This window comes from Tabrizicola aquatica (assembly GCF_002900975.1).
In the GTDB taxonomy this organism is placed as follows: Bacteria; Pseudomonadota; Alphaproteobacteria; order Rhodobacterales; family Rhodobacteraceae; genus Tabrizicola; species Tabrizicola aquatica.
The window spans coordinates 222,397-279,328 of sequence record NZ_PJON01000005.1 but is presented as its reverse complement, the minus strand read 5'-3'; the positions used below and the strand labels follow the sequence as shown (position 1 = coordinate 279,328).

Below are 56,932 nucleotides of genomic sequence, written 5' to 3'. Positions count from 1 at the left end.
GGGACCAGGTCCATCTCTTGCCGGTGCGGGGCCAGCGCGCGGACCCGCATCGCCGGTGGCGCCAGGTGGTGATGGTGAAGATAGGACAAGGGTTCGGCCAGGGCTGCCAGATCGGTGCCGTGAAAGCTGGCCACGCCGAACAGGATCTCGATCCCCCGATCCAGCACGTAATCCGCCAGCCCGTTCCACAGATGGAACATCGCCGTCCCGCCCCGGTGGTCCGCATGAACGCAGGACCGCCCAAGTTCCAGCAGCCGCCGGCCCGAGGCCAGAAGCGGCCCTAGATCATATTCGGTCTCGGAATAGAACCGTCCGGCGGCCGCGCGCCGTTCACTGGGCAGCACCCGATAGGCGCCGATCACATGGCTTAGGCTGGCCGGATCGATCCGGCGGTCGACCAGAACCAGGTGGTCGAAATAGGGATCGAAGGCATCCCGCTCCAGCCCCGCCGCGTGATCGACCAGGGGGCCGTCGCCGCCAAGCTCGGTCACAAAGACCTGATACCGCAGGCGCTGCGCCGCCGTCACATCCTGGGCGGAGGTCGCAAGCCGCACGCTGTAGGGAGAGTCTTCGGCAGTCATCTCTGGTCGCTTCAGGCTCGGGGTCCGCCTGACTTAGCCAGCGCCCCGCCGCAATGCAACCACCTGCGGACCCAGTGCCGCACCCCGGCAATTCCCGGTTGAGGGTGGCGGGATATTTCGCCTATAGGCTTAATGACCAAACACCGGAACCAGGAAGATGCGCTTGCTGTCGATCACCACCTTGCCCGCATGTTCGAAGTTCACGGTGACCCGTGCGCCCACCACCGATTGCACCTGTCCCAGGCCCCAATCGGCCTGATCCGGATGGCGCACCAGCATCCCGGGCTCCAGCAGCGACCCCATTCCCCTCTCCCCTCACTGGACTTGCGATGACCGAAACACCAGACATTGCCGCCCTGATCGCCTCGCGCATCTGCCACGACCTTATCAGCCCGATCGGCGCCATAGGCAACGGGGTGGAGTTGCTGACGATGGAACCCGGCGGCCAGCGGCCCGAGATCGCGCTCATTTCGGAAAGCGTGGCCAATGCGAATGCCCGCATCCGGTTCTTCCGGATCAGCTTTGGCGCAGCCGGCGGCGACCAGCGCATCGCCCGGTCCGAGGTGCTGTCGGTCCTGACCGACCTGACGCGCGGCGGGCGGGTTGGCTATGCCTGGACCTCGGCCGCAGAACTGCCCCGGCGCGAGGTGCGGCTGGCCTTCCTGCTGCTGCAATGCCTGGAAACCGCGATGGCCTATGGCGGCAAGGTTCAGGTCACCCAGGCGGCGACCGGCTGGACCATCCTGGCCGAGGCGCCGCGCCTGAAGCTTGACCCTGGCCTGTGGGAAATCCTGGCCCAGCCCGGAGCGCCGGCGGGGCTCGGGGCGAACCATGTGCATTTCGCGATGGTCCCGGATGAACTTGCCCGCCAGGGCCGCCGCCTTGTCACCGAACTGGGCGAGACGTCGATCCGGCTGGCGTTCTAGGGGCCTGGAGGACCGCGCCTCAGGTGCGGATCGTCCCGTCGCCCGTCACCAGATATTTGAAGCTGCACAGCTGTTCGGCCCCCACGGGGCCGCGCGCGTGCATCTTGCCGGTGGCAATCCCGATTTCCGCGCCCATCCCGAACTCGCCCCCATCGGCGAACTGGGTCGAGGCGTTGCGCATCAGGATCGCGCTGTCCAGCCGCTGGAAGAAGCGTTCCGCGGTGGCGTCGTTCTCGGTCAGGATCGCTTCGGTATGGCTGGAGCCGTATTTGCGGATATGGGCGATGGCTTCATCCACCCCGTCCACCAGCTTGGCGGCGATGATCATGTCCAGAAACTCGCGCCCGAAATCATCGGGCTGGGCTTTGACCGTGCTGGGTATCTTCAACAGCTCGCCCTCGGTGCGGACCTCGACACCCGCTTTCAGCAAGTCCTCGATCAGCACGGGCCCATGCTTGGTGTAGAACTGCCAGTCGATCAGCAGACACTCGGCCGAGCCGCAGATGCCGGTGCGGCGGGTCTTGGCGTTCAGGACGACGCGGCGGGCTTTTTCGAGGTCGGCATCGCGGTCGGCGTAGACGTGGCAGATGCCTTCCAGATGAGCGAAGACGGGAACACGGGCTTCGCGCTGGACCAGGCCGACAAGGCCCTTGCCGCCGCGGGGGACGATGACGTCGATGTATTGGGTCGCCTGCAGCATCGCCGTGACCATCTCGCGATCGCGGGTCGGGATGAACTGGATCGCCGCGGCGGGGAGGTTGGCCGACTTCAGGCCGTCAAGCATGCAGGAATGGATGGCTTCCGAGGTTTCGAAGCTTTCCGACCCGCCGCGCAGGATGACAGCGTTGCCGGACTTGAGGCAAAGGGCACCGGCGTCGGCGGTGACGTTGGGGCGGGATTCGTAGATCACGCCGACAACGCCAAGCGGGGTGGCGACGCGCTGGATATGCAGGCCGTTCGGGCGGTCCCATTCGGCAAGGATGCGACCGACGGGGTCCTTCTGTTCGGCGATCTGGCGCAGCGCGTCGACGATCCCGCGCAGGCGGGTGTCGTCCAGCCGCAGGCGGTCGCGCATGGCGGGGGTGATTCCGCGCTGGTCGGCCGCATCGAGGTCCAGCGTGTTGGCGTCGAAGATTTCCTGCCGTCGGCGCCAGACGGCATCGGCGGCGGCGATGAGGGCTGCGGCCTTGCGTTCCGAGGAGGCGCAGGCAAGTTCCGCCGCTGCGGCGCGGGCCTTTTGGCCGATGTCGGTCATCAGGTCGGTGAACTGGCCGTCCATTGTCTTCGCTCCGTCTCAAGTGGGGCGCAAAAGTTTTCGAAAACTTTTGCAAATTCCTTCGAAGGAATTTGGGCCCCTCAAACCACCATGTCGTCCCGGTGCACCAGCGCCGCGCGGCCCTGGTAGCCAAGGATCGCCTCGATCTCGCCCGACCGGTGACCGGCGATCTTGCGGGCCTCGGTGGAAGTATAGCGCACGAGGCCCTTGCCGAGAACCGCGCCTTCGGGCGACAGGATCGCCACCGGCTCGCCGCGTCCGAAGCTGCCGGTCACTTTGGTCACGCCTGCAGGCAGCAGGCTTTTGCCGGCCCGCAGCGCCGTCACCGCACCCGCATCCAGCGTCAACTCGCCGCGCGGTTTCATCGCGTTGATCCAGCGCTTGCGGGCGACCTGCGGGTCGGCTGACGGGACGAACCAGGTCCGTGTCGCCCCGTCTGCAAGCGCCTTCAGCGGGCGCAGGGTAGAGCCCTCCATGATCGCCATGGCGCACCCCCCGGCAACGGCCGTCTTGGCCGCCAGAAGCTTGGTCTTCATCCCGCCTTTGGACATGCCGCTGATCGGGTCGCCCGCCATCGCCTCGATCTCGGGCGTGATGGTGTCGACCAGGTCAAAGCGGGAGGCGGCCGGGTCTTCTTTCGGATTTGCCGTATAGAAGCCGTCGACATCGGACAGAAGGACCAACTGGTCCGCCCCCACTGTCACCGCGATCTGGGCCGCCAGCCGGTCATTGTCGCCAAAGCGGATTTCGTCGGTCGCGACCGTGTCGTTCTCGTTCACGATCGGCACGACACCCAGGCCCAGCAGCGTCTCCATTGTCGCGCGAGAGTTCAGGTAGCGCCGGCGGTCCTCGGTATCCTCCAGTGTCACCAGCACCTGCGCGGTGGTGATGCCATGGGGGGCGAGGACCTCCTCATAGGCGCGGGCAAGGCGGATCTGACCCACGGCAGCAGCAGCCTGGGATTGCTCCAGCGTCAGGACACCGTCGCCCAGGTTCAGCACCTTGCGACCCAGCGCGATGGAACCGGAGGAGACGAGGACGACATCGGTGCCGCGCGCCTTGGCCTCGACCACGTCCAGGGCAAGGGCAGACAGCCAGGCTTGCTTCAGCCCGGTCTGGCGATCGACAAGAAGGGCAGACCCGATCTTGACCACCAGCCGCTTGGCCGTGCGGACATCGGGCGACGCCAGTGTCAAGGTTGCCACGGACCTGACTCCTGCACCGGGGCGGCGGCGGTGATGGTGGCGTAAAGCGCCCGCAGCACTTCGGGCAGGCCCTTGCCCGAGACGCCGGAGATGACGTGAACCGGACCGCCGGACGCCTTTTCCAGCGCGCGGCGGCGGTCGCTGATCTGTTTGGCGTCCATCGCATCCGTCTTGTTCAGCGCGAGGATGCGGGGCTTGTCTCCGAGCAGATCCGAATAGGCTTCAAGCTCGGTCACGATGGTGCGGTAGTCGGCGGTGATGGTAGAGGAAGTGCCGTCGACAAGGTGGAGCAGGACCTTGCAGCGCTCGACGTGGGCGAGAAACTGGGTGCCGAGGCCCCTGCCCTCGGACGCACCTTCGATCAGGCCGGGGATATCGGCCATGACGAATTCGTGCCCGTCGATCCCGACGACCCCAAGGTTCGGGACAAGGGTTGTGAAGGGGTAGTCGGCGATCTTGGGCCGGGCGTTCGAAACGGCGGCAAGGAAGGTGGACTTGCCGGCGTTCGGCAGGCCGACAAGGCCTGCATCGGCGATCAGCTTCAGGCGCAGCCAGATCGTGCGCTCGATGCCTTCCTGGCCGGGGTTGGCGCGGGCGGGCGCGCGGTTGGTCGAGGACTTGAACCGCAGGTTGCCCCAGCCGCCATTGCCGCCTTGGGCCAGCAGCACGCGCTGGCCGACCTCGGTCAGGTCGGCGAGGACGGTTTCCTCGTCCTCGTCCAGGATCTCGGTCCCCAGCGGGACCTTCAGGACGATGTCGTCGCCGGTCTTGCCGGTCTTCTGGCTGCCCATGCCGGGCTGGCCGGACTTGGCGAAGAAATGCTGCTGGTAGCGGTAGTCGATCAGGGTGTTCAGCCCCTCCACCGCCTCGGCCCAGACGGACCCGCCATGGCCGCCGTCGCCGCCGTCGGGGCCGCCGAATTCGATGAACTTCTCGCGCCGGAACGACACGCAGCCGGCCCCGCCGCCGCCGGAGCGGATGTAGACTTTGGCAAGGTCGAGGAACTTCATCGGGCGGGCTTTCGGGAGGGGATCAGGGGTCAGGGGATACAGGAAGCGGGGCCGATGCTCAAGCCGGCGTGCGACGGGGGCGGTGTCCACGGTGGGCATTCCGTCAATTTCCATTAACATCAATATGTTATGCGCGAGCGTTTACCAAATCTTAACCCGGCCCGTCAGATGCTGCGCACCGGTCTTTGCCGTAGGGTGGGGTTGAACCCCACCCTACGCCTGCGGCAAGGGCAGCACGGTCAGCGGATCGCCGGTATCGACGTAAAGCCTGCCGCCCGGCACCAGCGCGGCGGCGATGCGTGGCAGGGCCAGTGCCCCGGCGGCGGGGTGACGGCCGTCCAGCGCGCCGACGCGCAGCGCAAAAGCAAGATCGAAGGGCGCCTCGCCCGGCAGAAGGACAAACTCTTCGGCGGCAACGGCGCGGAAGGCCAGGGTGCCGGCCGCAATCTGGGCCGCACTGCCGCGCATGGCCTGGGCGATGGCGGTCGCGGAGCGGTAGATCCCGAGGACAAAGCCCGCAGGCCCGACGATCTGCACCACCTCGCGCGCGGCGACGCCGGGGCCGCAGCCGATCTCCAGGACGCGCATACCCGGCCACAGCGGCAGGGCCGCCACGGCACGGGCGATGCGGTCCGCGACCATCGGCCCTAGCCCAGCTTGCGGATATAGGTCCAGGTCGGCACGTTCGCCCCGCGCGCGACCGAGAAGCTTTCGGCATCGCCGAGATACTGGAAGCCCGCATTGGTCAGGACCCGGGCCGAACCGGGATTGTCCTGGAACGCCTCGGCGAACATGGTGGAGTTGCCTTGCGGGTTGGCCGCCACCAGCGCCAGCACCGCCTGGCTGGCGATGCCGTGGTTCCAGAAGGCGGGGGCAACCCAGAAGGCGACCTCGGACTGGTTGCGGTCCATCTTCTTCAGCGAGATGACCCCCAGCACCTCGGGCAGGGCCGAGCGGGTGCCGTCCATGACCCAGATGTCCTCTTCGCCGGCCGAAGCCATGGCACGGGCACAAAACGCCTCGGCCGTGCCGGGAGGCAGGGGATGCGGAATGCCCTGGGTCGCCTCGGCCACGCGTTTGTCCCCGGCATAAAGCGCGAACAGCCCGGCATCGGATTTGCGCACGGGACGCAAGGTGAACCGTTCGGTCTCGATCGTGACCGGAATGGTGGCGATCTTCTCCTGGAGCATGGCTTCCCTCCTTTGAAGCGCATGTGGGGATTGTCGGCTAGCCGCGCAATCGCCCGAATGTTTGGCCCTTTCGCGGCGTGTTGCCACATTTCGCGTCCGGACCCGGAAACGGAAAAGGGGACCGGCCCTTCGGCCGATCCCCCTTCTACAATCCGATTGTAAAGGTTCGGCTTACTCGGCTGCCTCCGCCACGGGGAGGACGGAAATGAAGGTGCGACCCTTCAGACCCTTCTTGAAGGTAACGCGGCCCTCGACTTTCGCGAAGATGGTATGGTCGGTGCCCATGCCAACGCCTTCACCCGGGAACCACTGGGTCCCGCGCTGACGGCAGATGATGTTGCCCGGAATGGCAGCCTGACCGCCGAAAAGCTTGATGCCCAGGCGACGACCGGCGCTGTCGCGACCGTTGCGGGATGAACCGCCTGCTTTCTTGTGTGCCATGGGGGATTACTCCTGCGCTGCAGCGGCCTTGGCGGCACGCTTCGGTTTCTCGGCCGGGGCGGCGGCTTTCGCAGCGCCAGGGGCCTCATGCGCGGCGACGCGGGCGGCGGCAGTGCCGGTGGCAGCCTTCACGCCGGTCTTGTCGGCGCCGGTCGCCAGAACCTCGGTCACGCGGACCAGCGTCAGCTGCTGGCGGTGGCCCTTGGTGCGCTGCGACGAATGCTTGCGGCGACGCTTGACGAAGTGGATGGTCTTTTCGCCCTTGATCTGGTCGATGACCTCGGCCTGGACGGCCGCGCCTGCAACCAGCGGCGCACCAACGGTGGTGTCGACCATCAGGATGTCGTTGAACTGGATCTTTTCGCCAGCGACGGCATCAAGCTTTTCAACACGCAGAACGTCACCCGCCTGCACCTTGTATTGCTTGCCGCCGGTCTTGAGGACCGCAAACATGGGTCTTTCCTTCTCTTGCTCCGCGTCCTGTGGCCCCCGTTGCCGGGCGTTCGCGGGGTTTCCCCGCCGTCGGACAGCGCGCCCTTGCGGGCGTCATGAAAATAGGGTCCCGGCGCGAGTCGCCCCACGCCGGGATGCGCGCTTATGCGGCGAACCCCGGCGGGAGTCAAGCGTCGGCCCTTAGATATCGCGCCCCTGCGAGGCCCGGCCGGCCGCCCGGCCCAACTGGTAGGACACGTCGCGGAACACCTCGTCAAAGGCGGCGAAAAGGGCCGCGTTCAGCCGTTGCCCGGCGGGGGTTTCCATGAAATCGGCATAGGCGGCCAGTTCCGCCTCGGTCAGGGGGGCGTAGGCAAGCCCAAGGTAGGCGTGCAGCCACGAGGTCGTATCGGCGCGGATCTGCTCTTCCTGGCCCCAGACCTGGGACATCAGCTCATCCTGGGGCAGCATGGTGCCGTCGGCCGAGGTTTCGGCCATGCCGGTCAGGAAGGCGAGGTTGCCCGAAAGGCCGCCGGCCACGTTCATCTCGATCAGGTCGCCGGCGGCGATGAACCGGTCCAGAAGCTTGACCTTGGGGTCGCGGTCCGAGGCCCGGGTCTCGGCCGCGACGCGGGCGGCTTCTTCCTGCGCTTGGTCCAGAAAGGCGCGGCGGGCGTCGATCTCCAGCCCGACGACGCGGCGCCCGAGGTCCGAGGTGAAAAAGCCGGTGATCTCGGCCAGGACGGCCGGGTCCTGCGCCAGTTCGCGTTGCAGGACGGAGTCGAACCCGTCGCGCAGGCGGGTGGTGTCGTAGATCGCGGCGACCTCGGCCTCCCACCGGGGGCCGCCGCCGCCGGGGAACATCTGCGCCTCAAGGTCCTTGCCATAGGCGACGCCTTCGTCCTTGAGGACGGCAAACAGGTCATCCAGCCGCAGCGCCTGCGACAGGGCGGGCACGTCGGCCTGGGCCGCCGGGGCGTCCTGCGCAAGGGCCGGCAGGGACAGGGGCGCGGCAAGGGCCAGCAGCGTGGAAAGGGCAAGGCGGCGAAGCGGCATCGGCAGTCCTTCGGATGGGCGCAGGCCCGGATCGGTCGGCCCAGAGGTAAAGGCTTGCCGCCCCCTTGCCAAGCGCGCCGCGCGCAACAGGCCGTGATCGGCGAAACGGCGCGGATTGCCCCTTGCGCCCCGCTCAAGACCCGGCTATCCAGCCGCCCACATAGACGACCCCTGAAGCGCGGAGAGGTGACGGAGTGGTCGATCGTGGCGGTCTCGAAAACCGTTGTAGGTTTGCGCCTACCGTGGGTTCGAATCCCACCCTCTCCGCCAATTCCCCCAAGTAGGTTGTGCTAGGTATCCGGCTGCCGCCGGTGGCTTGGGGCATATGGGCTTTGTGGCGGCCGATTCCCCAGGATTGATGGAAGCCTGCCCCCAGCCAATTGCGTGAGCCTGTTGATTGCAGGGATCAAGTGAGTTTCTGGCAGCTCAAGACCTGTATTTGAGGAATTCCTGGGTTTCGCCCGGCTTTCTGGCGCATGGGCATTTGCCGTGCAAAGCAAACATCATCGCGGAATGTGAGAATGCGCACTTTCACGGGCGCAGAAAAACTGCACAATGCTGCCGCACGTCGCGCTGCAACTATCACGCTGCTGCAGGCCAAAGACCAGGAGAAGAAATCGTGTCCAGACTGACAAGACCTTTCGCAAGAATTCTAAAGCCCGTGCTTGCGGTCACATTGATCTTGTTGGCGTCCTTCTTTGCCCTGCCGGCCGCAGCGCAGCACCTGTCAACGGAATGTCCTCCGCAAACGGCCACGGTCAGCAGCGGGGGGACCGTGACGATCAACATCACCGATTGCGCGTCCAACATCGGCTTCATCGGCATTGGCGTCATTGACGGCGGCAGCACCGGCCCTGCGGATTTCGAGGACCATGGCACGGCGACCACGCGGCGCACGGGCGACGAATGGTTTCTGGACTACAGCCATAACGGATCGACCGGAATTGGCGGCACCGACGTGTTCGAGTTGACCGGGGCCGACGGCACGGGAAACGACGACGTGCTGTTCACCATCACGATCACCGCCTCGGCCTCGCCGATCACGGTAGCGCCCGGGGCTTTGCCGACATTGCAGGCCGGCACGCCGTTTTCCCAGACGCTGACTTCGACCGGCGGAACGGGAAGCTACACCTACGCGGTGGCGGCCGGGACCGTTCCCGCCGGCACGTCGCTAAGCCAGGGTGGCGTGCTGAGCGGCACACCGACCGAGCGTGGAGCCTATTCCTTCGCGGTCAGGTCCACGGATGCCAACGGCATCTCGGTCGACAAGGGCTATACCGGATCGGTTCAGAACCCAACTCTCGCACTGCTTGCGGGAAGTGGAACCGCGTCGCGCGGCCAGCCGTTCAGCCAGCAACTGGCGGTAATCGGAGGGGTTGCTCCTTATGAGTTCCAGATTGAAACGGGCGCCCTGCCTGCGGGAATAACTCTGTCTTCGGGCGGCCTTCTCAGCGGCACGACCTCGGATCCTGGCAGTTCCTTCCCGGTGACCATCCGGGTGACCGATGCCAGCACGGGGCCGGGCAGATATTTCGAAGTCGAAGCCTTCACCCTTGCAGTGACCAACAATCAGGCACCCAACAGCAACGCGGGGGCTGACCAGACGGTGGCCTCGGGGGCCGGGGTGACGCTGGACGGGACCGGGTCGACCGACCCGGAGGGCCAGACGCTGTCCTATACCTGGTCGCAAACCGGCGGGCCGGGGGTGGTCCTTTCCAGCACCACCGCCGCGCAGCCGACGTTCAGCGCACCGACCGTGGCCTTCAACGCCGCGCCGGTCGTCCTGACCTTCAGTCTGATCGTCAATGACGGGGTCCAGAACAGCGTCGCGGACAGCGTGGTGATCACCGTCAGCCCGGCCGTGAACCAGCCGCCGACCGCCAATGCGGGGGCTGACCAGACGGTGGCCTCGGGCGCCGGGGTGACACTGGACGCGAGGGGGTCGACCGACCAGGAGGGCCAGGCGATGGCCTTCATCTGGTCGCAAACCGGCGGGCCGGCAGTGGTCCTTTCCAGCCCCGTTGCCCCCCAGCCGACGTTCACCGCGCCGACCGTGGCCTTCAATGCCGCGCCGGTCGTCCTGACCTTCGAACTGGTCGCCGATGACGGCTTCCTGAGCAGCGTCGCGGACAGCGTGACGATTACCGTCAACCCTGCCGTGAACCAGGTGCCCACGGCCAACGCGGGGGCCGACCAGACGGTGGCCTCGGGGGCCGGGGTGACGCTGGACGGGACCGGGTCGACCGACCCGGAGAACCAGACGCTGTCCTATACCTGGTCGCAAAGCGGCGGGCCGGCAGTGGACCTTTCCAGCACCACCGCCGCGCAGCCGACGTTCAGCGCACCGACCGTGGCCTTCAACGCCGCGCCGGCCATCCTGACCTTCGACCTGGTTGTCAATGACGGGGTCCAGAACAGCGTCGCGGACAGCGTAACGATCACCGTGAACCCGGCCGTGAATCAGGTGCCCACGGCCAACGCGGGGGCTGACCAGACGGTCGCCTCGGGGGCTGGGGTGACGCTGGACGGGACGGGATCGACCGACCCGGAGGGCCAGACGCTGGCCTATACCTGGTCGCAAACCGGCGGGCCGGGGGTGAGCTTGACCGGTTCGACTTTGGCCCAACCGACGTTCACCGCGCCAAGCTTGCCATTCAACGCACCGGATGCGGTGCTGACCTTCAGCCTGGTGGTCAACGACGGCGTCCAGGACAGTCTGGCCGACGACGTCACGATCACCGTGACCGCGCCGGTTGACCTGACCGCACCGACTGTGACGCTGGCCGGACTTCCGTCCTCGGTCCTGCCGGGGGCAGTGGTGCAGGTGGATGTCCTGTTCTCGGAGGATGTGACGGGACTTGCTGCGGACGACTTCGCCATTGCCAACGGGACGGCCACGGCGATCAGCGGCAGCGGGTCAAGCTATGTGCTGACGATCACGGCGACGGGGGGCGGCACGCTGAGCGTCTTCCTGCCGGCGGACAGCGCCATCGACGTCGCGGCAAACGGCAACCTGGCGTCGAACACGCTGGAAGCCGGGCCGGGTGCCGTCAGCGAAACCGAGGCGGCCATTGCAACCTATCTGCAGCAGCGGGCGAATGCCCTGGTTGGCGCGCAGCCCGGCCTGATCCGGCTGCTGCAGTCGGTCGGCGGGCCACAAGTTGCCGTCTCGTCCAAGGGTTTCACCTATGCGACCGAACCCGGTCATCCCGTCTGGGCCAGCATTACCGGCCAGTGGGGCGAAAACGGCGATGCTGACACGCGCTATGTCCTTGGTGCCGTCGGGACCCATGCCTGGCTGAGCGAACGGGCGATCCTTGGCATCATGCTGGAGCTTGACCAGATGGTGCTGTCCGAACCGGGTCGCACGGTCGAAGGAACGGGCTGGCTGATCGGCCCCTATGTGGCCGGACAGGTCCAGGACCACCCGCTGTTCTATGAGGGGCGGGTCCTGTGGGGAAAGACCAGCAACGCGGTGGAGCAGTTCGGGCTTCCCGCCGACAGCTTTGACAGCGAACGACTGCTTGCCCAGTTCAAGCTGCAGGGCGAGATGATGCTGGGGACAACCAGGGTCCTGCCCTTTGTCGACGGATCCTATGTCAGCGACAGGCAAGAGTCCTATGTCGACGGGTTGGGCAACACGATCGCCGGGCAGACCGTCGAACAATCCCAGGTCGCTCTGGGCCTTGACCTGAACTGGACGCTTGCCGCGGGCAATGGCGTGCTGGAGCCGATGGCGGGGCTTTCGGCGGTCTACACCGACAGCGCCGGATCTGGTGCGGCGGCGCTGATCGAGCCCGCCTTCCAGGGCTGGCGCGGGAAGCTGAAGGCCGGTTTGCGTCACAGCACCGGGCGGTCGGTCTTTGACGTGATGACCTTTGTCGACGGTATCGGCACGCCCGATTATCGCGACTATGGCTTGACACTGTCGTTCAGCACGCAGTTCTAGCTTGCGGAACGACAGGCCGACGTCGGCCGTCAGCGACTAAGGCTTTGGCGCGGTCGGGCTGGATCGGATCAACAATGCTGTCCGCTTCCAGATCACGCCGCGCCAGGCCCCCGGTCTTGACTGCATGCTGGGATGCGGAAAGGCGCAGACACGGATGGCCACCATCCGGTTGCGGCTGGTTCAATTGGCGGAGATCTTGATCGGCACGGCGCGGACACGTGCTGGCCGCGCGGGATTGGGCAAGGGGCGCTTCGCCTGTGGCGGTTCAAGACGGTCAGTCGGCGGTCAGCCCGGGAACGCCCGCAACCAGCTTGCCGCCGTGCGACGTCGCATCCCCGATCCGCATCAGGCCCTTGCCGTTGATCCGCACGATCGATGACCCCTTGGCCAATCCGTCCTGCCCCGGCATTCCGGTGCAGAGGCATTGGCCACCCTCGACCGCGACCGGGATGCCGTTGTAGCGTACGAAGCTTTGGCCGGGCGAGACGACGGGGCCACCGATATGCGGTTTCGGGCCTGGGTCCACCATCGGGCAGACATGGGCTTGACCAAGCAAGCTGACGGGTTTGCTCATGGTTCAGCCTCCTTCGGGGGCAAGATAGCGACTGACGGCAAGGGCGCGGCGCGCGGGATTGGCGTCGTCGGCCGTGATAAGATGCATGACATATTCGGTCTGCGCCGACGAAAGCGCCTGTGGCGCCGGCCGGAACACGGCGAGCAGGATCCGTTCGGTATCGGCGGGATCGGTAATGCCGGCATCCTCGCAGAATTTCTGGAATTCCCGCAATTGCAGCGCCACATAGGGCAAGGGGGCAGCACCATAATGGGCGGGATGGGCTGCAACGACTTGCCGTGCGAGGTCGATCAGGCGTCGGCGCGACAGGTCTGTCAGGGGATCGCGATCCATCATGCGGCCATCCGGTTGACCTGGACGATCCGGGCGCGGGTGTCGTCATCCAGATCGGCCATCGCATCTTTCAGTGCCTGCTCACGCAGCCGAAGGTCGGCGGAGTGAAGCAGGTTTCGCAGCGGGTCCTGCGGGCTGATCACCGCCGCATTGCGCGTCAGCATCTGACGATCCCAGTCGGTCAACTGACCCGTCGCCAGCCGGGTATCGGCCGCGTCCGCCGCAGCGAAAAGCGCGGCATAGCTTGCTGGGGGCAACAGCGACAGAACCCGCTGCCGCAGGTCTGGGACACGACGGTCGGCCGGAAGAAGCTGCGTCACCTGGCGGTTCTTCTCGTCCTGGGTAAGGAACCCCAACGGCAAACGCGCTGCGCTTTGCGGCATCGACACGGTCACCAGCGCCGTGTCGACGAACTCGGTCACCTCGGCCAGCCAGGGCGCACCGTTCGCCGCCCAGGCCAGAAGGTCGCGCAGGAATTGCGGTCCCATGCCGGCGGCCGCCGCCTTGCGGTTCTGGACCACGGCGTGGCGAAAGGCGTCGCGCAGCGACAGCGGATCGACCCGACCACCGAAGATGACGGGTGTCACCGGCAACGCGAGGTCCAGGCTGAACAGCATCGCCGCTTCGCCCCAATGCGTGATGCGCGGATCCAAAGGTGCCATCCTAGACGACGTCCGTGATCCGGCCAAGCGGGACGCCTGGCGGCATCCACGCCTCGTCTGCGGCCAGTTGGGCCGCCGCGCGCATCTTGGCGTGCGGGAAACCCGGGCGTGCAGGAAAGTTGAAGTCCCGGATGGCCCGGCGCAGTGCGGCGCCCTGGTAGATCCGATAAAGGAACGGCAGGGAATCCTTCCCGTCGTCATCCAGCGGCACCAGCCCATAGCGCATGTGGACCTGACGGTCCCAGTCGGTCGGGGGCTTGCTCTGCTCGGCCTCCAGCCGCGCGTTGAAGCCATCGCGATCCCATTCCCGCAGGAAGAAGGCCGCGAATTCGTCGAACTGGCGCTGCTCTTCGATGGTCTGACCGACGTCTGGCCAACCGCCTGGCGCATTGGCATAGCGCAACAGGATCGAGGCCCAGTACATGTTCGGGTTGGCCGGATGATAGGTATAGGCGTCGTGGATCCATTTCAGCAGCACCATCGATCGGTCGCGCGACAGCATCTGTGGCGCAAGCCCTTGAATAGTCTCCCACGCGGCTTGGGGATGGCCGAAATTGCTGCCAAGGATCGCCGCCTTGAAAACCGCCTGGAAGCGGCCGGCGTCTTCCGGGTCATCGGTCAGGCCGACATCCCCGTAAAACGGCAGGGCCGCATCCTGCGCCATGGGCAGGATCGCCTCACCGGGGCGGTTGTGCTCTTCGTAGATCATGCTGAGTCTGTTCCTTGGTTCATGTCATGGCACCGCCAAGTTGCCGGGGATCGACCACCATAGGGGTGGGGCCAGCGACGGCAACATGCGGATGCCGCGGTAGAGCAGATAACCAAGTCCGACAGTTGCCGCGCCCGCCGCGACGTCGCCAGCGGCGCTGCCGGTGACGCCGGTGTAGGGCGTGGCCACCGGATTGTTGGCCTGCCAATCCGCCGGCGACGGGACCGGCTTGTTAGCCCAGGAGCGCGCGCCGGCGGGCAGCCCACCCGGCGGACAGCCGCGACCGTCATGCTCGTCAAGATGCTGTTGGAGCGTATCCTGTTGCGTGCGAATCTCGTTCTCGTGGTTGATCCAGCCGGTGGTTCCCGGACCTTGCGCCCCTGGGGCCACCTGCTGGGCAAAGCGTTCGACCAGCCCGCGCGTGCCGCCCGCGCCGGGCGCCTTGCTGCGGTTGACCAATTCGTTGATCTTGTCGGCAAGACACTGGCAGATGTTGCCGGTGCATTCGCGCAGGGTCTTGCGCAGCGATTTTCCCGCATTGGGCACATGCTGAGGGGTCTCGACCACGGTCAGGCCGCCTTTGCGGTGACGGCAACAAAGGTGCTGTCAAAACCGCCTTCTGCGAAGATCGCCGTTTCGACCAAGGAGAACAGCCCCGGCAGGGCCGGATCGGTCTGCAGCATGTAGTCGAAATTGCGCGCAGTGTAGAACTTCACATAAACCTCCCGCCCGTCGATGCGGCCACGCAAGAACTTTTTCAGATGCCGCCGCACCGGATCGATCCCGGCGGGCGCGTGCAAAAGCAGGCCGTGGCCGTCGGCCAGCACCTGCCAGATGAAATCCTGTGCCTGCGGCGAGGCGCCTTCCAGCGCCACAAGCCAGGGGGCCACGTCTGCCAGATCCTCGCCCGGCTGGCCACGGAAGAGGCAGCTGTGCTGCACACGGTAGGCGTCCAGAAGATGCGCCGCATTGGGCACGCGCGCGGCATCGAACAAAAGATAGACCGACAGCTCTGGGCCGGGGCGCGGCAGGGCCTCGGCCGAGGGCACGGCCAGACTGTGGCGCTGGAGCCGCGTCATTTGCTGCAATCCTGATTGTATGGCTTGTCCGAGGCCAGCTGCGCCTCGTTCGGAGAGCCACTGGTCATGTCGATCGCCGGCGCCTTCAGCCGGATCGCCCTGGCCTTGATCGTGACGCCGCTGGCGTCGATGATGATCGTTCCCCCGGGCCCTCCGATCACGATCTTCTCGGTGGCCATTTCCGTATGCTTCCTGGTGCGCGTGAAGATCGAGGCCTTGGCCTCAAGGTCATAATCCTCGCCAATGACCGCAACGTGCTTCTTGCCCACCGACAGGCTTTGGGTATGGCCGACGACGGTGTTCTTGTAGAGGCCGATCTGCTCGGTTCGGGCGATGCCGATGGTGTCGGAGCGGAACTTCTCGATCACCGTATTCAGCGACCCGCTGCCCCCCAGAAGCTTGCCGAACAACCCCTGCATGCCCGGGACGGCCGCGACCATCCCGCCCATGGCCGAAGCAAAGCTTCCGACCGGAGCGCCGGCAGCACTGCCGTGCTTGCGCATGAAGGCACTTCCAGCCGTGACTAGGCCGGCCAAGGCGCCCAGCACCAGACCACCGTTGCCGCCGATGAACACCGCCTTGTTGCCATCGACATGCTGCTGGACATCGCGGCCGACGGTTTCAGACAGGTCGCGATCGATCTCGATCACCATGTCGCCGCTTCCGACCTGGCCGCCGGGTTCGCCAAGCCCCACGGCAACGGCCGCGATCCCCTGGTCGTTTTCGGTCGCGTCGCCGGGGGTGAACTTCCCCTTGTGGCTTGGCCCGACACTGACCCGCATGTCACCGCCGACGACATGGTCGTGAAAGTTGTCGATCTCGCTCGCCTTGCTGTGACCGACGCTTTCGACCTTGTTGATATTGACGCGGGCTGTCTGGTTGTTCTCGACCTTGGTATTGTGGTCCTTCTGGGCGTGCAGGAAGATCTCCTCGCGCCCCGCCTCGTCCTCGAAGCGCAACTCGTTGTAGCCCTCGGCCTGGTGGGTCTGGGTCTTGAACGTCGATACGGTCTTGTTTGCCGGCAAGGGATACGGAACGGTCTGCTTGGCGTTGTAGACACATCCTGTGACCAGCGGCTTGTCGGGGTCGCCTTCCAGGAATTCGACCACCACCTCCATCCCGATCCGGGGGATGACCATGCCGCCCCAGCCCGCACCGCCCCAGTTCTGGCTAACCCGGCAGCGCATCGAATGGGCGGCTGCGAGGTCCCAGTGGAACCGCACCAGGATCCGGCCGTAGTCGTCGCAGTCGATCTCGCCCTCGCCAACGACAACCGCGGTCTGCGGGCCCTGCACCACGGCGAGCGGGGTCTTGCGTTCCGGGGCCAAGGGGGCATCGGATGGCATCAGCACATAGCGCCCGTTGTAGTCCGCTTCCGCTGCCGCCTCGCCCGAGCCATAGGCGTCGGAGGTGTAGCTGTGTTCGGCCACGAGGCACAGAAACTCGGCCCCCGTCCCGGGCACCGGATCGCCGTCCAGCGTCACCTTCAGGCCCGCGGCAAGCGACATCGCATCGCCCAGCGCCTCATACCTCTGGTCCTGGCCGCGCTCGCGGGCCAGACTGCGCGCCACCACGGATTTGCCTTGACCCTGGTCAAGGTAGTCGCCGGGCCAGTCGAAGCTTTCGATCTGCCCCTCGGCGTGGGCGGCATCGCCGGTGCGGTCGACCTCCATCGCGGCCTTCGGCGCCTTGAAGTTGTAATCCGTCAGCCGCACCGCCCCGGTGGTGATCCGGCGCGCCGGGGCCCAGGCGTGGAAATGCTCTTCGGCCGCATGGTGCTGGCTGCCGTAGCCGCGGAATTTCCGGGGGCCGATTGTGGGATGGATGTCCGCCGCATCGGTCACCACCATCCTGTGACTGCCCGGCTCATGCTGGAAATGGTAGCTTAACCCGAACCTCTCCATCATCCGGCAGGCGAAGGCAAAGTCGCTTTCCCGGTACTGGACCGTGTATTCAAGCTTTGGGTAGTCGGTGGTCGTGGCGATCTCCAGCGGCCCGGCGCCGGCATAGGCGGCAAGCAGTTCCTGCAGGATCTCGGTGACGGTCTTGTCGTGGAAAATCCGCTGGTTGCGCCGCCGCGTGGCAAGCCAGAACCAGGGCCGCAGCGTCAGCCGGTAGCGATGCCCGTTCTCGCCCACCCCCAGCCAGCGCGCTTCGGTGACGATGCCGTCAAAGGGCCGGTCCTCGCCCCGGTGGGTGACCAGCGTGACCGTCGCATGTGTGCCGACGAGCGCGTCGAAATCGATGTCCGGCGTTGTGGACAGGCAGTCAACCTCGTAGCTGAACAGCCCGCTCAGCCGGTCGCTGCCCGCGAACCGCAGCAGAACCAGCGTATCCGCCCCCAGAACCGTCGCCAATCGCCCCGCACGTGTCCCCTGAATGAAAGGTGCGTTCATGGCGGAACCCCGGAAAAAATACCTGCAATCAAGCATCTGAGGTTAATACATTCCAGAAAGAGAGCAACCACTGATTGCATGTCAAAGCAGTGGAAGCTGCAGGCGGCTGCGTTCTGCAACCCTGGGACGCTGGCCGTGCATCACGATCTGCGGCCCCTGACTGGCTTGGCGGCAAGGCCGAGGTCCATCTGACAATTCCGAGAGCGGCGCGGCTTCGACCGAGTTTTTGCTGTCATCGGACTCCCGCGGTGCCTACCCTGACCTTGCACAGCTGGAGGTCGGGATGAACGAAGCCAACGGTCACAACTCTTCGCGGGGTGACGGACACCAGCACGCCCGCGAGATCGAAGGCCATCTGACCGCGCTGGACAGCTTTGCCCCTATGGCACTGGGGGTGCTGGCGGTCGCGTCGGGGATCTACACCTATCTGGGCGTGCGGTCGCTGCTGGATGGTTCCGGGGCCCTGACCTTCTTTGCCGCCGTGGCCTATTCGCTGGCGGTCTCGGTCGCGATCTTCGTGTTCTGGAGCTACATGCTGCGCCTTACGCCCGCCATGCGGACCGCCAGCGCCCGGATCGGCATGCTGTTGACCATGGTTGCCGGAAGCCTGGCGATCGTTGCGATGTCCTCGTGGCTGAACGCGGCGGCCCTGGCCGGGTCCGCGGCGGTGGAGCAGCACCTGGCCCTTACGGTGCGCGACTATCAGGTGGAACTGGAGCAGGCCAACCGCGTTGCGGTCGCCGGCCAAGGGTTGCAGCTTGACGTGTCCCGCGCGCGCCAGGCCTTTGCCGATCTGTCGACGCAAGAGGCCGACGGCAACCTGTCCGGCACGTCCGGGCGCGGGGCCGTGTTCCGTGTCCTGACCTCGAAGGGCGACGAGTTGGCGGCGCTTGAGGCGCAGATCGAGGCGCAGGCCCCCCTGATCGAGGCCGCCTTCGCGGAAGGCAACGCCATCCTGTCGCGGATGCGCGAGCTGACGGCCGCGACCGGCCCTGTCGCCGAAAGGTCCGTCATCTTTGCCGAGGAATCCGTGCGGCTTGCCGGTCTGATCGCCCGGCTGCGACAGTTGTCTGTGGCGCCGGTCGTGGACCGGGCGGCGCAGGATCTGGCCGCCTCGGTCGTGTTGCCCGAGCTTGACGGGTCGACGGATGCGATCCGCGGCGCGCAGCAGACAACCATCGAGTCCGTGCTGCAGGTCCTGGGCCAGCGGGCGGAATCCCTGCGCAGCGCCGCACAGGCGGTGATGGCCCTGCCGGCCGCCGAGGAGACCACCTACCAACCGATTTCCACGGCGGATGCGGTCCTGCGTTATGCGGGCGATTTCGTTCCCTCATGGGCGGGTGCGATTGCCATCGATCTTCTGCCCGCCGTTCTGGTTTTCATGATGATGGTCGCGCAATCGGCGATCCGCGAGGGCCGAGCCACCGCCGACCCCGAGGAAGCCATGTCGCTGCGGGACTTGCGCAAGGCGGTCGTCGCGCTGCGAAGCATCGAGGCGATCAGTGGCACGCCACGCGGGGCAGAGGCGTTGCCCGAGACCACGTCGGACGACCGCGATGCCTTGCCAGAGATCGGCGGGGATACGGCTTTCGGGAATGTCGAAGCCCTGGACCGTGGAGCACGCAAGTGAGCGAGCCGGTGCCCTTGGCCAGCCGCAAGCGGGCTTGGGATGCGCCTTGGGTGCTGAAGGCGATGCTGGTCGCGCAATGCGCCCTGGCGGGTCTGGTGGTCCTCGCTGACGTGCCGGCGTCGTTCCTGGGCCTGCTGCCGGCCGGGGGGCCGACGGCGCCTGCAATCGACCAGCCGGTCCGGCCCGGCGATCAGACGCGGCGCTTTGACCCCAGGCGCGCCCCGCTCGATCTGCCGCAGAACCCCTATCTGTCGCCGGACCAGCGGGTTCCCCCGCAACTTGAGTTCAGCCTGATCGAAACCGGGGAAAGCGCGGGAAACATCCTGCTGAACGGGACGATCGCAAGTGGTGACGCGGCCCGGCTGTCGCGGTGGATGGATGCCTTGACCCGGGAAACGACCGGGGTCCTGTTGAATTCGCCGGGCGGCGAGGTGAACGAGGCGCTGGAGATCGGCCGCATGCTGCGCGATGGCGGTTTGCCGGTGACCGTTTCGGCGAATGCCTTCTGTTTCTCGGCCTGCCCCTACATCCTGGCCGGCGGGTCTGAGCGCACAGTCTCGCGCCGGGCGACCGTCGGGGTCCACCAGCACTATTTCGGCGAGAACACCTATCTTCCTGCCTTCCTGTTGGTGTCGGACATCCAGTCGGGCCAGGCGCAGGTGATGACCTACCTGAACGAGATGGGGATCGATCCGCTGTTGATGGCCAAGGCGTTGATGACGCCGCCCGACGACATCTATGTCCTGGTGCCGGAAGAGTTGGAGGCGTTCCGCCTGGCCACCATCGTCACGGACTGATCCGGGGGGCGTCTGGCTAGGGGACCGCAAGTCGCCGGGCCGACAGCCAGCTTGCCAGTGCCATGGTGCCTGCAGCGGCCAGACACAGGGGCAGCCCACCGATCTGGTAGCTGAGACCGGAGAGCAGCGTGCCGATCAGGCGCCCGGCGGCATTGGCCATGTAATAGAACCCGATGTCGCGCGTGATCCGGTCGGCCGATCCGAATGCCAGGATCAGATAGGAATGGACCGAGGAATTGACCGCGAACACAAAGCCGAACACGAGCAGGCCGCCGATCAGCGTCGCTGTCAGCCAGGGCGACGGCCCGTCTGCGGCCCAGGCCGCGACGGCCAGCAGGAAGGGGATCGGCACCAGAAGCCCGGCCCAGAGGATGGCCTTGCGGGTCGTCTCGGCTTCGGGCTGGCTTCGGGCCCCCAGCAGGCGCGGCGCAAGGGCCTGCACCGCGCCATAGGCGATGATCCACAGGGCCAGGAAACTGCCGATCAGAAAGAACGCCTCGCGCCGGCCTTCGGCGGTGCCGTCGGACAGGACGGACTGGAAATAGACCGGGATGCCGACCACGAACCACACGTCGCGCGCCCCGAACAGAAACATCCGCGCCAGCGACAGCCGGTTGACGCGCGGATCGCGCGAGCGCCAGCCGCCCCAGGCTTCATCCGACTTCACCCGGCCCGGCAGGCCGGCGGGCAGGAACAGGACCACCGCCAGCAGGATCACCGCCAGCACCCCCGCCATGCCCCAGACCGCAGCCTGAAACCCCGCAAAGGCAAGCAGCGCCGCGCCAAGAAAGAAGCCCAGCCCCTTCACCGCGTTCTTGGACCCGGTCAGCAGCGCCACCCAGCGGAACAGACCGCCCTCCGTGCTTGGTGCCAGCAATTTCACGGCCGATTTCGACGACATCTTGGCCAGATCCTTGGCCACGCCCGACACGCCCTGAACCGCCATCACGAAGGCGACCGAGGCAGCGACACTCCACCCCGGATCAAGTTGGGCCAGCGCCACCAGTGCGGCGATCTGCAAGGCAAGGCCGCCATACAGCGTCGCAGCCAGGCCAAACCGCGCGGCCAGCCAGCCGGCCGCAAGGTTGGTGACGATGCCCGCCACCTCGTACAGCAGGAACAGCCAGGCCAGTTGGACGGGCGTGAAGCCCAGCGCGTTGAAGTGCAGCAGCACCAGCATCCGCAGCGCGCCGTCGGACAGCATGAAGGCCCAATAGGCCGCCGTCACCGCAGCATAGGCGCGCAAGGGATTTGCGGCGTCGGTCACAGCGATCCCGCGACCATCCGCGCGACATCGGCCAGCCGGCAGGCATAGCCCCATTCGTTGTCATACCAGGCATAAACCTTCACCTGCGTGCCGTTGATGACCATCGTGGACGGGCCATCGACGATCGAGGATCGCGGATCGTTGGTAAAGTCCGAGGAAACCAGCGGCCGCGTCTCGAAGCCAAGGATGCCTTTCAGCGGGCCTTCGGCAGCGGCTGCGAAAAGGGCGTTCACGTCCTCGGCCGTGGTGGCGCGCTCGACCTCGAACACGCAGTCGGTAAGCGAGGCGTTCAGGAGCGGGACGCGCACCGCGTGACCGTTAAGGCGGCCCTTCAACTCGGGATAGATCAGGGTGATCGCCGTGGCCGATCCGGTCGTGGTCGGAATCAGGTTCAGCAGGGCCGACCGGGCGCGGCGCATGTCCTTGGCCGGGCGGTCCACGATGGTCTGGGTATTGGTGACGTCGTGGATCGTGGTGATCGAGCCGTGGCGGATGCCCAGGTTTTCATGGATCACCTTGACGACCGGCGCGAGGCAGTTGGTGGTGCAGGAGGCTGCGGTGACCAAGTTTTGCGAGCCGTCGTAAAGGTGATGGTTCACCCCGTAGACCAGGTTCAGCGCGCCGCCGTCCTTGACCGGGGCCGAAACGACCACCTTCTTGACCCCAGCGGCGTGGTAGGGCGCGATCTTCGCGGCGGTCTTGAAGACGCCGGTGCAGTCGATGACCAGATCGACGCCCAACTCTGCCAGGGGCAGCGCCTCGATGGTCTTTTCATGCGTCAGGCGGATGGACCGGCCGTTCAGGACCAGCGCCCCATCCGCCGCCGCGACCGGCGTGCGCCAGCGGCCGTGGACGCTGTCGAACTCCATCAGCAGCGCGTGCTGTTCGGCATCGCCGGCGGGATCGTTCACCAGCACGACCTCGCCGCCCGCACCGCTGTCGATCAGGTCGCGCAGGACGAGTTTTCCGATGCGGCCAAGGCCGTTGAGGGCGATACGGGTCATGTGGGTCAAGCCTTTTCCGGGCTGTCGGCGCCGATGGCATCGACGCGGGATTGCAGGGACATCCGGTTCAGGCTTTCGAACGGCAGTTCGACGAAAGCCATGATCCGGCGACGCAGGGCGGCATAGGTCTGGGCGAAGGCCAGCACCCGTTCCGCGTCGGTTCCGGTGGCCTTGACCGGGTCGGGCAGGCCCCAGTGGCCGGTGATCGGCTGGCCGGGCCAGGGCGGACATTCCTCGGCTGCGGCGGTGTCGCAGACGGTGAATACGAAATCCATGGCAATGGAGTCGGGCTGCTGGAACTCGGCAATGTGCTTGGCGCGCAGGCCAGAGATGTCGTGGCCGTTGCGTTGCAGGATTTCCAGTGCAAAGGGATTGAGTGCAGTATTGGGACGGGTTCCGGCCGAGAAGGCCTGGAACTTGCCCTGCCCCAGGTCGCGCAGCAGCGCCTCGGCAAAGATCGAGCGGGCCGAGTTGCCCGAGCAGATGAACAGCACGTCGAAATCGGTGTCGCGATGCGGGGCAGTCATGCGGGCGGGATCCTTCTGAACGGTAAGCAGGGGGGCAAGCAGATCGGGCCGGGCACGGCCGATATCCAGGGCGAGATAGCCGATCAGCCCTTCGGTCGCGTCCAGATCGACGGCGTAGTAAAGCGACCGGCCCCGCCTATCGACCCCGACAAGGCCCGAGGCCGTCAGGTCCGCCAGATGGTGCGACAGGGTGTTCTGCTTCAGGCCAAGCGCCGCAGCGATTTCGGTCGGGCGCACGCCCTGCGGCGCAAAGCGCATCAGCAGGCGAAAGACCGCCAGCCGGCCGGGGTGGCCAAGCGTGGAAAAGGCATGAGCGGCGCGGCTATGTTCCATGATTCCCGATTACAGGAAATGAAATCGGTGGTCCAATGAAGGTTTGATGACAGGTCCAGCGGCCCCGTCCCTGACGTCAAAGCTGGCCGGCCCGCAGCGCGGCCATGGCCGGAAAGCCGGCCTAGCGCACCAGGACGACGGGCACCTTGCAGGCCCGGATCATCGCCGTTGTCGTGGACCCGATGATCAGGCTGCGGATGCGGCTGTGGCCGTAGGCGCCCATGACCAGCATGTCGAAGGGCGCTTGCTCCACCAGCCCGGCCAGCGCCGTCTCGGGTTGGCCGGGCAGGACGGCGGTATCCGCTGCGATCCCGGCAGACAGGAGCAATGCCTTGGCGTCGGAAAGGGCCTGCGTGACCTCGGCCGTGGCCTGGCCCACGGTCACGACCTGTACCGCAAGGCCCCGGAACAGCGGGCTGCGGGCGATGTGATCGACGGCCTTCCGAGCCGAGCCGCCGCCGTCATGGGCAACCAGAACCTTCTGGATCGGTCGGAACGCACGGGACGCGACAAAGACCGGCTTGTGACTGGCGCGGATGATGCGTTCCAGGTTCGAGCCGAGGTGCACCCTGGCGAAATCCGCCGCCTCGCCCCGCTTGCCGAGCAGGATCACGCCCGCATCGGCTTCGACATCCGCAACGGCCTCGACAAGATCGCCATGGCGCAGGCGGGTGGTGATCCCGGTCACGCCGGCCTTTTCCAGCAGGGCTGCCGCATCTTCCAGGATCGCCCGACCGCGCTGGCCAAGAAGCTTGGCGCGCTGTGCGTCCAGTTCGGCCAGTTCCTTCAGCAGCGCCGTCCGCGCGCCCAGACGGATCGCGCCGGAGTGGTCGTGCGTGTCCGACGCCTCGTCTCGGCCAAGCACGTGCAGCAGTTCGACCGGCGCGCCGGTGCGGCTGGCGATCCAGGCCGCATGGTCGCAGACGCTGGCCGAGTATACGGAGCCGTCAACAAGGGCGACGATCTTCTGTGGTTGGTCGGTCATCTCTGTCTCCCCCCTCAATGCGCCATCAGCTTGTCCGCAGCGCCCGGCTTGTCATGCATGGCAAGCTTGTCGACGATGGTTTCAGAGGCTGCGTTCAGGCCGACAATCTCGACCTCGGCCCCGTCGCGGCGGAATTTCAGCACTGCCATGTCCAGCGCCTGCACCGAGGAGATGTCCCAGATATGCGCGCGGCTGACGTCGATCACCACGCGGTCCAACGCCTCGCGGAAATCGAAGGCGTCCATGAAATCCTCGACCGAGCCATAGAACAGCTGGCCTTCCACCAGATAGGTCCGCACCCGGCCGTCGGCAGAGATGCTGGAGGTGACCTTGAACAATTGCGCGATCTTGCCGGCGAAGAAGATGCCGGACAGCAGCACGCCCACCAGCACGCCGATGGCCAGGTTGTGGGTCCAGACCACGGTCACCACCGTCGCGACCATCACCATGGAGGACGAGCGCGGGTGGACGGTCAGGTTCTTGATTGACGACCAGGAAAAGGTGCCGACCGAGACCATGATCATGATCGCCACCAGCGCGGGCATCGGGATCTGCGCGACCCATTCGCCAAGGAAGACCACAAGGATCAGCAGCACGGCCCCGGCGGTGAAGGCCGACAGCCGCCCTCGCCCGCCGGATTTCACGTTGATCATGCTTTGCCCGATCATGGCGCAGCCTGCCATGCCCCCGATGAAGCCGGTGGCGGTATTGGCGATGCCCTGGCCGATGCATTCCTGATTGCGGTCGGACTTCGTGTCGGTCAACTCATCCACCAGGTTCTGGGTCATCAGGCTTTCCAGAAGTCCCACCACCGCGATGGCCAGCGAATAGGGCAGGATGATCCAAAGCGTTTCCAGCGTCAGGGGAATGTCCGGGATCAGAAAGACCGGCAAGGTGTCGGGCAGTGCACCCATATCGCCCACGGTGCGCACCTCCCAGCCGAAGTACATCGTCAAGGCGGTCAGGACCAGGATCGTTACCAGGGGCGAGGGGACCGCCTTGGTCAGGTAGGGAAAAAGATAGATGATCGCCAGGCTGGCCGCGACCAGGACATAGGTCAGCCAGCCGACCGCCCTTGGGTCCAGTTCCGGCAATTGCGCCATGAAGATCAGGATCGCCAGGGCGTTGACAAAGCCGGTCATCACCGACTTTGAAACATAGCGCATCACGAAGCCAAGCTTCAGCAGCCCCATGGCGATCTGGATCACCCCGGTCAGCACCGTGGCCGCCAGCAGGTATTGCAGCCCGTGGTCGCGCACCAGCGTGACCATCAGCACCGCCGTCGCAGCCGTGGCGGCCGAGATCATGCCGGGCCTGCCGCCCACAAAGGCGATCAGCACGGCGATCGAGAAGCTAGCGTAAAGCCCGACCTTGGGGTCCACGCCTGCGATGATGGAAAAGGCAATCGCCTCGGGGATCAGCGCCAGCGCCACGACAAGCCCGGCCAGCACATCGGCGCGGATGTTGCCGAACCACTGTGCGCGGTAGGCATCGAGTGAAATCATGAAGAATTTTCCTGATCGACCCGGGCCAAATGGCCGCGCGTCGAAAGTTGATCCGGGTGTCGGTTCAGGTTGTCCGGCGGATCGGCGGCCGGAAGAGCCACCCGGGGATCACACCCAGGTCCATGTTCGCTGCACGATCCCTTATACGTCCCGCGCCGGGAATCCAACCCTTGGCGGGACCGCCTTCTGGCGCGCGTCCCTGGCGCGGGCCTTACCCGCGCCCGTCGGACGACGTCGGGTCCGCTCCGCCGATGGCCTGTGTCAGGGCTGCGGCGGCAGCCATGACCGGGCGTGAGAGGTTGTCCAACTGGCGCAGGCTGATCCGGCTGGTCGGCCCCGAGACCGAGATGCCTGCCACAGCCTCTCGGTTCACGTCAAAGACCGGGGCGGCGATGCAGCGCATGCCGGGGTTGCGCTCTTCATCATCCAGCGCAAAGCCCTGGTCGCGCACCTGGGTCAGGCCGGCCTTCAGGGCCGTGGGGTCGGTGATCGTGCGGTCGGTGAACGCCTCCAGCACGCGGGCACCAAGCCAGCGGTCCAGCCGGTCGCCCTCCATCTGCGCCAGAAGCGCCTTGCCGATGCCCGAGGCATGCATCTGCGACAGGGTGCCCGGCGGAAAGAAGGCGCGGATGCTGGCGTTGGTCTCGACCTGGCTAAGGAACAGCACCGCGCCCTCACGCTCGACCCCCAGGTTCGCGGTTTCGCCGGTTTCCTCCATCAGGCGGCGCAGGATGGGTCGGGCGCGTTCGACCAGGCTGGTGCGGCGCAGAAAGCGCGCGCCGATGATGAAGGCGCGGGGGCCGATGTGCCACAACTGCTCGGCCGGGTCGAATTCCACCAGCGCCTTGCCCTGCAACGTGGTCAGGATGCGGTAGACCGTGGCGGGGGATTGGTCCGTCTCTTCGGCCAGGGCCGAGAGGGTCTTGCCGGCACCCTGGCTGAGATAGTCGAACACCTCCATCGCGCGGTCGAGGGACTTGATGACGTTCTGGTCGGAATCATCCGCCCAGTCGCGCGGCCGACCCCGGGCGCGGCGGGTGGTTTGCGGGGCATCGACAGGGGTTTTCATGGGCTGGCCCTTGATCTGGTGAATTTTCACTTCGCAGGATGAAAAATTGCAAGTTTATGACTTTCATACGTTATTCAGGCAACCCATGTAAATGAAAAATCTTTTCAAAAAAATGGCTATGCGGATGGCCTGCGGTTAAACTGCCTTCAGGACAGGAGACCCGCCATGAGCTTCCAGAACCCCGTTTTCATTCCCGGCCCCACCAACATGCCCGAGGATGTCCGCAAGGCGTGCGACATGCCGACGCTGGACCACCGCTCGCCGCTGTTCGGGGCGATCCTGCATCCCTGCCTGGACAACGTCCGCAAGGTGCTGAAGTCGGAGGCCGCGCAGGTGTTCCTGTTCCCCTCGACCGGGACCGGCGGCTGGGAGACGGCGATCAGCAACACCCTGTCGCCCGGCGATACGGTGTTGGCGGCGCGCAACGGGATGTTCAGCCACCGCTGGATCGACATGTGCCAGCGCCACGGGCTGAAGGTTCGGATCGTGGAAACCCCCTGGGGCGAGGGCATCCCCACCGCAAGGTTCGAGGAAATCCTGACCGCCGACACCGGCCACGAGATCAAGGTGGTCCTGGCCACCCATAACGAGACCGCGACCGGCGTGCGGTCGGACATTGCCGCCGTGCGCCGGGCGATCGACGCGGCGAAGCATCCGGCGATGCTGTTCGTGGATGGCGTGTCCTCGATTGGCTCGATGGACTTTCGCTTTGACGAATGGGGCGTGGACGTGGCGGTGACGGGCAGCCAGAAGGGCTTCATGCTGCCGGCCGGGCTGGCGATCCTGGGGTTCTCGGATCGTGCGGTGCAGGCCGGGCGGACGGCCACCCTGCCCCGCACCTTCTTTGACATCCAGGACATGGCCAAGGGCTATGCCAACAACGCCTTCCCCTATACGCCGCCGGTCGGCCTGATGAACGGCTTGCGCTATTCCAGCTCGCTTCTGCTGGAGGAGGGGCTGGAGAACGTCTTTGCCCGCCACCACCGCATCGCCGAGGGTGTGCGCCGGGCGGTCAGCGCCTGGGGGCTGGAGCTGTGCGCGGTGGATGCTTCGGTCCAGTCCGATACGGTCAGCGCGATCCGCACGCCGGCCGGGTTCGACGCCAGCCGGATCGTGGCCCATGCCGCCGAACGCTATGGCGTGGCCTTTGGCACCGGGTTGGGCGAGGTCGCGGGCAAGGTGTTCCGCATCGGCCATCTGGGCAGCCTGACCGACGTGATGACGCTGGCGGGGCTGGCCACGGCCGAGATGGTCATGGCCGACCTGGGTCTGAACATCCGTCTGGGGTCGGGCGTGGCGGCGGCGCAGGACTATTACCGCGGCCATGCGTTGCAAGCGAAGAAGGCGGCCTGAGATGCTGATCCCGACCTATGACGACATGCTGGCCGCGCATGACCGCATCCGTCCGCATATCCGCCTGACGCCGGTCCGTACCTCGGACTATCTGGACGAGCTGACCGGGGCACACCTGTTCTTCAAATGCGAGAACTTTCAGGAACCCGGCGCCTTCAAGGTGCGCGGCGCGACCAATGCGGTCTTTGGCCTGGACGAGGATAAGGCCCGGCGCGGGGTGGCGACGCATTCTTCGGGCAACCACGCCTCGTGCCTGTCCTATGCGGCGATGCTGCGGGGGATTCCCTGCAACGTGGTGATGCCGCGCACCGCCCCGCAGGCCAAGAAGGACACCGTGCGCCGCTATGGCGGGGTGATCACCGAATGCGAGCCGTCGACCACCAGCCGCGAGGCGACCTTTGCCACGGTGCAGGCGGCGACGGGGGGCGATTTCGTCCACCCCTACAACGATCCGCGCGTGATCGCGGGCCAAGGCACCTGCTCGCGTGAGTTCATGGAGCAGACGGGCGGCCTTGACATGGTCGTGGCGCCGATCGGCGGGGGCGGCATGATCTCGGGCACCTGCCTGACGCTGGCGACCCTGGCGCCCGAGACCAGGGTCATCGCGGCCGAGCCCGAGACCGCCGACGACGCCTATCGCAGCTTCAAGGCCGGGCAGATCATCGCCGACGACGCGCCGAAAAGCATCGCCGATGGCTTGCTGGTCCCGCTGAAGGACCTGACCTGGCACTTCGTGTCCTCGCACGTCAGCGAGATCTACACCGCCAGCGAGGATGAGATCGTGGCGGCGATGAAGCTGGCGTGGAAGCACCTGCGGATCGTGCTGGAACCCTCCAGCGCGGTGCCGCTGGCGGTGGTCCTGAAGAACCCCGATGCCTTCCGCGGCAAGCGCGTTGGCATCATCGTGACTGGCGGCAACGTCGATCTGGACAAACTTCCCTGGATGAAAGGGTGATTACCATGAACAAGCAGACAACTTTCGAAGGCCTGGAAGTGGGCTATGACATCCCTGCCCTGCCCGGCATGGACGAGGCCGATATCCAGACGCCCTGTCTGGTCCTGGACCTGGACGCGCTGGAGCGGAACATCAAGAAGATGGGCGACTATGCCCGCGCCCACGGGATGCGGCACCGGGTGCATGGCAAGATGCACAAGTCCGTCGATGTCGCCAAGCTGCAGGAACGGCTGGGCGGCTCGGTCGGGGTCTGCTGCCAGAAGGTGTCCGAGGCCGAGGTGTTCGCCCGCGGCGGGATCAAGGATGTGCTGGTGTCGAACCAGGTGCGCGACCCGGCCAAGATCGACCGGCTTGCCCGCCTGCCGAAACTTGGTGCGCGGACCATCGTCTGCGTCGACATGCTGGACAATGTGGCCGACCTGTCGGCGGCGGCGGTGAAGCATGGCACCACCATCGAATGCCTGGTTGAAATCGACTGCGGCGCCGGGCGCTGCGGTGTCAAGACGACGCCGGACGTGGTGGCGCTGGCCAAGGCCATCGACGCAGCACCGGGGCTGAAGTTCGCCGGCCTCCAGGCCTATCAGGGCGCGATGCAGCACATGGACAGCTATGACGACCGGAAGGCCAAGATCGACCTGGCCGTCGCCCAGGTGAAGGACGCGGTCGATGCGCTGAAGGCCGAGGGGCTGGACTGCGACATCGTCGGCGGCGGCGGCACGGGCAGCTATTATTTTGAGTCCACCTCGGGCGTGTACAACGAGCTTCAGTGCGGCAGCTATGCCTTCATGGATGCCGATTACGGCCGCATCCTGGACAAGGACGGCAAGCGCATCGATCAGGGCGAATGGGAGAATGCACTGTTCATCCTGACCAGCGTGATGAGCCACGCCAAGGCCGACAAGGCCATCGTGGATGCGGGCCTGAAGGCGCAGTCGGTGGACAGCGGTCTGCCGGTGATCTTTGGCCGGACGGATGTGAAATACGTCAAGTGCAGCGATGAACATGGCGTGGTCGAAGATCCGCAAGGGGTGCTGAAGGTGAACGACAAGCTGCGGCTGGTCCCCGGTCACTGCGACCCGACCTGCAACGTGCATGACTGGTATGTCGGGGTTCGCAACGGCAAGGTCGAGGTGGTCTGGCCGGTCTCGGCCCGCGGCAAGGCGTACTGACCATGTGGATCGTCCCCGAGGCCCAGATCGCCAGCCTGATGACCCGCGAGGCCGCCTTTACGGCGGTCGAGCAGGTCTTTGCCGCCATGGCCCGCGACGAGGCGCGCAACTTTCCCGTGGTGCGCGAAGCCTTGGGGCACGAGGACGCGCTTTACGGCTTCAAGGGCGGGTTTGACCGGGCGGGCAAGGTCCTGGGCCTGAAGGCCGGGGGCTACTGGCCGCACAACCTGGAACGGCGCGGGCTGATCAATCATCAGTCCACCGTGTTCCTGTTCGATCCCGACACCGGCCAGCCTGTGGCGATGGTCGGGGGCAACCTCTTGACCGCGTTGCGCACGGCCGCCGCTTCGGCCGTGTCGATCCGGCATCTGGCGCGGCCGGATGCGCGCGTCCTGGGCATGGTCGGCGCCGGGCATCAGGCCAAGTTCCAGTTGCGCGCGGCGCTGGAGCAGCGCGCGTTCGAGCGGGTGATCGGCTGGAACCTGCACCCCGAGATGCTGCCCGGCCTTGCCGCCGTGGCCGAGGAGGTCGGCCTGCCCTTCGAGGCGGTTCCGCTGGAAGGGCTGCGCGCGGCGGATGTGATCGTCACCATCACCTCGTCCTTCGCGCCGATCCTGATGGCCGACCATGTCAGTCCCGGCACGCATCTGGCCTGCATGGGCACCGACACCAAGGGCAAGCAGGAGGTGGATCCCCAGCTTCTGGCCGGTGCGCGGGTCTTTACGGATGAGGTCGCGCAGTCCATCAGCATCGGCGAAGCGCAGCACGCGGTCGCGCAGGGCCTGATCGCCGAAGCGGACGTCGTGCAACTGGGCCGGGTCATCACCGGGGCGGATCCGGGCCGCCGCTCGGACCAGGAGATCACCCTCTTCGACGGCACCGGGGTCGGGCTGCAGGATCTGGCCGTCGCGGCGGCTGTCGTAGATCTGGCCATCGCGCAGGGCAAGGCGATCCGGGTCGAGGTCTGACGCCGGCGGTTTATGGCCGCTTTCGGGGATCAGGAAAAAATCGACGTCGAAAGGGTTGACCTTCCTATGGTGGGAAGGTCCATATGGGTCAGGTCCCACGCAAAGGAGCGGACCGCCATGACCGACCAGACCCCGATTTCCATGACCCTTCCCGTGGAAGGTATGACCTGCGCCTCATGCGTGGGCCGGGTCGAACGTGCGCTGAAGGCCGTGCCGGGTGTGACCTCGGCCGCGGTGAACTTGGCCACCGGCCGCGCCGAAGTGACCGGGACCGCCGCGCCAGAGGCTGTCGTTGGTGCGATAAAGGCCGCGGGCTATGATGTGCCCGCCCAGCCCATTGATCTGGTGGTCGAGGGGATGACCTGCGCCTCTTGCGTCGGCCGGGTCGAGCGGGCGCTGAAGGCCGTGCCGGGTGTGACGCTGGCGACGGTGAACCTTGCCACCGAAAGCGCGCATGTCGAGGGGTTGGCAGGGCCCGACGCGCTGGTCGCGGCGATTAAGGGCGCGGGCTATGCCGCCCATGTCGCCGCCCCCGACGCCCCCCGCGACGAGGCCGAAGCCCGCGCCGCGGCCGAAGAGGCCCGGCTGAAGCGCGACCTGATCCTGGCGGCGGCGCTGACCCTGCCGGTCTTTGTGCTGGAAATGGGGGCGCATCTGGTCCCGGCCTTCCACCACTGGATTCTGGGGACCATCGGCCAGGGTGCCAGCTGGCTGATCCAGTTCCTGCTGACCACGGCGGTGCTGGCCGGGCCGGGGCGGCGGTTCTTCCTGAAAGGCATCCCCGCGCTGGTGAAGGGTGCCCCCGACATGTTCAGCCTTGTGGCGCTGGGGGCCGGCGCGGCCTGGGCCTATTCGACGCTGGCGACCTTCCTCCCGGCCCTGCTGCCCAGCGGCACGGTCGTCGTCTATTTCGAAGCCGCAGCGGTGATCGTCACGCTGATCCTGCTGGGCCGCCTGCTGGAAGCGCGGGCCAAGGGCCGGTCCTCGCAGGCGATCCGGCGGCTGGTCGCCTTGCAGCCGCAACTCGCCCATGTCCGGCGGGGCGACGTGGTGCAGGACTTGCCCGTGGCCGAGGTGCGGCCCGGCGACCTGCTGGACCTGCGCCCTGGCGAGCGGGTGCCGGTCGACGCGGTGGTGACCGAGGGCGCAAGCTGGGTCGACGAAAGCATGGTCACGGGCGAGCCGGTCCCGGCCGAGAAGCATCCCGGCGACAAGGTGATCGGCGGCACGGTCAACCAGGCCGGCGCGCTGGTCCTGCAGGCCACCGCCGTGGGGGCCGACACGGTCCTGTCCCGGATCATCCGCATGGTCGAGGCCGCGCAGGGCGGGAAGCTTCCGATCCAGGCGCTGGTCGACAAGGTGACGCTGTGGTTCGTGCCGGTGGTTATTGCTGCCGCCGCGCTGACCTTCCTGGTCTGGCTGGCCTTCGGCCCGGCCCCTGCGCTGCCGATGGCGCTGGTCAATGCCGTCGCCGTCCTGATCATCGCCTGCCCCTGTGCGATGGGGTTGGCCACGCCGGTCTCGATCCTGGTCGGCACCGGCCGGGGCGCGGAACTGGGCATCCTCTTCCGCAAGGGCGAGGCGCTGCAGGCGCTGCAAGGGGTGCAGATCGTGGCCTTCGACAAGACCGGCACGCTGACCGAAGGCAAGCCGCGCCTCCTGTCCTTCCACCCCGCGCCGGGTGAGACGCGCGCGGTGCTGCTGCCCCTGATCGCCGCGGTCGAGGCGCGGTCGGAACACCCAGTCGCCCGCGCCATCGTCGCCGCGGCCGAGGGTCTGGACCTGCCCGAAGCCACCGACTTCCGCGCCTCGCCCGGCCATGGCGTAAGCGCGATGATCGGCGGTGAGGAGGTCGTCGTCGGTGCCGCGCGCGAGATGACGGCGCGGGGGATCGACATCGCCGCCTATACCGATCAGGCCGCCGCCCTTGCGGATCGCGGCGAAAGCCCGGTCTATGCCTCGCGGCGCGGAAAGGTGGTGGCGCTGCTCTCGGTGGCCGATGCGATCAAACCCACCACGCCCGAGGCGATTGCGGCGCTGAAGGCACGTGGCCTGCGGCTGGCGATGATCACCGGCGACGACGCCCGCACCGCCCGCGCCATCGCCCGCGACCTTGGCATCGACGAGGTGGTGGCCGAGGTCACCCCCGAAGGCAAGGTCGAGGCCCTGCACAAGCTGAAGGCGCAGGGCCGGCTGGCCTTTGCCGGCGACGGCATCAACGACGCGCCGGCCCTGGCCGAGGCGGATGTGGGCATCGCCATGGGCACCGGCACCGAAGTGGCGATCGAGGCGGCCGAGGTCGTGCTGGTCGCGGGCCAATTGCCGGCGCTGGCCCAGGCGATCGGGCTGTCGCAGGCGACCTTGGGCAATATCCGGCAGAACCTGTTCTGGGCCTTTGCCTACAATGCCGCGCTGATCCCGGTCGCGGCGGGGGTCTTGTACCCTGCCTTCGGCATCCTGTTGTCCCCCGTTCTTGCCGCCGGGGCGATGGCGATGTCCTCGGTCTTTGTCATCACCAACGCCTTGCGGCTGAAACGCTATGGAGTCCGCGCATGATGAACATCGGCGAGGCCGCCGCCGCCTCGGGCGTGTCGGCCAAGATGATCCGCTATTATGAGGAAACCGGCCTGATCCCGCCCGCCGGGCGCACCGGGGCGGGCTACCGGACCTATGGTCCGAAAGAGGTGCAGATCCTGCGCTTTGTCCGCCGCGCCCGCGATCTGGGCTTTCCGATGGAGAAGGTGGGTGACCTTCTGGCGCTGTGGCGCGACCGGTCCCGCGCCAGTGCCGAGGTCCGGCGGCTGGCCGAGGATCAGGTGGCGGCCCTGACCGCGCGCATTCGCGAGATGGAAGAGATGAAGGCGACGCTGGAGCATCTGGTCCACGCCTGTGCGGGCGACGAACGGCCGGACTGCCCGATCCTGGCCGACCTCGGCGGCGGAAACTGCCGGACGTGACAGCGTAAGGTGGGGTCGAACCCCACCCTACGACAGGGCCACCCGGTCAGGTATTGGACCAGCCGCCGTCGATCACATGCGCGACGCCGGTCGTGAAGCTGGATTCGTCCGAGGCAAGATAGACCACCAGCGCCGCGATTTCCTCGGCCGTCGCCATCCGCCCGGTGGGCTGCCGCGCCAGGAACGCCTTGCGCGCGGCTTCGTAATCGCCGCTATCCTGCATCCGCTGCCGCAACGACGGCGTGTCGACCGTGCCGGGACAGACGGCGTTGCAGCGAATGCCCTTTGCCACGAAATCCGCCGCGATCGCCTTGGTCAACCCGATCACCCCGGCCTTTGTCACCCCATAGACCGCCCGGTTCGGCGCCGCGATGATCGACCCCGCGACCGAGGCCATGTTGATGATGTTGCCGTGCCCCCGTTCGATCATCCCCGGCAGCACCGCCCGGCACATGCGGAACATCGCGGTCAGGTTCAAATCCAGGCTGAAGGCCCAGGTCTCCTCGTCACAATCCAGGATCGTGCCATTCGCCACGAAGCCCGCGCAGTTGAACAGGACGTCGGGGATGCCGACCTCGGCGAAAGTCTGGGTGATCGCCGCTGGGTCGCGCACGTTCAGGACCCGTGTCTCGCAGCCCGCCATCCCGGACAGCGCATCGGCGTTCACGTCGGTCGCGATGACCCGCGCGCCTTCCCGCGCCATCGCCAGCGCCGAGGCCCGCCCGATCCCCGCGCCTGCCGCCGTCACCAAGACCACCTTGCCGTCCAGCCGTCCCATGCCCGCCCTCCGCTGCTTTGCGGTCAGCCTAGCGCCGCGTAAACTGACATGCCAGTTCCCTTTGCACGCTGCCAGGTCTAGTCTGCGGCGAAAAGGACCGCGCCATGCTTCACCCGATCAGCGCCCAGGGCATCACCGCCAGCTTCGCCGCCCGGGGCGGCGTCCTGCGCCAGTTCACCGTGACGGACGAGGGTGTGGAGATCGCGCCCCTGCACCACGCCCCTTGGGCCGCCTGGGAGGTTCCGGCCGAGGCCCCGCCGCACCAGGCCTGGCTGGCCGGCGACTTTCTGGCCGCGCCGATGGGGCCGGGAACGGATGGGCTGCACGGGCTGTGCGCGAACGGCGACTGGCAGGTCCTTCCCTGCGGCGCGGGCCAGTTGCGCGCGGTTCTTGAAGGCGCAGTCCACGGCGCGACCGTGGTCAAGGAGCTGTCGGTCGAGGATGGCCATCCCTTCGTCTATCAGCGCCATCTTTTCATCGGCGGGCATGGGGCGCTGCCGGTGTCGAACCACGCGATGCTCCATGTCCCGAACGGGGCCAAGCTTTCCTTCTCGCGCAAGCGCTGGTGGGAAACGCTGGCCGAGCCGCTGGAAACGACACAAGGCCGCTCTGCCCTGGCCTATCCCCGCCGGGCCGAGGACGCGGCCGAGTTTCCGGGGGCGGACGGCGGCACGCTGAACCTGCACCGGTATCCCTGGGGCCCGCAGCATGAGGATTTCGTGGCCGGGATCGAGGACCCGACCGCGCGGCTGGGCTGGACCGCCGTGGTCCGACCCAAGGAGGGCGACCTATTCCTGTCGCTGAAGAATGCCCGCGCGCTGCCGATGACAATGCTGTGGCATTCGAACGGCGGACGCGATTACGCACCCTGGAACGGCCGGCACCTGGGCTGCCTGGGCGTCGAGGAAGGCGCGGCGCTGCCCGTGCTGGGCCTGTCCTCGCGTGAGGAGCCGGACCCGCTGACTGCCGCCGGCCAGCCCGCACTTCTGCAGCTTGATCCGCATGGGACGGCCGAGGTCCGGCATATCCTGGGCGCGATCCGCTGGCCCTCGGGCCAGGCGGTGGCGGGGGTGATGCTGGAAGGCGATGTGCTGACCGTCACCGGGGATTGGGGCGCGGAACGCAAGCTGGCGATCCGGGGCGATTGGTTGGGGCTGTTGGATCAGACGGTTACGCCGACAAAGCGCCCGCGGGACTGGGACCTCTGATCGGGACGGAAATCGCCGCCGCGCCCGGATCAGGCGCTGAAACCCGGTTTCTGCGCCCAGGCCCAGGCATCGCCGATCATCTGGCGCAGGGTGGAACGCTGCGGCTCCCACCCCAAGTCCTGCACCGCAAGCGTGGACGACGAGACCAGCGCCGCCGCATCCCCCGCCCGGCGGGGGCCGATCACCACCGGCACCTCGCGGTTGGTGACGATCCGGCTGGCCTCGATCACCTCGCGCACCGAAAACCCGCGTCCGGTGCCCAGGCAGAAGATCCCGTTGCCCGCCCCGTCCAAAAGCCGCCGCAACCCCAGAACATGCGCCTGGGCCAGGTCGGTCACATGGACATAGTCGCGCACGCAGGTGCCGTCCGGCGTCGGATAGTCGGTCCCATGCAGCGTCAGCGCCGGGCGCTTGCCCGCCACCGCATCGAGCAACAGCGGGATCAGATGCGTCTCGGGCCTGTGCTGTTCGCCGACCTCGCCTTCGGGGTCGGCACCGGCCACGTTGAAATAGCGGAAGATCACATGGTTGATCCCGAAGGCCGCGCCGAAATCGCGGACCATGCCCTCGATCGCCAGTTTCGACCCGCCATAGGCGTTGATCGGACGCTGCGGCGTGTCCTCGGTCAGCAGCACCCCGTCCTGGTCGCCATAGGTCGCGCAGGTTGACGAAAAGACGAAATTCTGCACGCCCGCCGCCGCACAGGCCTCCAGCAGGTTCAAGGCCCCGCCGACATTGACGCGCCAATAATGGCCGGGGTCCTGCATCGACTGGCCGACCAGCGACAGGGCCGCGAAATGCAGGACGGCGACCGGGCGATGTTCGGCCAGGGCGGCGTCGATCGTGGCGCGGTCCATCAGGTCGCCCCGCACCAGCGGGCCCCATTTCACCGCCTCGGCCCAGCCGGTCGTCAGATTGTCGAAGGCCACCGGCACGAACCCCGCCCGTGCCAGCGCCTTGCAGGCATGGGCCCCGATATAGCCCGCCCCGCCCGTCACCAGCACCTTGGTCATCGCTCTCTCCGTCAGACGAACTGGATATCGTCGGCCAGAAGTGATGTGTCGAAAATCCCCCGGATGTCCAGTGTCCCCGCCGCGCCAAGGTCGATCACCACCCCGGTTGCCGTCACCGTCGCACTGGCCAGCAGGTCCTCCACCTCGGGCGGATCGCCGGACCACAGATCGGCCGACAGCTGGATCCGGTCGCTGCCTTCGGTGAAGTCGGTCAGCACATCCCGGCCACCGGTAAAGACGAAGGTATCGGCCCCGGTGCCGCCGGTCAGCCAGTCGTCGCCTGCACCGCCATCCAGCCAGTCATCGCCCGCCCGGCCCGAGAGACTGTCATTGCCCGCCCCGCCCAGCAGCCGATTGGACCCGCCGTCGCCCGCCAGACTGTCGTTCAGGGCCGAGCCTTCCAGCCCCTCGATCCCGATGTACAGATCGCCCCGCGCGTCGCCCTGGTTCAGTGCGGGGGTGGCCAGATCCGCCACGACGCCCGCCGTCGCGTCCGCATAGCTGGCAATGTCCAGCCCTGCCCCGCCGTCCAGCCGGTCATTGCCCGCGCCGCCCAGCAGCCAGTCATCGCCCCCGCCGCCATACAGCGAGTCATTGCCCGCCCCGCCGGCCAGCCAGTCATCGCCTGCCCGTCCGTCCAGCATATCGTTTCCGGCCAGGCCGTTGACACGATCATTCGCCAGACTGCCCAGGAAGCGATCGTTGCCGAACCCCAGTTCATAGGCCTCGATCCCGATCAGGACATCGCCCAGGGCATCGCCACTGTTCAGGCCGGGCTGCAACAGGTCGATCCCGACCGCTGCGGTCGCCGTGCGGTAGCTGGCCAGATCATACCCCTCGCCCCCGTCCAGAAGGTCGCGCCCGGCCCCCCCGATCAGCACGTCGTCGCCCGATCCGCCATAAAGCCGGTCGTTGCCCACTCCGCCACTCAGAAAATCGTTGCCCTCACCACCCTCCAGAAAGTCGTCGCCCGCCTCGCCTTCCAGGCTGTCAGCGCCCGTCCGGCCGAACAGCAGGTCATTGCCGGCCCCGCCAAGAAGCAGATTGCCCAGGTCATCGCCGTATAGCGAATCCGCGGCCGAGGTCCCGGCCAGATTTTCGATCTCGATCAGGATATCCAATGCCGCCTCGCCCCGATTGCGCGACGGGTCGGCCAGATCGATCAGGACGGCAGTGGTGAATTCGCCGTAGCTGGCCAGGTCCAGCCCCGCGCCGCCGATCAGCGTGTCGGCGCCGAGGCCGCCCAAGAGCGTGTCGTCCCCCGCGCCGCCGTCCAGCGTGTCGTTGCCCGCCCGGCCCCAAAGGCTGTCGGACCCCTCCAGCCCCAGCACCAGGTTCGCCAGCGCGTCGCCCAGAAGCGCATCGGCGAAGGCCGAGCCCTCCAGGTCCTCGATCCCCAGATAGAGGTCGCCCCGCGCATCGCCCAGGTTGCCCGCCGGTGCCGCAAGGTCGGCCCGCACCCCCGCCGTCGCATCGGCATGGCTGACCCGGTCGCGCCCCAGACCCCCCTCCAGCCGGTCCGCCCCGGCCCCGCCCAACAGCGTGTCATCCCCCTCGCCGCCGTAAAGAAGGTCATTCCCCGCCCCGCCCGCCAGCCAGTCCGCCCCGCCCTCGCCCCGGAAGCTGTTGGCCAGGCTGTCGCCCGCCAGCCGGTCGTCAAGGCCGGTCGCCACCACCGCCTCGACCCCCGCCAGGCTGTCGCCCGCCGCCGCCCCGGCGTTGCGGCCCTGGTCGGCCAGGTCCAGCACCATCCCCTCGGTCGCGTCGAGCCAGAGCGCGGTGTCGAGCCCCAGGCCGCCCTCGATCAGGTCCGCCCCCGCCCCGGACCACAGGCTGTCGTTGCCGTCCCCGCCATAAAGCCGGTCGTCCCCCGCCCCGCCCCACAGCTGGTCGTCGCCCGCCGCGCCCCACAGGCTGTCCGCGCCCGCATCGCCCCAGAGGCTGTCATGGCCCAGGCCCCCGTCCAGGCTGTCGTCGCCGTCGCGGCCGCGGATCTGGTCGTTGCCCGCCCCGCCCAGCAAAAGGTTCGCCGCCGCGTCGCCCGCCATGGTGTCGGCCCCGGCCCCGCCGATCAGCCCCTCGATCCCGAGATAGACATCCCCCGCCGCCTCGCCGGTGTTCTGCCCGGGATCGGCCAGGTCGATCCGCAGCACCGTCGTCGTCTCGCCGTAGCTCGCCAGGTCCAGCCCCGCGCCGCCGATCAGCGTGTCGGCGCCGAGGCCGCCCAAGAGCGTGTCGTCCCCCGCCCCGCCGTCCAGCGTGTCGTTGCCCGCCCGGCCCCAGAGGCTGTCAGACCCCTCCAGCCCCAGCACCAGGTTCGCCAGCGCGTCACCCAGAAGCGCATCGGCGAAGGCCGAGCCCTCAAGGTCCTCGATCCCCAGATAGAGGTCGCCCCGCGCATCGCCCAGGTTGCCCGCCGGTGCCGCAAGGTCGGCCCGGACCCCCGCCGTCGCATCGGCATGGCTGACCCGGTCGCGCCCCAGACCCCCCTCCAGCCGGTCCGCCCCGGCCCCGCCCAACAGCGTGTCATCCCCCTCGCCGCCGTAAAGAAGGTCATTCCCCGCACCCCCCGCCAGCCAGTCGGCGCCAAGGCGGCCGTCCAGCGTATCGTTGCCGGCGCGGCCATCGACCAGATCGCCGCCGTCCGAGCCGAAGAAGCGGTCGTTGAAGGCGGTCAGCAGGAAGCCCTCGATGGTGATGAAGGTATCGCCCGCCGCGTCACCCGAGGACAGGCTGGGCGTCTTGAGGTCCAGCGTCAGGCCGGTGCTGCTGTCGGCATAGCTGGCGTAGTCCAGGCCTGCGTTCCCCTCCAGCCGGTCGGCCCCCGCCCCGCCGACCAGCGTGTCCGAGCCATCGTTGCCGTAGAGCGAATCGTTGCCGCCCCGGCCTTCGACCAGATCGTTGCCGCCGACACCGAACAGGATGTTCGCCAGGTGGTCGCCGGACAGGGTATCGGCGTGAATGCTGCCTTCGAATTCCTCGATCGCGATGAAAAGATCGCCGGCCGCCTCACCTGCGTTGAGGCCGGGGGCGAAGAGGTCCAGTCGGACGCCCTCGGCCGCTTCGCGATAGCTGGCACGGTCGCGGCCGGCACCACCGTCGATAAGGTCGGCCCCCAGGCCGCCCGAGATCGTGTCGTTGCCCGCGCCGCCGTAGAGGCTGTCGGACCCGGCCAGCCCCCAGATCCGGTCCGCCCCGTCGCTGCCGTCCAGCAGGTTCTGGCCGCTGTCGCCGGTCAGGCTGTCGTTGAAGCGTGAGCCGATGACGCCTTCGATGCCCAGAAAGACCTGGCCCTGGGCGAGGCCCAGGTTCAGGTGGGGCGACTGCAGGTTGACCCGGACGCCTGCCAACGCCTCGGAAAAGGCGATGCGGTCGAAGCCCGCGCCGCCGACCAGGGTATCGGGGCCAACGGTGACCATGAACATGTCGTCGCCATCGGTGCCCACCAGCGAGTCGATCTGGGCGGTGCCGCGGATCTGGTCGTCGGCATAGGCCGGATCGGGCAGCGCATGCCAGAGGCCGACGAAATCGGTCGCACGGAAGGCCTGCGGCAGGATCGGCAGGCCGTTCGCCGACCGGATTTCAAGCACTTCGTCGCCATAGCTGATGCTTGCGCCGGTGGCCGTGGCGGTGATCGCAAGGCTGGACAGCGCGTGGATGCGGCCCCAGGCGGACAGGTCGATCTTGTCGATTCCCAACTGGAAATCCTGGATCGTGTCGGTGTTCCCATCCGCCGACAGGACGAAGAGGTCCGCCCCGGCCCCGCCGTACAGCACATCATTGCCCGCACCGTCGATCAGGATGTCGGCGCCGCCTTCGCCGCGGATCGTCTCGTCCCCCTCGCCCCCCAGGATCAGGTCGCCTGCGGCACTTCCGGTCAGGCTGGCGGCCTCGGCCCCGCCCTGGATCATCGGGGCGAGCGGGCCGGGATCGATCTGCAGCCGGGTGATGCCGGCGCCTTCGCTGGCGACGAAAAGGTCGACCTTGCCGTCCACCACCCGCGCCGTCATCGCGGTGATGTTGTCCAGCGCCAGGCCCGGCAGGTGCAGCTGCTGGCCGACGGGAAGCAGCAGCCCCTCGGGCGTCAGCAGCATCACGGTGATCCCGCCGTCCGCGCCACCGGCGATCACCAGCACGCGGTCGCCGATCGTCACGGTCTCGATCGCCTGGACGCCCTGAAAGCGCGTGTCCAGCGTGTCGATCACATGGTCGGCCGCCCGCATCACCCCGCCGGCCGCGATCTCGATCACGCTGACCGAGGATGAGCCGGAGGCGGCGACCAGCAGGTAGCTGCGCCCCCCGACCTCCACCACCTCGACATCCGAAGGGTTGGCCATGCCCAGGCCCTGTGGGGCGCCAAGCACCGTGGGGGTCGCCAGGGTGCCGTCCGGCTGGATGCGGAAGGCGCGCACCACATCGGCGCCCAGGGACAGGCTGACCAGAAAGGTATCCGCCCCGACGCGGACCGAGGTCATGGCCGAAATGTCGATTCCCGGTTGCGGCCCGGCCATCACCCGCGGCGCAAGCTGGGTCATCGCGCCCGAGGCCGAGACCGCATAGGCGTGGACCGTCGCTTCGCCCGGACGGGCGGCGTAGAAGAAGGTCGCGCCGCCGACCTGGACGACAGTCTGGGCGCAGATCGTGCCGGTCAGGCTGCCGGGCAGCTGCAAACCGGTAACCAGCGCCCCGTCGGCCTGCAGCGAAAACGTGCGCACCCCGGACTGGTGCGCACCCGATACCACCAAATGCTGCGCCCCGTTCACTGTCAGCAGGTCCAGCCCGGCCGGCGCCGGCAGCGTCGTGCCGGCGGCCATGTTTTCCTGGTCGACCAGCGTCATCGCGCCGTCCACGTCCAGCGCCAGGACGCCCCCGCCCGCACGCGTGGCCGTGTACAGCACGAGGTTCCCACCCCGCACCACCAGTTCCATATCAGAAATGCCAGAGACCATGTTCAGCGGCGCAGCCGTGAACGTCTCCACAACATGGACGTTGAACACCCCGAGCCCCACACAGACCCTATATACCCAGGGATCAGGCTGGCAGAGCGTCGTTACTTCAGGCTGAAGGCATCCGGGCGGAAATCGGACCTTTGCACCGGATTTTCGGCAATTGCGATCTAGCGGCCGACAGCGACATAGGTGGCAAAGCCGGCTTCCAGCACCTCGGCCCGGTCATAGATGTTGCGCAGATCCGCCATACGGGGGACCGTCATCTTGCGCGCCAGCTTGGCCAGGTCCAGGCCGCGGAACTCGTTCCACTCGGTCAGAAGGATGACCAGATCGGCACCGGTGGCGGCCTGATAGGGGTTGTCGACCCACTTGACGCCCGGCAACAGCGCGGTCCCCTCGTGCTGGCCCTGGGGATCGCAGACCCGCACCTTCGCCCCCGCGCCGACCAGCGCCGGCACGATGGTCAGCGAGGGCGCGTCGCGCATGTCGTCGGTGTTCGGCTTGAAGGTCACGCCCAGGACCGCGATGGTCTGGTCGCGCAGCGTGCCGTCGCAGGCGTCGACGATCTTGTCGATCATCCGCCGCTTGACCTCATCGTTGACCTTGATCACGGCCTCGACGATCTGCAACGGCACCGAATGGTCCTGGCCGATCCGGGCCAATGCCTTGGTATCCTTTGGGAAACAGCTTCCGCCATAGCCCGGGCCAGCATGCAGGAACTTGTCGCCGATGCGGCCGTCCATGCCCATGCCCTTGGCCACGGCCTTCACATCCGCGCCGACCCTTTCGCACAGGGCGGCAATTTCGTTGATGAAGGTGATCTTGGTCGCAAGAAAGGCGTTGGCTGCGTATTTGATCATCTCGGCGCTTTCCAGGTCGGTATAGACCACCGGGAAATCGCGCAGCGAGAGGGGGCGATAAAGCTCGGCCATCACCTTGCGCGCCTTCTGGCTTTCGACGCCGATCACCACCCGGTCGGGGCGCATGAAATCGTCGATCGCCGCACCTTCGCGCAGGAATTCGGGGTTCGAGGCGACGTCGAACTTTGCCTGAGGGTTCGCCGCGCGGATCGTCTCGGCGACCTTGCGGTTGGTGCCGACCGGGACGGTGGACTTGGTCACCACCACCGCGTGGCCGGTCAGCGCGCGCCCGATCTCTTCGGCGGCGGCCATCACATAGGTCAGGTCGGCATGGCCATCGCCGCGCCGCGTCGGGGTGCCCACGGCGATGAACACGGCCTCGGCCCCGTCCACGGCGGCAACCAGGTCGGTCGTGAACGACAGCCGCCCGGCGGCCGTGTTCTTGGCGATCAGCGCCGCAAGACCCGGCTCGAAGATCGGCACCTCGCCGCGGTTCAGCCGCTCGATCTTGCCGGCGTCCCGGTCGACGCAGATCACGTCATGCCCGAAATCCGAAAAGCACGCGCCCGAGACCAGCCCCACATAGCCCGTTCCGATCATCGCAATGCGCATGTTGCACGTCCTTCAAACGACCACAGACCTGTCTATGCAGGCCCGTGGCGCCTGTCAAACTCCGCCATGGGCGGGGCTTCAGCCCTCGGGCTTGGGAAACCGTGCGCGCACTGCGGCGACCGCGGCCAGCCAGTCCGCCTGGGTCGCCTCGCCGCGCTGCCACTCGAAGAACACCGGGTCGGCCTCTTGCTCCATGGCCACCCGCACCGCCTCGCGCCGGTCCTGCCGCGCGGCCTCGCGCTCGGCCGCACGGGCGGCGGCCTGCTCCTCGGCCGTCGGTGCGGGCGGCGGGGTCAGCTTGCGCCTGACCCAGCGCCCGCCGCTGCCCAGCGCATGGGCAGCCAGGAAGGCCGGGCTCTCGGCCTCGACCTCGACCGCCCCCTCGACCGGCTCGGTGCCGACCCAGACCGGCTCGCCAACGGCGTTCAGCAGGACGTGGTACCTTGCCATGCTCAGTAATCCGTCTCGATGTAGATGCACTTGACCGACAGGCCGATGACCGACGAGACGCCCCCCACGCTCAACAGCATGTAGGGTGCCATCAGCGTCGTTGCCGACGGCAGGTCCGAGGTGACCGTCCCGGCCGCCTCGGCCCCTGTGGTCAGGTTGCGCAGCCGGTAGTTGACCAGTTGCACCGTTCCGGGCGGCGAGAACAGGGCAAGCTCATAGACATCCTGCGCGTCCACATTGGGCTTGGGGAAGCCCGCGCCCAGGTTGACCTTGGTGGCGGACCCGCTGCCGTCGTTGGTCATCACGTGGAAGGTCGTGTCGGCAGCGTCGTAGCCCACCCCGACGATGTTCGTCAAAGTGGACGGGTTCACATCCGTGGGCGTCGCGGTGGGGCGCAGGCCGACAAAGCAGCGGTGGCTGGCGTTGCTCATGCCGGTGTCCCCGCCCCAGCGCGCAATCATGTGGAACCCGCCCAGCCCCGCAATCGTCCCGCCGACCGAATGCTGGTTCGCCGATCCGCGCCAGCACACCACCGCCGTCGTCGACGCCGTGGTCACCCGATAGCCAATCCGCCGCATCATGGTGAACAGCGACCCGGTGGACACGTTCATCGCAGTCGCCGTGCCGGTCGCGGTGACGGTCATGCCCATCGCGGTGAAGGCGGTGCTGCTGTTGCCATGCGGAATCCACCAGACCGCACGGTTCAGGCCCAGATGCGGCTGCAGCGGCGAATCCAGGCCCGACGGCCCCATCACCACCGGCAACATGCGCCCGCCGACCGAGCGGGCATACATCGCCAGCTTTCCGGCATCCGGCGCTGGTGGCAGGGTCGCGGTGGGCAGGGTCAACACGCCGCCGTCGCTCAGCGTCACGTCGCCTGCGCTAACCAGCTTGCCGGTCGTGCCGTCAAAGCGGACCAGCGCCCGGTCCGTGGCACTCGCCGGGCCGACCACGTCGCCCGATCCACCACCAGCGCCGGCCGGGGCCGCCCAGGTCCCATCCGCCCGCAGAAAATTCGCCGTCCCCCCGCCCGAGGCCGGCACCACACCCTTGGTCGTGCTGGTGAAGTCGTCCAAAAGCGCCGTCACCTGCGCGCCCGTCAGGTCTTGCGGGGCACCCGCCCCCGCCGCGACGCGGCCCTTGATCGTGCCGCTGGCCATGTCGTCCAGCTTGGCGTTCGTCACCGCCCCGGCGTCGATGCTCCAGACCGCCCCGCTGCCCGAAACGGTGATGTCGCCCTTGTCCCCGTCCGTCACCCCGCCAGCCGTGGCAGACACCGTCAGCGTCCCGGCCGTGTCGTTGTAGGCAAGGCTGATGTTCGCCCCCGGCACCAGCAGCCCGGCCACCCGGTCATCCACCGCCTCGGCAAAATCGCCGTTCGTCGCGGCGGCCTGCGTGCCCGTATGCGTCGCCCGGTCGCGCAACGCCGCATCGCTGGCGTTCGCTGTGGCCCCATCCGCCACGTTCAGGATGCTCCGCGCCTGCGCCGGGCTCAGCACTTCCGGCGCGCCCGTGCCCGCCGTGTCGCGGCCAAGCAGACTGTCGGTCGCCATCGGCGCCAGCTTGTCCAGCGTCACCGCCCCCGCGTCGATGCTCCAGACCGCGCCGCTGCCCGAGACGCTGATGTCGCCCTTGTCCCCGTCCGTCACCCCGCCACCCCCGCCCAGCGGCAGCGTCGCCCCGGCCGAGCGGACCTTCACCTCGCCCGTGGTGGTATTCAGCCACAGCGTCCCATCGACCGGGGTCGCCGGATCAACCGCCTGGCCGCCCAGATGCAAGGGCTGCGGCAGGGTCACCTCGCCCGTGGCCCCGTCCGCCTCCAGCCCGGTGAACCAGGTCGCGCCATCCGCGCTGACCTTGACGCTGAAATCATCCGACCCGGCCGTCCCCATCTCGGCCCGCCCGCCGAATCCGGTCTGGAACAACAGGCTTGCGGTATCCCCCGCCGTGGCCTTGTTCAGCTTCAGCTGATGCCCCGCCCCCGCATGGTTCAAAAGCGTCGCCGGCGCGGAGACCGCCAGTCGGTTCACCCCATCCGGGCTGGCCGAGACGCCAAGCCGCGACACCTCCAGCTCGCCATCCGACAGCGCCGTCCAGGACAGCCCGTCAAAGACCGCCGTCTGGCCCTCGGCCAGGACATGCGCGCGCCAGCCGGGCAGGGCCTGGGTGAACTGCCAGCCAGTCGCGGTGTAAAGCGCGATGCGCCCGGATTGCCCGACCCAGGGCCCCGTCGCCCCCGCCGCCACGATATGCCGGTCGCCGACCGCCGGCAGCGCCGGAGCCGTGGTCTGCACCCGGTCGATGACCGTCAGCTGGACGATCAGGTCCAACTGCGCCAACGCTTCGTTATGGGTGACGTGTTTCTGCGCCTGCGCCGGAAGGATCAGGGGCAGCGACAGGATCGTCGTTTCGTCGGGCATGGATACCTCCGCAGGATCGCCGTGGCCCGCGACCCTAGGGAAAAGGCGTCAACACCGGCTGACCTTGGCGCGCGCTGGCCCCCGCACCGACGCAACAGCGCAAGGTGGGCGATCCGCCCACCCGGCCTCAAGGCTCGGGCTGCGGCGGGATACGGCCCCGGCGCGCCTCGGCCCAGGTGTTCAGCGAAACCGCGCCTACGATCAGCGCGCCCCCCAGGACCACGAACCCGTCCACCGCCTCGCCAAAGACCATGGCGCCCAGCAGCGTCGCCCACAGGATCTGCAAAAAGGTTACCGGCTGCGTCACCGCCAGTGGGGCGGCGCTGAAGGCCCGCGTCATCGTGTAATGCCCCAGCGTCGCCAGCGCCGCGACCGCCGCCAGCCAGGCCAGTTGCACCCCGCTCACCGGCTGCCAGACCCACAGCGCGATGGGCAAAAGCCCCAGTGCCACCGTCACCGACAAGACCCCCACCACGACCGAGGCCGGGGCCATCCCGCTTAACCGCTTGGCAAAGATATAGCTCACCGCAAAGCAGACCGTCGCCGCCAGCTGCGACAGATGCCCTGGGCTCACCTCGCGCAGCCCCGGCCGCAGCACGATCAGCGCCCCCGCCAGCGCCACAAGGACACTGACGACCCGCCCCTTGCCCAACCCCTCGCCCAGCAAAAGCCCCGCGATCACCAGCACGATCACCGGGTTCAGGAACCCGATTGCCGCCATCTCGGCCACCGGAACCCGCGCCATGGCCCAGAACCAGAAGATCACCGCCGCGACATGCAGCCCGCCCCGCCACAGGAACAGGGGCCAGATCCCCTTGGGCAGCGCCGTACCTCGCATCGCCAGCAGCGCAGGCGCCAGAAAGACCAGCCCGAAGGCAAAGCGGATGAAGGCCGACTGCGCCGCCGGCAGATCGGTGCCCAGATGCCGGACGATCCCGTTGACGCCGACAAAGGCGACGCCGGTGGCCAGCATCCACAACACCCCCTCGACGGGGCGGCCAAGGTCCGACAGCGCGCGCATCGCGCCTTGATACCCCCGGATCAGCCGAAGGCAAGCCCCGCCGCAATGGCCCACATCACCAGCCCCACGCCCAGCTCCAGCCAGACCCAGGCCGAAGCCTTGGCAAAGACCGGCGCCAGCAGCCGCGCCCCGAACCCCAGCGCGGTGAAGAAACTCAACGAGCCAAAGGCCGCCGCCACCCCGAACGCCACCTGATAGGGCGCATATTGCGCCGAGATCGACCCGATCAGCACCACCGTATCCAGATAGACATGCGGATTGGCCCAGGTCAGCACCAGACAGGTCGCCAGCACCTTGCCCAAAGGCGCCGATCCGGTGTCCGACGGCCGCAGCGCCGCGCCCCCCCGCGCCGCCGCCCGGAACCGCAGGGCGCCATAGACCAGCAGGAACGCCACCCCCAGCCAGCGCATCGCCTCGCCGAACCAGGGCAGCCGGGCCGAGATCGTGCCGAAGCCCGCCACCCCCGCGCCGATCAGGATCGCATCCGAGATTGCACAGACCGCCACCACCGCCGCGACATGCTCGCGCCGCAGGCCCTGCCGCAGGACAAAGGCATTCTGCGCCCCGATCGCCAGGATCAGGCTCACCGCCACGAAATAGCCGTTCAGCGCCGCCTCAAGCACGGGACAACTCCTGCAGTGCCGCCATCGCAGCCTCGCGCCGGTCCCACTGGACGAAGAGATGATCGTGATGCACCCCCGCGATCACGTTGCAGCTGATCCCCTCGGCCGCCAGCGCCGTGGCAAAGGCCGCCGTCAGCCCCACCGCCGCCAGGTCGCTGTGGACGGTCAGGCTGATCCGCGCCCAGGCCTCGCCCCCGCCCAGATCGGCCAAGGCCGCCACCACCGTCAGCCCCTCGACCTCGGCTACCGTGGCAAAGGGCTGGAACGGCAGCGCGCCCTCCCAGACCGCAAAACCGTAGGGCTCGGGATGCAACGCCGGCTCCATCCCGCGCAACAACACCGCAAGATCCCGCTCTGCCATAACCCACCTCAAAGCCGCGCCCCGCAGCTTTCCCTTCTGAAAATATCCCCGCCGGAGGCTCCGCCCGTCGGTCCTGGCCCAGCGCCTGGCCCTTGACCTACGGCCGCGACCTGACAAACTCCAGTTAATCTTCCTGCCTTGGATTAAGCACAGCTAATGCTGGACCCCGCCCAACTCGCCGCCCTTGCCGCCGTCCACCGCCGCGGGGCCTTCGACCTTGCGGCGGCGGAACTGCACGTCACGCCCTCGGCGATCAGCCAGCGCATCAAGGCGCTGGAGGAAGCGACCGGCACCCTTCTCATCCGCCGCGGCCAGCCCTGCCGCGCGACCGAGCCGGGCGTGCGCCTCATCCGCCACCATGACGAGATCGCCCTGCTGGAACGCACCCTGGCCCATGACCTCGGCCTGACGCCGACCCGCACCACCCTGCGCATCGCGGTCAACGCCGACAGCCTGGCCACCTGGGTCATCCCGGCCCTTGCCGCGACCGAGGGCCTCCTCTTCGACCTTGTCATCGACGACCAGGAGGTCAGCCAGGACTGGCTTCGGCGTGGTGAGGTGGTGGCCGCCATCACCGCCCATCCCGGCCCGCTGCAAGGCTGCGACACGCTGCCGCTTGGCGCCCTGCGCTACCGCGCCACCGCCGCGCCCACCTATCGTGACCGCTGGTTCCCGCAGGGCGTCACCGCTCAGGCCCTGGCCCAGGCCCCGACGCTGACCTTCTCGGACATGGACCGCCTGCAGGACCTCTGGGCCAGTCGCCAGACCGGCGCGCGCCGGGCGCTGCCCACGCACCGCATGGCCTCGTCGCAGGGCTTTGTCGATGCCTGTATCGCCGGCCTCGGCTGGGGCATGAACCCCGAGGCGCTGGTCACCCCCCACCTTGCCGCCGGCGCCCTGGTCGAACTGGTGCCGGACACCCCCCTCGACGTTGCGCTGCACTGGCAGTTTACCCGCCTTGCGGCCCCTGCCCTGGCCCCGGTGACCCAGGCGATCCGCCGTGCGGCGCGCATGGCGTTGGTGCAATAGAAAACGGGGGCGGCTTGCGCCACCCCCGTTCCCGAACCCCCGAAGGGATAAGGCTTACGCCAGAGCCAGGTTCACAGCCGATTCACGGCCGTTGCGATCCTGCTCGATGTCGTAGGTCACGGCCTGCCCATCGGGCAGCGAGCGGATGCCCGCACGCTCAAGCGCGGTCACGTGGACGAAAACGTCCTTGGAACCGCCCGCGGGAGCGATGAAGCCGAAGCCTTTGGTGGCGTTGAACCATTTCACGGTGCCATTGGCCATCGTGATGTCTCCTGTCATGTATGCCACCCGCAGCGTGCGGTGGCCTGGCCTAGTGTCGTCACGATCGAAGCTGAAGGCCGAAGCAGACAGTAGAACGAAAGAGAAGAAGCTTTGCCTGACCCACATGGGGCCTGGCGGCCGCAATTGCAAGGCTTTCCTTTGCCGCCCGCGCCCCAGACCGGAAATCGAACGATTTCCGGCCCGGAATTCTTCTTCAGAATTCCGCGGCTTACAGCGCCGCGGCGACATCCTCGGGAACGTCGAAGTTATGCGTCACCGTCTGCACATCGTCGTCCTCTTCCAGAAGATCGATCAGCCGCATCAGCTTTTGCGCGGTTTCCAGGTCAACCTCGGTCCGGGTCTGCGGCTTCCAGACCAGCTTGGATTCGGTGGATTCGCCCAGCGCCTTCTCCAGCGCGTCCGACACTTCCGACAGGTTCTCGACCTGGCAATAGATCCAGTGCCCGTCCTCGTCCGATTCCACGTCGTCCGCGCCCGCCTCCAGCGCCGCCATCATCACATCGTCGGCCGAACCAGCCGAGGCGGGATAGGTGATCTCGCCCACCCGGTCGAAGCTGTGCGCGACGCTGCCGGTCGTGCCCAGGTTCCCACCGCATTTGGTGAAATAGGACCGCACGTTCGACGCGGTGCGGTTCAGGTTGTCGGTCATCGCCTCGACGATGATCGCGATCCCGTTGACGCCATAGCCTTCATAGCGGATCTCGGTGTAATCCGCCCCGTCGCCCATCTGGCTTTTCTTGATCGCCCGGTCGATCACGTCTTTCGGCATCGACACGGCCTTCGCGGCCTTGACTGCCAGCCGCAGACGCGGGTTCATTTCGGGGTCAGGCATCCCCATCTTGGCCGCGACGGTGATTTCCTTCGACAGCTTGGAAAACATCTTCGAGCGCAGCTTGTCCTGCTTGCCCTTGCGATGCTGGATGTTCGCCCATTTCGAATGGCCTGCCATTTGGCCTTACCTCGATCCCAATTCGGTGATGGCGTCCTCTACACCGGCTGCCCGCACAAGGGCAACCCCCGCGCCCCCTGGACCGCGTTCCCCCGGACCGCTCCTCGATGACTTCGTCACTCGTCGCCCGCGAGGAGAAGACGAAGTCGCACGACGAGCCGTGCCTCAGTCGTCCGAAAGGTCCGCCGGCGGCGGCGAGACAAAGACGTGATCCCGCCCCATCGCATCGGTAATCACCACCTCCGCCATCGGCGGCGACAGGCCCTCGGCCCCCAGCGCCTCGGTCAGGCCGGTGAAGATCTGCCGCAGCAGGTTCGGGTTCTCGACCACCTCCACCGCATAGCCAAAGCCGGGACCGCAGTCCTGAAACCGCCCCACCCCGCCCTGCGCCGCCCAGTCCGCGCGGCAGATCGTTCCGTCGGACAGGGTCAGGACCAGTTCCTCGGCCGACAGCCGGGCCGCCTGCGGCACCGGCGGCGCCCCAAGACCCGAACAGCCGCCCAGCGCCAGAACCACCAGAAGCTTGCGCCTCCCCATCTCCTACAGCGGCCAGATCAGCGGGATCAGCGCGCAGCACACCAGCATCGTGATCAGGTTCAGCGGCACACCCACCCGGGTAAAGTCGCTGAACCGATAGCCGCCCGGCCCGTAGACCATCATGTTGGTCTGATACCCGACCGGGGTCGCAAAGGCGAGCGTGGCGGAAAACATCACCGCGACCACGAAGGGGCGCGAGTCATGGCCCAGCTTCTCGGCCAGTTCGATGGCGATGGGCGTGTAGATCACCGCCACTGCATTGTTCGACAGGAACTCGGTCAGCACCAGGCCGATGAAATAGACCGCGAGGATCAGCATGAACGGCCCCAGCCCCTCCAGCAGGGGGGCAACCGCCGTCACGATCATCCCCACCGCGCCAGACTGCTCCAGCCCCTGGCCCACGGCCAGCATCGCGAAGATCATCGCCAGCAGCCGCCCATCCACGAAGCTGAACGCCTCGTCGCTGTCCACGCAATGCGTGACCAGGATCACCGCCACCGCCAGAAGGGCCAGGGGCAGGATCGGCGCCAGGTCCAGGGCCGAGACGATCACGATCAGCGCCAGCGCGGCAAGCGCGATCGGGGCCTTGGCGCGGCGAAAGGCCATGACGCGCGGGCGGTTCACATCCACCAGGTCCATGTCCGCCGCCAGCCGCTGGATATCCTCGACCGAGCCTTCCAGCAGCAAGGTATCCCCGACCCGCACGATCAGGTCATCCAGCTGTCGTCCGATGTTCTGGTTCCGGCGATGCACCGCCAGCACATAGACCCCATAGCGCCGCCGCAGGCGCATGTCGCCCAGGCGCTGGCCCTCCATCCGGCAGCCGGGGCCGATCAAGACCTCGACCGTCTCGGTCTTGACCGACGACAGCTTGTCCACCAGATGCACGTCCTTGCGGGCATGCAGGCCCATCAACTCGGTCATCTCGGTCCGCAGCACCACGCGGTCCCCGGCCTCCAGCGTGACGGGCGCCAGGTCGCGCCGCAGGCTGGCGTCGCCGCGCAACACGTCGATCACCCGGACGCCCTCGCGCTTGAACAGATCGACGCTCATCACCTGCTGGCCGATCAGCGGGCTGTCCTCGGGCACGGCGACCTCGGTGAAGAACTTCATCTTCCGCCGGTCATTCAGCAGCACGCCCATGGACTGCCGCACCGGCAACAGCCGGTCGCCGAACAGGCCCAGGAAGATGCCGCCCGCGATCATCACCGCGACGCCCAGGGGCGCGATCTCGAACAGGCTGAAATGCTCCAGCCCCTGTTCGACCGCCACCCCGTCCACCAGAATGTTGGTCGAGGTGCCGATCAGCGTGATCATTCCCCCCAGCACGGTCATGTAGCTGAGCGGGATCAGCAACTTGGACGGTGCCGTCCCGATCTTCATCGCCAGCTGGATTACCACCGGGATCATCACCGCGACCAGCGGCGTGTTGTTCATGAAGGCCGAGGCGACCGCCGTCGTCCCGATCAGCACCGCCACGGTCGTCTTCGGCCGGTCCCCGGCATGGCGCCCGACGGCAGTGATCACCGCCTCGACCGCGCCAGTGCGCACCAGTCCTCCCATCACCAGGAACATCAGCGCGATGGTCCAGGGCGCGGGGTTCGCCAGAACGCTCGTCGCATCCTTCACCGGCAGGATGCCCAGGACCAGCATCAGCGCAGCGCCACCGATGGCCGTGACCTCGACGGGGGTGCGCTCCAGCACGAACAGGACGAACATGATCACCAGGATCGCCATCGCGACCCAGGGCTGCCACTCTGCCGGAACGGACAGACCGAACATCATGCCTCCCGCACCGGGCGAGGCTGCACCAGCGCCACGCCCGCCAGCATCACGGCCAGCGCCAGCCAGACGACCGGCTGGAACCGCTCACCCAGCAGCGCCATCGCCCACAGCACGCCCGATCCCGTGACCAGGTAACTGCATTGCGCGGCAAAGACCGACCCCGCCCGCTGCGCCAGCCAGACATAGGCCGCATAGACCACCGCATGCACCGCCGCCAGAATGACCATCGCCGCCTCCGCGCGCCCCAGGGGCAACGGATCGACCCACTGTCCTGTTCCCAGGGCCAGCGGCGCCGCGATCAGCGCGCCGACCACCGACACGCCGAACATCGCCTGCACCGCATCCATGCCCGCCGTCCCCCGGCTGGCGACCCAGGTCGCCTCGATCGCATAGAACACGGGCCCCACCATCGCGACCGCCAGCCAACCCAGGCTGATCTGCCCGCTCGGCCCAGCGATCAGCGCCACGCCCAGGATGCCCAACCCCAGCCCCAGGGCCCGAGGCAAAGAGAACCGGTCCAACCCCAGCGCCAGCGCCATCGGAAAGGCGATCAAGGGCACGGTGGAAATCAGGATCGACATCACCCCCGCCGGCAGATGCACGACCGCCGCATAAAAGGTCGCATTCGGGATCAGCGTCCCGATGACCGCAATCAGCACATAGAACCGCAACGCCGCACGGCTGAACACCAGCCCCTTGCCCCGCACGGCCGAGACGACGCCCAGCACTACCGCGCCCAACACAAGCTGCCAGAAGATCAGCCCGAACGGCTGATGCCCGGTCGCCGTCGCCATCTTGCCCAGGGATTGGGTCGAGCCCCAGCCCACCCCCAGCACGACCAGCACCAGGACCAAAAACCACCGGCCCCCGACAAATCCGCCCCTTCCGGGCACGTCCGGCGCTGCCAGAACACCCGTCTCGCTCACGCCCGCACCCTCCGCAAGCATCCGCCCGGCCCAAAGGCCCCGCCGCTTGCAGCAAAACCGAAAGGCGACGCCTCCACCAACGGCCCGCTCACGGAGTGGACTCCTGCAGCTTCCCGCCGACCCGGATCATCCGCACCCGCGTTGCCAGCCCGGTCTTGTCGTCGGTCTCGACATAGACCCCCGACAGCGTCGCCTCGCCGCCCGCTGGTTCGAACCGGCCCTTGGCCATCCCGGTCAGGAAACGGCGCAAAGGCTCCAGCTTCTCCATCCCGATCACGCTGTCATAATCGCCGCACATGCCCGCATCGGACTGATAGGCCGTGCCCTTGCCCAGGATCATCGTGTCACTGGTCGGCACATGGGTATGCGTGCCCACCACCAGCGACGCCATCCCGTCGCACCAATGGCCCATCCCCATCTTCTCGGAGGTGGCCTCGGCATGGAAATCGACCACCGCCGCCTGCACCACACCGCCCAGCGTGTGCTGCTTCAAGACCTGCTCCAGCGCCGAAAACGGGTCATCAAAGGGCCGCTTCATGAACACCTGCCCCAAGGCCTGGGTCACCAGCACCTTCCGCCCCTGCGTCGCCTCGAACACCCGCGCCCCTCGGCCCGGGGCCACCTTCGAGAAATTCAGCGGCCGCACGATCCGCGGCTCGTTCTCGATGAAGCTCAGCATGTCCTTCTGATCAAAGGCATGATCGCCCAGCGTCAGGCAATCCGCCCCCGCCGCCAGCAATTCCTTTGCGTGGTCGCCGGTCAAGCCCGCGCCCTGGCTGGCATTCTCGCCGTTCACCACGACGAAATCCAACCCCCAGGCCGCCCGAAGCCCCGGCAGCCGCTCCGTCACCGCCGCCCGGCCCGACCGGCCCACGACATCGCCCAGGAACAAAATTCTCATGTCCCCCGGATTAGGCGGGGGGCGGGGTTCCGGCAAGCGGAATGACACGGGCCCCCCGGAAAAAGCGCCGCAGTTCCGGCAGCATGGAGCCGACAGGAACAACCGCCCGCAGAGAAGATCGTTCTCCGAAAATCCTCCGCCGGGTCCGATCCTTCCGCCACCCGGCGATTCGCCTCCGCCCCTTGCCCGACCTCTGCCAGTCTCCGGCTCATGTCACTCGCGGTCGCCACCGCAACTGCGACGCCGCCTCTCCCCTCGCCGCTGTCCAAGACCGTCCAGTCGGCGCCACGACCTCTGCCTGGGTCGGACGCTTGCCACCCGGACGCGGCTACCTCGCGCAAAATTGTAGGGAAGCGCCGCGCGAAACCGCTGATCTGTGTTTGATCCCCGATAGGTGCGCAGGAAAAAGACCGCCAGTTCAGACAGATTTCATCTTGCCGTGTTTCGGCGGCTTCAGCCCATCGGCCTCAATCGCCCTTCTCAACTTGTCATGGTAGAACACACTGCCGATCAGCTTGCGTTCCCGCCCAAAGCGCGCGTCGCCAATCGCAGCTTTGGGTCGGTGCGTGTCCGCACAGTCCTCTGTCACTACGAAACGCCAATGGCCCTTCGCACATGGCAGGCAGGTCACCGGGCACCATGCAGTTGCAGGGCAACGAGCGACCCCGCTGATTGGGCATACTGATGTGGATCAGCCCGAACTGTCGGACCTCTGGTTCAGTCCATTCGACGATGACCATCACGGCGCCAGCCCACGGCAGGAATCAGGGTCAGGTCGCCCCCCGGCGCAAGTGCGTCAAAGCTTGTTTGTGGCGAAAACATCGGCGGCAGAAGCGGGGGATTGGTGCATTCGCACCGTCTTGCCGACCTCGTGATCGAAGGTCTGCCGACCAAGGTCGCATACTGCCCACTCGCAGATGCTCTAGCAGGCTGCGTTCTCAAGAAGCGGAAGGCTGGCGATCAGCGCCGGTCGGACTTTCGTGGTAAGGTGCGTCCAGACGAATGCCGACAACGTCTTCATCGGGCGGGTATGGTCCGATCTCTCCGTCGGCGCGCAATGCCCCATCTCATTTCCCCTTTGCCGCCGCCGCCAGTCATGATCTCTCACCATCAATCGCACCATGCGCGCCAAAGTTCCTAACAAAGACTTAACGCCTTCGGCTAACTCATTGAAAATTAACAACTTCGCCGCCTTGTCCACCGTGGACACGGCACCCTGCCCACCCCAATACCCCGCCAAGCCTCGCCCCCGCTGGCCCCCTCTTTCCCCCACCAGCATCCTTCCCCATCCCGCCCCGCCACACTATCTCTAGCCCATGACCACCCTCCCCCCCGCCCTCTCCGACTGGTTCGCCGCCAAGGGCTGGACCCTCCACCCCCACCAGTTCGACATGCTGGCCAAGGCGAACGACCCCGCCACCCTCCTCATCGCACCCACGGGGGGCGGCAAGACCCTCGCCGGGTTCCTGCCCACCCTCGCCGAACTCGGCCCCAATCCCCCGGCAGGCCTCCACACCCTCTACGTCTCCCCCCTCAAGGCCCTGACCGCCGACATCCGCCGCAACCTCGGCACCCCCATCGAAGGCGCAGGCCTGAAAATCCGGGTCGAGGATCGCACCGGCGACACCTCCTACATCCAGCGCCGCCGCCAGCGCGCCGACCCGCCCCATATCCTTCTGACCACGCCGGAATCCCTCGCCCTCCTTCTCAGCTATGAGGACGCCCCCCGGATTTTCGCGGGCCTCCAGCGCGTCATCATCGACGAAATCCACGCCCTCGCCGAATCCAAACGTGGCGACCAACTCGTCCTCCAGATCGCCCGCCTGCAGTCCCTCAACCCGCACCTCCGCCGCATCGGCCTCTCCGCCACGGTCGAGAACCCCCCGGCCC

The 56,932-nt window shown here is 67.3% G+C and carries 50 protein-coding genes, 1 tRNA gene, 1 pseudogene and 1 other annotated feature (2 of these 53 running past the window's edge); of the genes and pseudogenes, 14 read left to right on the top strand and 38 right to left on the bottom strand.

Going from position 1 to position 56,932, the window contains the following annotated elements:
• Window positions 1-581: the 5' portion of an L-ornithine N(alpha)-acyltransferase gene (gene olsB / locus CXR42_RS17645; protein WP_103258895.1), read on the bottom strand. Its footprint begins 202 nt before the window's first position; the window shows 581 of its 783 coding nt (coding positions 1-581); its start codon is at window positions 579-581; its stop codon lies off the left edge, out of view.
• Window positions 582-710: 129 nt separating this feature from the next.
• Window positions 711-884, bottom strand: a complete 174-nt coding sequence (locus CXR42_RS17640; RefSeq protein WP_103258894.1) for a DUF3553 domain-containing protein — start codon at window positions 882-884, stop codon at window positions 711-713.
• Window positions 885-910: 26 nt separating this feature from the next.
• Between CXR42_RS17640 and CXR42_RS17635 the strand changes: the two genes are divergently transcribed.
• Entirely contained in the window at window positions 911-1,507 is a 597-nt protein-coding gene (locus tag CXR42_RS17635; RefSeq protein WP_103258893.1) for a histidine phosphotransferase family protein, read from the top strand.
• A gap of 19 nt (window positions 1,508-1,526) precedes the next feature.
• Here CXR42_RS17635 and CXR42_RS17630 read toward each other — a convergent pair whose 3' ends face one another.
• The 8 genes and pseudogenes from CXR42_RS17630 to CXR42_RS17595 form a co-directional block, all read right to left on the bottom strand.
• Window positions 1,527-2,786 (bottom strand): glutamate-5-semialdehyde dehydrogenase, encoded by a 1,260-nt coding sequence (locus CXR42_RS17630; protein ID WP_103258892.1) that lies wholly within the window; start codon window positions 2,784-2,786, stop codon window positions 1,527-1,529.
• Between the two features lie 77 nt (window positions 2,787-2,863).
• The gene (gene proB / locus CXR42_RS17625; RefSeq protein ID WP_180996102.1) at window positions 2,864-3,988 is read right to left on the bottom strand and encodes a glutamate 5-kinase; all 1,125 of its coding nucleotides are present in this window, start codon (window positions 3,986-3,988) and stop codon (window positions 2,864-2,866) included.
• On the bottom strand, window positions 3,976-4,998 hold the full coding sequence (gene obgE / locus CXR42_RS17620) for a GTPase ObgE (RefSeq protein ID WP_103258932.1): 1,023 nt from the start codon (window positions 4,996-4,998) through the stop codon (window positions 3,976-3,978). Before obgE ends, proB begins: the two co-directional genes overlap by 13 nt.
• Before the next feature lie 213 nt (window positions 4,999-5,211).
• Complete coding sequence (locus CXR42_RS17615; protein ID WP_103258891.1) at window positions 5,212-5,640, bottom strand: methyltransferase domain-containing protein; 429 nt, start codon at window positions 5,638-5,640, stop codon at window positions 5,212-5,214.
• A 5-nt stretch (window positions 5,641-5,645) separates the two neighbouring features.
• On the bottom strand, window positions 5,646-6,188 hold the full coding sequence (locus CXR42_RS17610; protein ID WP_103258890.1) for a GNAT family N-acetyltransferase: 543 nt from the start codon (window positions 6,186-6,188) through the stop codon (window positions 5,646-5,648).
• A 171-nt stretch (window positions 6,189-6,359) separates the two neighbouring features.
• Window positions 6,360-6,629: a 50S ribosomal protein L27 gene (rpmA, locus tag CXR42_RS17605; protein WP_103258889.1), complete on the bottom strand. Its 270-nt coding sequence runs from the start codon at window positions 6,627-6,629 to the stop codon at window positions 6,360-6,362.
• 81 nt (window positions 6,630-6,710) lie between these two features.
• Window positions 6,711-7,082 (bottom strand): annotated as a pseudogene (gene rplU / locus CXR42_RS17600) (50S ribosomal protein L21); the annotation flags it as partial.
• Between the two features lie 180 nt (window positions 7,083-7,262).
• On the bottom strand, window positions 7,263-8,117 hold the full coding sequence (locus CXR42_RS17595) for a DUF2059 domain-containing protein (RefSeq protein ID WP_103258887.1): 855 nt from the start codon (window positions 8,115-8,117) through the stop codon (window positions 7,263-7,265).
• A 180-nt stretch (window positions 8,118-8,297) separates the two neighbouring features.
• Between CXR42_RS17595 and CXR42_RS17590 the strand changes: the two genes are divergently transcribed.
• Window positions 8,298-8,387 (top strand) — tRNA-Ser (locus tag CXR42_RS17590).
• A gap of 505 nt (window positions 8,388-8,892) precedes the next feature.
• Window positions 8,893-12,066, top strand: coding sequence for a PKD domain-containing protein (locus CXR42_RS17585; RefSeq protein WP_146038102.1), 3,174 nt, complete (start codon window positions 8,893-8,895; stop codon window positions 12,064-12,066).
• A gap of 274 nt (window positions 12,067-12,340) precedes the next feature.
• Here CXR42_RS17585 and CXR42_RS17580 read toward each other — a convergent pair whose 3' ends face one another.
• The 7 genes from CXR42_RS17580 to CXR42_RS17550 are packed head-to-tail and all read right to left on the bottom strand — an operon-like array spanning window position 12,341 to window position 17,819.
• Window positions 12,341-12,640, bottom strand: coding sequence for a PAAR domain-containing protein (locus tag CXR42_RS17580; protein WP_103258885.1), 300 nt, complete (start codon window positions 12,638-12,640; stop codon window positions 12,341-12,343).
• A 3-nt stretch (window positions 12,641-12,643) separates the two neighbouring features.
• Window positions 12,644-12,976 (bottom strand): hypothetical protein, encoded by a 333-nt coding sequence (locus CXR42_RS17575; protein ID WP_103258884.1) that lies wholly within the window; start codon window positions 12,974-12,976, stop codon window positions 12,644-12,646.
• Window positions 12,973-13,626 carry a hypothetical protein gene (locus CXR42_RS17570; protein ID WP_146038100.1) on the bottom strand — a complete coding sequence of 218 codons (654 nt, stop codon included), beginning with the start codon at window positions 13,624-13,626 and terminating at the stop codon, window positions 12,973-12,975. Before CXR42_RS17570 ends, CXR42_RS17575 begins: the two co-directional genes overlap by 4 nt.
• Window positions 13,627-13,636: 10 nt before the next feature.
• Window positions 13,637-14,344 carry a hypothetical protein gene (locus CXR42_RS17565; RefSeq protein ID WP_103258882.1) on the bottom strand — a complete coding sequence of 236 codons (708 nt, stop codon included), beginning with the start codon at window positions 14,342-14,344 and terminating at the stop codon, window positions 13,637-13,639.
• Window positions 14,345-14,368: 24 nt separating this feature from the next.
• Entirely contained in the window at window positions 14,369-14,911 is a 543-nt protein-coding gene (locus CXR42_RS19665) for a hypothetical protein (protein ID WP_219727964.1), read from the bottom strand.
• 2 nt (window positions 14,912-14,913) lie between these two features.
• Window positions 14,914-15,423: a DUF4123 domain-containing protein gene (locus CXR42_RS17555; protein ID WP_103258881.1), complete on the bottom strand. Its 510-nt coding sequence runs from the start codon at window positions 15,421-15,423 to the stop codon at window positions 14,914-14,916.
• Window positions 15,420-17,819 carry a type VI secretion system Vgr family protein gene (locus tag CXR42_RS17550; RefSeq protein ID WP_103258931.1) on the bottom strand — a complete coding sequence of 800 codons (2,400 nt, stop codon included), beginning with the start codon at window positions 17,817-17,819 and terminating at the stop codon, window positions 15,420-15,422. The genes CXR42_RS17555 and CXR42_RS17550 overlap by 4 nt, the downstream gene beginning before the upstream one ends.
• 283 nt (window positions 17,820-18,102) lie before the next feature.
• Between CXR42_RS17550 and CXR42_RS17545 the strand changes: the two genes are divergently transcribed.
• Together CXR42_RS17545 and CXR42_RS17540 are read left to right on the top strand one after the other, a co-directional pair.
• Window positions 18,103-19,449, top strand: coding sequence for a hypothetical protein (locus CXR42_RS17545; protein ID WP_180996101.1), 1,347 nt, complete (start codon window positions 18,103-18,105; stop codon window positions 19,447-19,449).
• A complete protein-coding gene (locus CXR42_RS17540; protein WP_245875482.1) occupies window positions 19,446-20,246 on the top strand; it encodes a COG3904 family protein in 801 nt (266 codons plus the stop codon). Before CXR42_RS17545 ends, CXR42_RS17540 begins: the two co-directional genes overlap by 4 nt.
• Window positions 20,247-20,262: 16 nt before the next feature.
• On the opposite strand, the gene arsJ is transcribed toward CXR42_RS17540, so the two are convergent.
• The 6 genes from arsJ to bhcR form a co-directional block, all read right to left on the bottom strand.
• Entirely contained in the window at window positions 20,263-21,513 is a 1,251-nt protein-coding gene (gene arsJ / locus CXR42_RS17535; RefSeq protein WP_281256781.1) for an organoarsenical effux MFS transporter ArsJ, read from the bottom strand.
• The gene (locus CXR42_RS17530; RefSeq protein WP_103258879.1) at window positions 21,510-22,517 is read right to left on the bottom strand and encodes an ArsJ-associated glyceraldehyde-3-phosphate dehydrogenase; all 1,008 of its coding nucleotides are present in this window, start codon (window positions 22,515-22,517) and stop codon (window positions 21,510-21,512) included. Before CXR42_RS17530 ends, arsJ begins: the two co-directional genes overlap by 4 nt.
• 5 nt (window positions 22,518-22,522) lie before the next feature.
• On the bottom strand, window positions 22,523-23,377 hold the full coding sequence (locus CXR42_RS17525; protein WP_103258878.1) for a metalloregulator ArsR/SmtB family transcription factor: 855 nt from the start codon (window positions 23,375-23,377) through the stop codon (window positions 22,523-22,525).
• Window positions 23,378-23,498: 121 nt separating this feature from the next.
• The gene (locus CXR42_RS17520) at window positions 23,499-24,362 is read right to left on the bottom strand and encodes a universal stress protein (protein ID WP_103258877.1); all 864 of its coding nucleotides are present in this window, start codon (window positions 24,360-24,362) and stop codon (window positions 23,499-23,501) included.
• Between the two features lie 14 nt (window positions 24,363-24,376).
• A complete protein-coding gene (locus tag CXR42_RS17515; protein WP_103258876.1) occupies window positions 24,377-25,867 on the bottom strand; it encodes a SulP family inorganic anion transporter in 1,491 nt (496 codons plus the stop codon).
• 67 nt (window positions 25,868-25,934) lie between these two features.
• Window positions 25,935-25,992, bottom strand: a sequence feature (sul1 is cis-regulatory element that is thought to sense ions involved in sulfur or methionine metabolism; They are found in Alphaproteobacteria).
• Between the two features lie 86 nt (window positions 25,993-26,078).
• Window positions 26,079-26,936, bottom strand: coding sequence for an HTH-type transcriptional regulator BhcR (gene bhcR, locus CXR42_RS17510; RefSeq protein WP_103258929.1), 858 nt, complete (start codon window positions 26,934-26,936; stop codon window positions 26,079-26,081).
• A gap of 165 nt (window positions 26,937-27,101) precedes the next feature.
• Between bhcR and bhcA the strand changes: the two genes are divergently transcribed.
• The 6 genes from bhcA (at window position 27,102) to cueR (ending at window position 34,338) form a co-directional block, all read left to right on the top strand.
• On the top strand, window positions 27,102-28,289 hold the full coding sequence (gene bhcA, locus CXR42_RS17505) for an L-aspartate--glyoxylate aminotransferase BhcA (RefSeq protein WP_103258875.1): 1,188 nt from the start codon (window positions 27,102-27,104) through the stop codon (window positions 28,287-28,289).
• 1 nt (window position 28,290) lies between these two features.
• Complete coding sequence (bhcB, locus tag CXR42_RS17500; protein ID WP_103258874.1) at window positions 28,291-29,244, top strand: beta-hydroxyaspartate dehydratase BhcB; 954 nt, start codon at window positions 28,291-28,293, stop codon at window positions 29,242-29,244.
• Window positions 29,245-29,249: 5 nt separating this feature from the next.
• Window positions 29,250-30,413 carry a 3-hydroxy-D-aspartate aldolase BhcC gene (gene bhcC / locus CXR42_RS17495; RefSeq protein ID WP_103258873.1) on the top strand — a complete coding sequence of 388 codons (1,164 nt, stop codon included), beginning with the start codon at window positions 29,250-29,252 and terminating at the stop codon, window positions 30,411-30,413.
• A 2-nt stretch (window positions 30,414-30,415) separates the two neighbouring features.
• Window positions 30,416-31,381 carry an iminosuccinate reductase BhcD gene (gene bhcD / locus CXR42_RS17490; protein ID WP_103258872.1) on the top strand — a complete coding sequence of 322 codons (966 nt, stop codon included), beginning with the start codon at window positions 30,416-30,418 and terminating at the stop codon, window positions 31,379-31,381.
• Between the two features lie 117 nt (window positions 31,382-31,498).
• Window positions 31,499-33,937, top strand: coding sequence for a heavy metal translocating P-type ATPase (locus CXR42_RS17485; RefSeq protein WP_103258871.1), 2,439 nt, complete (start codon window positions 31,499-31,501; stop codon window positions 33,935-33,937).
• Window positions 33,937-34,338 carry a Cu(I)-responsive transcriptional regulator gene (gene cueR / locus CXR42_RS17480; RefSeq protein WP_103258928.1) on the top strand — a complete coding sequence of 134 codons (402 nt, stop codon included), beginning with the start codon at window positions 33,937-33,939 and terminating at the stop codon, window positions 34,336-34,338. Before CXR42_RS17485 ends, cueR begins: the two co-directional genes overlap by 1 nt.
• 46 nt (window positions 34,339-34,384) lie before the next feature.
• On the opposite strand, the gene CXR42_RS17475 is transcribed toward cueR, so the two are convergent.
• Window positions 34,385-35,116: an SDR family oxidoreductase gene (locus CXR42_RS17475; protein ID WP_103258870.1), complete on the bottom strand. Its 732-nt coding sequence runs from the start codon at window positions 35,114-35,116 to the stop codon at window positions 34,385-34,387.
• 104 nt (window positions 35,117-35,220) lie between these two features.
• Here CXR42_RS17475 and CXR42_RS17470 point away from each other — a divergent pair, with 104 nt between their 5' ends.
• The gene (locus CXR42_RS17470; protein WP_103258869.1) at window positions 35,221-36,324 is read left to right on the top strand and encodes a hypothetical protein; all 1,104 of its coding nucleotides are present in this window, start codon (window positions 35,221-35,223) and stop codon (window positions 36,322-36,324) included.
• A gap of 29 nt (window positions 36,325-36,353) precedes the next feature.
• On the opposite strand, the gene galE is transcribed toward CXR42_RS17470, so the two are convergent.
• From galE to CXR42_RS17430, 8 genes are all read right to left on the bottom strand, one after another.
• Window positions 36,354-37,337, bottom strand: a complete 984-nt coding sequence (gene galE, locus CXR42_RS17465; RefSeq protein WP_103258868.1) for a UDP-glucose 4-epimerase GalE — start codon at window positions 37,335-37,337, stop codon at window positions 36,354-36,356.
• An 11-nt stretch (window positions 37,338-37,348) separates the two neighbouring features.
• Entirely contained in the window at window positions 37,349-42,334 is a 4,986-nt protein-coding gene (locus tag CXR42_RS17460; protein WP_103258867.1) for a calcium-binding protein, read from the bottom strand.
• Between the two features lie 119 nt (window positions 42,335-42,453).
• Window positions 42,454-43,758: a UDP-glucose dehydrogenase family protein gene (locus CXR42_RS17455; RefSeq protein ID WP_103258866.1), complete on the bottom strand. Its 1,305-nt coding sequence runs from the start codon at window positions 43,756-43,758 to the stop codon at window positions 42,454-42,456.
• A gap of 78 nt (window positions 43,759-43,836) precedes the next feature.
• Complete coding sequence (locus tag CXR42_RS17450) at window positions 43,837-44,208, bottom strand: hypothetical protein (protein WP_103258865.1); 372 nt, start codon at window positions 44,206-44,208, stop codon at window positions 43,837-43,839.
• A 2-nt stretch (window positions 44,209-44,210) separates the two neighbouring features.
• Window positions 44,211-46,628, bottom strand: coding sequence for a DUF2793 domain-containing protein (locus tag CXR42_RS19660; RefSeq protein WP_219727963.1), 2,418 nt, complete (start codon window positions 46,626-46,628; stop codon window positions 44,211-44,213).
• Window positions 46,629-46,755: 127 nt separating this feature from the next.
• Window positions 46,756-47,649, bottom strand: coding sequence for a DMT family transporter (locus CXR42_RS17440; RefSeq protein ID WP_245875481.1), 894 nt, complete (start codon window positions 47,647-47,649; stop codon window positions 46,756-46,758).
• A 20-nt stretch (window positions 47,650-47,669) separates the two neighbouring features.
• Window positions 47,670-48,272, bottom strand: coding sequence for a LysE/ArgO family amino acid transporter (locus CXR42_RS17435; RefSeq protein WP_103258864.1), 603 nt, complete (start codon window positions 48,270-48,272; stop codon window positions 47,670-47,672).
• Entirely contained in the window at window positions 48,265-48,633 is a 369-nt protein-coding gene (locus CXR42_RS17430) for an ACT domain-containing protein (protein ID WP_103258863.1), read from the bottom strand. Before CXR42_RS17430 ends, CXR42_RS17435 begins: the two co-directional genes overlap by 8 nt.
• A 156-nt stretch (window positions 48,634-48,789) precedes the next feature.
• On the opposite strand from CXR42_RS17430, the gene CXR42_RS17425 reads away from it, so the two are divergent.
• On the top strand, window positions 48,790-49,662 hold the full coding sequence (locus CXR42_RS17425; RefSeq protein WP_103258862.1) for a LysR family transcriptional regulator ArgP: 873 nt from the start codon (window positions 48,790-48,792) through the stop codon (window positions 49,660-49,662).
• Between the two features lie 54 nt (window positions 49,663-49,716).
• On the opposite strand, the gene CXR42_RS17420 is transcribed toward CXR42_RS17425, so the two are convergent.
• From CXR42_RS17420 to CXR42_RS17395, 6 genes are all read right to left on the bottom strand, one after another.
• A complete protein-coding gene (locus CXR42_RS17420; protein WP_103258861.1) occupies window positions 49,717-49,923 on the bottom strand; it encodes a cold-shock protein in 207 nt (68 codons plus the stop codon).
• A gap of 229 nt (window positions 49,924-50,152) precedes the next feature.
• A complete protein-coding gene (locus tag CXR42_RS17415) occupies window positions 50,153-50,893 on the bottom strand; it encodes a YebC/PmpR family DNA-binding transcriptional regulator (protein WP_103258860.1) in 741 nt (246 codons plus the stop codon).
• 165 nt (window positions 50,894-51,058) lie between these two features.
• Window positions 51,059-51,430 carry a hypothetical protein gene (locus tag CXR42_RS17410; RefSeq protein WP_103258859.1) on the bottom strand — a complete coding sequence of 124 codons (372 nt, stop codon included), beginning with the start codon at window positions 51,428-51,430 and terminating at the stop codon, window positions 51,059-51,061.
• A 3-nt stretch (window positions 51,431-51,433) separates the two neighbouring features.
• Window positions 51,434-53,212: an SLC13 family permease gene (locus CXR42_RS17405; protein ID WP_103258926.1), complete on the bottom strand. Its 1,779-nt coding sequence runs from the start codon at window positions 53,210-53,212 to the stop codon at window positions 51,434-51,436.
• Window positions 53,212-54,141, bottom strand: coding sequence for a DMT family transporter (locus CXR42_RS17400; RefSeq protein ID WP_245875480.1), 930 nt, complete (start codon window positions 54,139-54,141; stop codon window positions 53,212-53,214). Before CXR42_RS17400 ends, CXR42_RS17405 begins: the two co-directional genes overlap by 1 nt.
• Window positions 54,142-54,229: 88 nt before the next feature.
• Window positions 54,230-55,042, bottom strand: a complete 813-nt coding sequence (locus CXR42_RS17395) for a TIGR00282 family metallophosphoesterase (RefSeq protein ID WP_103258857.1) — start codon at window positions 55,040-55,042, stop codon at window positions 54,230-54,232.
• A gap of 1,316 nt (window positions 55,043-56,358) precedes the next feature.
• Between CXR42_RS17395 and CXR42_RS17390 the strand changes: the two genes are divergently transcribed.
• A protein-coding gene (locus CXR42_RS17390) for a ligase-associated DNA damage response DEXH box helicase (RefSeq protein WP_103258856.1) crosses the window boundary here: on the top strand, window positions 56,359-56,932 show its beginning. 1,814 nt of this gene lie beyond the right edge of the window; 574 of the gene's 2,388 nt are visible here — the first part of the coding sequence; it begins with the start codon at window positions 56,359-56,361; its stop codon lies beyond the right edge, outside the window.

Excerpts from the sequence above, each read along its gene's own strand:
- CXR42_RS17640 (WP_103258894.1), bottom strand. The coding sequence starts at position 884 with ATGGGGTCGCTGCTGGAGCCCGGGATGCTGGTGCGCCATCCGGATCAG.
- CXR42_RS17635 (WP_103258893.1), top strand. The coding sequence starts at position 911 with ATGACCGAAACACCAGACATTGCCGCCCTGATCGCCTCGCGCATCTGC.
- CXR42_RS17630 (WP_103258892.1), bottom strand. The coding sequence starts at position 2,786 with ATGGACGGCCAGTTCACCGACCTGATGACCGACATCGGCCAAAAGGCC.
- obgE (WP_103258932.1), bottom strand. The coding sequence starts at position 4,998 with ATGAAGTTCCTCGACCTTGCCAAAGTCTACATCCGCTCCGGCGGCGGC.
- CXR42_RS17615 (WP_103258891.1), bottom strand. The coding sequence starts at position 5,640 with ATGGTCGCGGACCGCATCGCCCGTGCCGTGGCGGCCCTGCCGCTGTGG.
- CXR42_RS17610 (WP_103258890.1), bottom strand. The coding sequence starts at position 6,188 with ATGCTCCAGGAGAAGATCGCCACCATTCCGGTCACGATCGAGACCGAA.
- rpmA (WP_103258889.1), bottom strand. The coding sequence starts at position 6,629 with ATGGCACACAAGAAAGCAGGCGGTTCATCCCGCAACGGTCGCGACAGC.
- CXR42_RS17595 (WP_103258887.1), bottom strand. The coding sequence starts at position 8,117 with ATGCCGCTTCGCCGCCTTGCCCTTTCCACGCTGCTGGCCCTTGCCGCG.
- CXR42_RS17580 (WP_103258885.1), bottom strand. The coding sequence starts at position 12,640 with ATGAGCAAACCCGTCAGCTTGCTTGGTCAAGCCCATGTCTGCCCGATG.
- CXR42_RS17575 (WP_103258884.1), bottom strand. The coding sequence starts at position 12,976 with ATGATGGATCGCGATCCCCTGACAGACCTGTCGCGCCGACGCCTGATC.
- CXR42_RS17565 (WP_103258882.1), bottom strand. The coding sequence starts at position 14,344 with ATGATCTACGAAGAGCACAACCGCCCCGGTGAGGCGATCCTGCCCATG.
- CXR42_RS17555 (WP_103258881.1), bottom strand. The coding sequence starts at position 15,423 with ATGACGCGGCTCCAGCGCCACAGTCTGGCCGTGCCCTCGGCCGAGGCC.
- CXR42_RS17550 (WP_103258931.1), bottom strand. The coding sequence starts at position 17,819 with ATGAACGCACCTTTCATTCAGGGGACACGTGCGGGGCGATTGGCGACG.
- CXR42_RS17545 (WP_180996101.1), top strand. The coding sequence starts at position 18,103 with ATGAACGAAGCCAACGGTCACAACTCTTCGCGGGGTGACGGACACCAG.
- CXR42_RS17530 (WP_103258879.1), bottom strand. The coding sequence starts at position 22,517 with ATGACCCGTATCGCCCTCAACGGCCTTGGCCGCATCGGAAAACTCGTC.
- CXR42_RS17525 (WP_103258878.1), bottom strand. The coding sequence starts at position 23,377 with ATGGAACATAGCCGCGCCGCTCATGCCTTTTCCACGCTTGGCCACCCC.
- CXR42_RS17520 (WP_103258877.1), bottom strand. The coding sequence starts at position 24,362 with ATGACCGACCAACCACAGAAGATCGTCGCCCTTGTTGACGGCTCCGTA.
- CXR42_RS17515 (WP_103258876.1), bottom strand. The coding sequence starts at position 25,867 with ATGATTTCACTCGATGCCTACCGCGCACAGTGGTTCGGCAACATCCGC.
- bhcR (WP_103258929.1), bottom strand. The coding sequence starts at position 26,936 with ATGAAAACCCCTGTCGATGCCCCGCAAACCACCCGCCGCGCCCGGGGT.
- bhcA (WP_103258875.1), top strand. The coding sequence starts at position 27,102 with ATGAGCTTCCAGAACCCCGTTTTCATTCCCGGCCCCACCAACATGCCC.
- bhcB (WP_103258874.1), top strand. The coding sequence starts at position 28,291 with ATGCTGATCCCGACCTATGACGACATGCTGGCCGCGCATGACCGCATC.
- bhcC (WP_103258873.1), top strand. The coding sequence starts at position 29,250 with ATGAACAAGCAGACAACTTTCGAAGGCCTGGAAGTGGGCTATGACATC.
- bhcD (WP_103258872.1), top strand. The coding sequence starts at position 30,416 with ATGTGGATCGTCCCCGAGGCCCAGATCGCCAGCCTGATGACCCGCGAG.
- CXR42_RS17485 (WP_103258871.1), top strand. The coding sequence starts at position 31,499 with ATGACCGACCAGACCCCGATTTCCATGACCCTTCCCGTGGAAGGTATG.
- cueR (WP_103258928.1), top strand. The coding sequence starts at position 33,937 with ATGAACATCGGCGAGGCCGCCGCCGCCTCGGGCGTGTCGGCCAAGATG.
- CXR42_RS17475 (WP_103258870.1), bottom strand. The coding sequence starts at position 35,116 with ATGGGACGGCTGGACGGCAAGGTGGTCTTGGTGACGGCGGCAGGCGCG.
- CXR42_RS17470 (WP_103258869.1), top strand. The coding sequence starts at position 35,221 with ATGCTTCACCCGATCAGCGCCCAGGGCATCACCGCCAGCTTCGCCGCC.
- galE (WP_103258868.1), bottom strand. The coding sequence starts at position 37,337 with ATGACCAAGGTGCTGGTGACGGGCGGGGCGGGCTATATCGGGGCCCAT.
- CXR42_RS17455 (WP_103258866.1), bottom strand. The coding sequence starts at position 43,758 with ATGCGCATTGCGATGATCGGAACGGGCTATGTGGGGCTGGTCTCGGGC.
- CXR42_RS17450 (WP_103258865.1), bottom strand. The coding sequence starts at position 44,208 with ATGGCAAGGTACCACGTCCTGCTGAACGCCGTTGGCGAGCCGGTCTGG.
- CXR42_RS19660 (WP_219727963.1), bottom strand. The coding sequence starts at position 46,628 with ATGCCCGACGAAACGACGATCCTGTCGCTGCCCCTGATCCTTCCGGCG.
- CXR42_RS17440 (WP_245875481.1), bottom strand. The coding sequence starts at position 47,649 with ATGCGCGCGCTGTCGGACCTTGGCCGCCCCGTCGAGGGGGTGTTGTGG.
- CXR42_RS17430 (WP_103258863.1), bottom strand. The coding sequence starts at position 48,633 with ATGGCAGAGCGGGATCTTGCGGTGTTGTTGCGCGGGATGGAGCCGGCG.
- CXR42_RS17425 (WP_103258862.1), top strand. The coding sequence starts at position 48,790 with ATGCTGGACCCCGCCCAACTCGCCGCCCTTGCCGCCGTCCACCGCCGC.
- CXR42_RS17420 (WP_103258861.1), bottom strand. The coding sequence starts at position 49,923 with ATGGCCAATGGCACCGTGAAATGGTTCAACGCCACCAAAGGCTTCGGC.
- CXR42_RS17415 (WP_103258860.1), bottom strand. The coding sequence starts at position 50,893 with ATGGCAGGCCATTCGAAATGGGCGAACATCCAGCATCGCAAGGGCAAG.
- CXR42_RS17410 (WP_103258859.1), bottom strand. The coding sequence starts at position 51,430 with ATGGGGAGGCGCAAGCTTCTGGTGGTTCTGGCGCTGGGCGGCTGTTCG.
- CXR42_RS17405 (WP_103258926.1), bottom strand. The coding sequence starts at position 53,212 with ATGTTCGGTCTGTCCGTTCCGGCAGAGTGGCAGCCCTGGGTCGCGATG.
- CXR42_RS17395 (WP_103258857.1), bottom strand. The coding sequence starts at position 55,042 with ATGAGAATTTTGTTCCTGGGCGATGTCGTGGGCCGGTCGGGCCGGGCG.